Genomic DNA, 41,716 nt, shown 5'->3' with positions numbered 1-41,716 from the left:
AGTAATTAAGATGGGCTTAAGGTTAAGTATGGGCTATCTTACCCTATTCAACATGATTTTTCACTAAGTGTTGCATTTAATATTGCAATTTAAGTACAAAAATAATTTGTTAAAAAAAGTTGAATTTTAAAGAGTAAAAAATATAGTTTAAAATTTTGTACATAAAAGGATATTATGTTAAATACGCAGAACATAAAACATCTTCGAAGACTTTAATAAAGTATAAAGAAATAGAATTTAAAGGTCAGGGTAAAAGAAGTAATAAGAAAAATCACCGGAGTACCTGAACCAATTAACCCCTATGATTAAAATAAAATATTTTTACAGCCGAGTATAAAAAAAGCCTCTAGAAGTGGGAGGAAAAGTCGATTATTACAATATAGGGCTTTAGTTATAACGGTATACTGCTGCCAAAACAGTAAGGATCTGTGTATGTAAGGATGGAAAAATAGAGATTGAAACCGTTTATCAAAAATATTGCACTTTCATTTAATGAGCAGATATATAAGATCGAATATCCTGTAAGAAATGCGATAAACATATATGTTCGAAGGTGAACTTATTATAGGAAAACTAAAACTAAAGAGGTGGTAATATGAATGAAAAGAAAGTGGTTGTCTTTAAAATCGATGAGGAATATTTTGCAGCTGATATAATGGAGGTTGAAAGGATACTCGGATACATAGAACCTACAAGAGTACCTGATTCTCCGGATTACATAGTTGGTGTTATAAGATATCAGGATGGAATATTGCCTATAATGAATTTAAGAAAGCGACTAAACATAGGCAGCAATGAAATAAAGAATGATTCTAAAATAATCGTGGTGAAAAATGATAATAAAAGCATTGGTCTAATTGTGGACATGGTATCCGAGGTCATTGACATATCAGAAGAGAATATTGAATCTGCTCCTGATATCGTAAAAGGAATATCAAATAAGTATGTCACAGGAATGATAAAACTTGACAGAAGGATTATTATTTTAATTGACACACTGAGCATATTAACAAAGGAAGAGCTAAACAATCTGGAAACATTATCACAATAAATTGGAGAGATATTATGGATGAAAAGGACATAAAAGTTGGAATAGGTGATTTGAATGTTGCTTTGCCGCCATATAGATTAATAACTCTTGGCCTTGGCTCCTGTGTTGGTATAGCGCTATACGATAGTATCAGCAAGGTTGCCGGGCTTGCGCACATAATGCTTCCTGATAGTTCATGTTTTAAAAACCAAAAAAATCCCATGAAGTTTGCAGATGCTGCAATTCCAATTTTGATAGATAAAATGCTTGAAAAGGGAGCAAGTAGAGTTCGCCTAAGAGCCAAGATAGCTGGAGGTGCAAGCATGTTTTCCTTTACAGATAAAAATTCTATATTGGACATTGGAAGCAGAAACGTAAAATCAGTAATGAGCGTATTGTCAAAAAACAATATATCGTTAATTGCGGAGGATACTGGAGGTAATTTTGGAAGGACAATGATTGTCGAGGCTGAAACTGGTAAGGTATACATAAGAACAGCTGGAAAGGGTATAAAGGAGTTGTAGCTATGTTTGAAAAAATAAAAGTGCTTGTTGTAGATGATTCAGCCTTTATGAGGAAAATGATTTCTGATATGATAAACAGCCAGCCAGATATGACAGTTATTGACACGGCAAAGGATGGGGAGTCGGCTATATTAAAAGCCCAGGCTTTATCACCTGATGTTATAACTTTAGATATAGAAATGCCCAAAAAGAATGGGCTTGAGGCATTGAAGATCATTAAAGAAATTTCTAAAAGTCAGGTTGTAATGGTCAGCAGCTTAACTGCTGAAGGTTCATTAATAACGATAGAGGCCCTGAGGCTTGGAGCCTTCGACTTCATCCAGAAACCATCCGGTTCTATATCCTTAGATATTGATAAGGTTAAGGAGGATTTAGTTGAAAAAATCAGATATGCAAAGGGCCATCTAAAAAAAATTAAATCCTCCGTCAGAAATCTTAATGAAAATAGGGTATTCATATCAACTCTGAGCAGAAATAGAGTCATAAACGCTTTAGTACTTGGAGCATCTACCGGTGGTCCAAGAGTTCTTTACGATGTAATAACTAGGCTGCCCGAAAAATTGGGTATACCAGTGTTTGTAGTTCAACATATGCCTCCTGGTTTTACCAAGGCATTTGCGGAGAGGATAAATAGCAGCAGCAGTCTTGATGTTGTTGAAGCGAAGGATGGAGATATCATAAGGCAGAATTGCGTTTATATAGCCCCGGGAGGATACCATATGCTTATAAAAAAAGATAAAATCAAATTGGATACGACTCCACCGTTACATGGGGTAAGGCCTGCCGCTGATAAACTCTTTATTTCTGCCTCTGAAAGTTATAATGGAAATGTACTTGGAGTTGTTCTAACAGGAATGGGCAAGGATGGTGCTGCAGGAGTTAAGGCTATTAAGGAAAGGGGTGGACTAGTAATAGCTCAGGACGAGGCTACATCAACGGTTTATGGAATGCCAAAGGCTGCATTTGAAACGGGATGTGTTGATATGGTGCTGCCAGACTACAGAATATGCGATGAAATAGTTAAAATGGTTAAGAGGACGTGATAATTTGGAGTTTCAAAGAATTGAAGAATTTGTATTAAGGGAGTATGGCATAAACTTAAGTGCATATAAATCAAAGCAGCTTACAAGAAGGATAGAAAGCTTTATGTCACGCATAGGCGCAATAAATGAAAATGAGTTCATAATACGTTTGAAAGGTGACAACCTTTTAAACAAAAAATTCAGGGATCATCTAACCATAAACGTATCCGAATTCTTCAGAAATAAAGAAATATTTATGGATTTAGAGGACAAGCTCAGGGAAATGACAAGCCAAACCACATGCCCTATAAAGGTATGGAGCGCGGGCTGTTCAAATGGTGCAGAGCCATATACACTTGCTATTATTTTAGACAGACTTACCCCGGGAAGAAGGCATCAAATCATTGCAACGGACATAGACATAACAATACTTGAAACTGCAAAACGCGGCATATACACTAAAAACGATATAAAAAACGTTGACATCGATATTCTAAGAAAGTATTTCAACATCCGTGAAGACAAATATGAAATTAAAGATGATATAAAATCCCGGGTTAATTTTAAAAGGCATGATCTTATACAGGATAGATATGAAGAAAATTTCGATTTAATTGTATGCAGGAATGTGGTTATTTATTTTACTCAGGAGGCAAAAAACAAAATATATAAAGGGTTTTATAAATCATTAAAGCCAGGCGGACTTCTTTTTGTAGGGGCTACAGAGAGCATATTTAATTATCGAGAACTAGGGTTTGAAAAAGCTTCCACATTTATATATAAAAAGCCGGGAGGGAATTAACATGGATATGTCGCAGTATTTTGATATATTTCTGGAAGAATCCCATGAAAATCTGCAGAATCTAAACGAAGGCATACTTTTGCTTGAAAAAAACCCTCAGGATAAGGAAACGATAAATTCTATTTTTAGAGTAGCACATACTCTAAAGGGTATGGCTGGCAGCATGGGTTTTAGTGATATAGCGGAGTTAACACATAGGATGGAAAATATACTGGATAAATTTAGGAATGACGAGCTGGAGGTAACCACTGATGTTATAACACTTCTGTTTAAGTGCCTTGATACTCTTGAAATAATGATAGATAATATACAAAATGATAAAAATGAACATGTAGATCTTCAGGAAATCATAAGTTTAATTGAATGTATAGAGTCAGAAAAAACAAAAGAAGGGCCTGGAATTAAAAAGGATATTTTTGAACTTGAACTAAATGAATATGACAAAAACATCATAAAACAGGCACAGGATAAGAATTATAACGTATTAAAGGCTGATATAACTTTATATAGTGACTGTATACTAAAATCTGCAAGGGCATTTTTAGTATATAAGGCTCTGGAGGATATTGGTGAAATCATAAAGACCATACCTACCATTGAGGAACTTGAACAGGAAAAATTCAACAATTCCTTCAGCATAATATTCATTACTCAGAAAAGCAGTGATGATGTAAAGAAAATAATTGAAGGAATATCTGAAATTGAAAGCGTTAACATACAGGAAATTTCAAAAAGAAAGAATGATGAAGCAGCTGCAGAAGTTGCTGTGGCAGTCCGTGAAAACGATAAGGTACAGGAAAGCCGCAGGGAAGAGGAAAAGTCTTTTAAAAAGGTTCATCAGTCAGTTAGGGTTGACCTTGAAAGGCTTGATAAGTTTATGAATCTTGTTGGAGAGCTTGTTATCCATAGGACAAGGCTTGAACAGATAAGCAGCAGCCATAAGCTTGTCGATCTTCATGAAACGCTTGAGCAGGTTGGGAGAATTACATCGGATCTTCAAGATCTGGTTATGAAGATTAGAATGCTTCCCATTGAAAGGGTATTTAACAGATTTCCAAGAATGGTAAGGGATTTATCGCAGGAATTAAATAAGGATATAGAGCTTGTTATAAAGGGTGAAGATACAGAACTGGACAGAACAGTAATTGACGAGATAGGGGAACCTTTAGTACACTTAATACGAAACTCTGCGGATCATGGTATTGAACCGAGCGATGAAAGATTGAAAAAGGGAAAGCCGTCTAAAGGCACGATTAGGTTAATCGCTTACCAGGAAGGAAATAAGGCTGTAATCAGGGTTGAAGATGATGGAAGGGGCCTGGATGTCGAGAAAATAAAATCAAAGGCACAGAGCCTAGGGATAGATACTGAAGGTATGAGTGACTCTGATATCAAAAATTTAATCTTTATGAATGGATTCAGCACAAGGGATAAGGTAACGGATATATCAGGCCGTGGAGTTGGTATGGATGTCGTTAAAACTAAAATTTCATCCCTTGGAGGAACAATTGACGTTATAAGCGAAATTGGAAAGGGTACAAGCTTCGTTATCAGGCTTCCCCTTACACTTTCTATTATACAGGCTCTTCTTGTAAAGGTTGGTGGAGAAACCTTTGCTATTTCTCTAGGTTTTATAGACAGAGTAATAAATATAAATACAAATGAAATAAAGAAAACCAACAATAGAGAAGTTATTATATACAGAGGAAACGTTATACCTTTAGTCAGAGTGGCTAGAAGGTTAAATCTGGTTGAAGATGACAATGATGAAAAATTTGTAGTAATCGTAAATGTTGGAGAAAGAACTGTCGGGCTTTTAGTTGATTCTTTATTTGGACAACAGGAAGTGGTTATAAAATCAATGGGAAAGATACTGCAAAACCTCAAGGAATATGTCGGTGCAACTATACTTGGTGACGGATTTGTTACCCTTATACTTGATGTGGCGGCTCTTGTATAAAGTAGGTGATATTTTGGATAGGAAATTGAGTGAAATCCAGCTGGATGCCCTTAGGGAGGTTGGAAACATAGGTGCTGGTAATTCTGCTACTGCCCTGTCGCAGATGATGGGAAAAAGAATAGATATGTCTCTACCGCAGGTTAATATACTTTCATTTGAAGATATGATAAAAAGAGTTGGTACTGAAGAAGAAATAGTAGTTGCTGTATTGCTCAAGGTGTTTGGAGATGCGCCTGGAAATATATTATTTTTGATGAAACAGGATAAGGCACAGGAGTTTGCTGAGACCATTCTCGGTGGCTTTAGTGAAGTAACCGATGAAATATATTTATCCCTTTTCCAAGAAGTTGGTAACATACTTGGAAATTCATATATTAATGCAATTTCCAGACTAACATCTTTAAGCTTATTAACATCTGTACCTGCAATTTCAATTGATATGCTTGCAGCGGTACTTAGCTCCTCATTTATGGATGCACAACAATACAGCGACTATGTACTGGCAATAGATACTAACTTTATAGAAGATGGAAAAAAATCAGGAGGCAACTTTTTCTATATACCTAAACCAGGTTCACTGGATATAATACTAACTAAATTGGGGTTAAACTAAGGAGGTCAAAAAATGGCAAAAATATTAATCGTTGATGATGCTGCATTTATGAGAATGATGTTAAAGGATATATTAACAAAAAATGGTTTTGAAATATGCGGTGAAGCACCAAACGGTATAAAGGCTGTCGAAATCTATAAATCTGAAAAACCCGATATAGTCACAATGGATATTACAATGCCTGAAATGGATGGTATCCAGGCCGTTAAAGAAATAAAAAGGATCGATCCAAACGCCAAAATAATAATGTGCTCTGCCATGGGGCAGCAGGCTATGGTTATGGAAGCGATTAAATCGGGAGCAAGGGACTTTATAGTGAAGCCTTTTCAACCAGATAGAGTTATTGAATCCATTAAGAAGGTTCTGGGTTAGGAGTGATATGAGTGCAGGTTATTGTTTTTACTCTTGGCAATGAAAAGTATGCTCTTGACACAAAGCTTGTGCATGGAATCGAAAAAGTTATGAGTATAACCAGGGTCCCAACGGCACCTTACTACATCAAAGGCCTTGTAAACTTAAGAGGCAATATAATTTCGATACTTGATTTAAAGGCATATCTGAATATAGAATATGTAAAAGAAGAGGAAAACATTATAATAGTTGAAATAGACGACGAGCGAATAGGGCTTCTAGTTGATAACGTACATGAAGTGGTTGATATCCAGAACGACATGATTGAAAGGATATCGGAGTCTTCAGGATATATAAAGGGTGTTATAAATTTTAAGGATTATATTGTAACACTTTTGGAGGGAGAAATGTTGTTAAACAGTTAGGAGGGATATTATGGGTGAAGTATTATCACAGAGCGAAATAGATGCCCTCCTCTCGGCTCTTTCATCTGGAGAAATAGAATTTGAAGATTCTCCTCCAGAAGAAAAGCATAGGGTAAAAAAGTATGATTTTAAAAGGCCAAACAAGTTTTCTAAGGAGCATATAAAAACCCTTGAGATGGTTTATGATAACTTTTCAAGGACAGTATCAAATTTCCTCACTGCTCAACTTCGAACATCTGTAAACATTAAGGTGGTGTCTACAGAACAGATTACCTTTGAGGAATTTATACGTTCTATACCTAATCCTACAATTTTAATGACCTTTTATCTTGACCCATTTACTGGGCCTATGATGTTTGAGACAGAACCTCAGTTTGTATTCCAGCTCATAGATATTTTGTTCGGAGGCACAGGTAAATCCATTATAAAAACCAGAGAATTTACTGAAATTGAAAAAAACATTATGAAAAAGATTAATTTAAAGATGTTGGAAAATTTAAAGCTTGCCTGGGAAGATATAATGGATGTTAATGTTAGATTTGAAAGCCTTGAAACCAACCCGGTTTTGAATCAGGTTATAGCTCCAAACGAGCCGGTTGTGCTAGTTACTATGAGTGTGGAAATAGACCAAAACCAGAGCTTTATGAATATGTGCATACCTTATATGTCGTTGGAAAAACACATGGAAAAACTCATAATACAGTATAAAACTGCTGTTTCCAGCGTAGACGATCTTGAAAACAAAAAAAGAATGGAAAAGAATCTATCGGACGTAAAGGTAGATATTTTTGTGGAGCTTGGAAGGAGTTATCTGACAGTGGAAGATTTTCTCAATATTTCAGTTGGCGACTGCATAACCTTAAACGAAAAAATAAACGATACCTTAAAACTTTATATTGAAGATAAGGCTCACTTTAAGGTATACCCTGGAACTATAGGTAAAAAACTTGGAGTTCAAATTGTAGAAATTATAGATGAGGATGTGAAAGAGTATGAATGATGGAATACTTTCACAGGAAGAAATTGATGCGCTTTTAAATGGTGGAGTTTCTTCTTCTCCCGGTTTATCAGAAAGCGATAAGGATCTTCTTGGAGAAATTGGTAATATATCAATGGGTTCTGCTTCAACGGCCCTTTCAACGATAATAAATAAAATGGTTAACATAACTACTCCAAAGGTTTCAATAACAACGATGCAAGAAATAAAAAAAGGTTTTGAAATGCCATACATCCTTCTTGAGGTGGAATATGTAGAAGGCCTTAAAGGGATGAACATACTTTTAATGAAGATCACAGATGCCTCTGTAATTGCTGATATAATGATGGGAGGTACGGGAGAAAGAAAATCCGAAAGCCTTTCAGAAATTGAGATAAGCGCTGTGTCAGAGGCAATGAATCAGATGATAGGAGCTTCAGCAACATCGCTTTCTACCATGCTTAACATTCCTATAAACATTTCACCACCAATTGCAAAGATATGCGATGGAAAAACTGAAGAGCTTTCTCAAAATATAAGCGAGAAGGAAAATATTGTATGCATTTCCTTTAAGCTGACCATAGATGTGCTGGTGGATAGTGAAATAATGATGCTGCTTCCGGTAAAGACTTCAAGGGATATTATAGATAAAATGATCGGTAATTCCGAAGATGATTTATCGAAGGGCAGAAAAGTGCATGAGGCCAGTGAACCGGTTTTTAAGCCTGAAGGATTGGAATATGAAACTTTAAAATATAATGAACCACAGCCAAAAGTTCAAAGAGCACAATTTATGCCTTTGACACCAATTGCACAAAAAGAGCAGCAAAACATCGACTTAATACTTGATGTACCACTTGAAATTTCGGTTGTTCTAGGTAGAACAAAGAAGACCATAAAGGAAATATTATCTCTCGGGGCAGGCTCCCTTATTGAACTTGATAAACTCACTGAAGAACCTGTGGAAATACTTGTCAATGGCAAAAAGGTGGCACTTGGAGAAGTTGTTGTGGTTGATGAAAACTTTGGAGTTAGAATTACAAGCATAGTAAGCAATGTGGAGAGAGTAAAAAGTCTGCAGGGAAAATAACCCGCAGACTTTTTGCTAAAGTTTATGATTTTCAGTACGATAAATTATATAGCGGAGCTGAGCGGTGTAAATAACACAAAGCCAGGGAGTGATAAAATGAGAATAAACAACAATGACGTAAACCGTATAATATCTATTTATAACAAAAATTTAAGACCCGACAACTCAAAGGAAGTAAAGAAAAATATAAACGATAAGGTTGAAATATCAAAAACAGGAAAAGAGATTGCAAGGTATATCGACGTAGCAAAAAATACTGACATAAAGAGCAACAGAGCAGGAGAAATAAAGGAACTTATAAAGCAAAATAAATACAATATCGATTCGGAAAAACTCGCTGAAAGCATATTAAAGCACATAAAGGAAAGGGATTTTTAATGGAATTAAAGGAAATAATAACGAACCAAAAGGAATGCCTTATAGAATTAAATGAACTTCTTGATCTTGAAAAGGAGGTTTTAATTAAAGACAGGGCCTGCGAAATACCTGAAATCGTAGAAAAGAAAAAGTTGATAGCCCAAAAAATGTCCCTCCTTGAAAAGGAAAGGATAGAATTGTGCGGTGATAAAACATCCAGCGATTTAATAAAGGATGGATTGATAGATAAGCAAACCATCAGAACGATGCAGATACTTTTAGCAAGTGCCAAGGAAAAAGGTGAAATGAATTTGATGCTCACAAGACAGTCACTCAACTATATCAGGATGATAATTTCGGCACTGAGCCCTTCAAAAGGAGTAATAACATATGGAAATAGTGGAAAGGCACAGGATAATCAAAAAACGAGTATTTTTACTACAAAGGCATAGGAGGGCTTTAATATGAGCGGACTTTTCAATACGTTTAATATAGCTAAAAGAGGAATGCAGGCACAACAGACAGCACTTCAGGTAACTTCACATAATATAGCCAATGCTAACACTGAAGGATATTCTGTTCAAAGAGCTCAGTTTGAAACCACAAAACCCTTTGGCATGCCTTCATTAACTTCTGCTAGTGGGCCTGGACAGCTTGGAACAGGGGTTGAAATTTCAACTATTACAAGGGCAAGGGATGAATTTATAGACTATCAGATAAGAAGAGAAAAAAGCAGCTTAGGAAAATTTACATCACGTGAAGAGTTTCTCTCAGAAATAGAAACCATATTCATGGAACCATCAGACACAGGCCTTTCAAATACATTGAGCCAGTTCTGGGATGCATGGAATCAGCTTTCAACAACACCTGAAAGCTCTACAGCCAGAACAATAGTAGCCCAAAATGCAGAAGCCTTAACCAACGCTATAAATCATAACTACGAGCAATTGCAAAAAATGCAGATTAACGCAGGAGATATTATTAAGGAACAGATATTTGATATAAACAGTATATTGAAGCAAATAAATGAGCTTAATGTACAAATAAAATCCGTTATTATTTCAGGACAAACACCTAACGATTTATTGGACAGAAGGGATTTGCTTTTGGATAAGCTCTCTGAAAGGTTTAGTTTTGATATTGAGAAAACTGATTTTGGTGGTATAAAAATATATGCACGTCTTAACGATGGGAATAAAAAGGAATTGCTCTCCGACGGTACCATAAATACTGGAATTTCATATATAAATAGCATTTATAAGGATAAAGACAGCGGAGAATGGAAATTGGAGCTGTATAACGGAGGAGAGATAAACGATAGAACAACTCTTGTTGTGTCTGATGATGAGGTAACGAAGTACGCAAACATCGAAAACGATAAGGTGACTTCTTTAAAGGTTCATACAGTTTTTTATTATTCTTCTGATGCAAATAAACCGTTAATTGAACCTGCGGATTTTGAAAACGGGAGTCTAAATGGATATGAATCTGTATCACAGGAGATAAGCAGATTTAAGGATCAACTTAACAATCTAGCAAGGGTACTCGCAATTTCCGTTAATACAATACATTCAAATAACGATCCTTCAGGGAATAATGACTTTTTTCTTAGTTCAGCTGAAACGGATAAGGAACCGGCAAAAACCATTAGAGTTAGAGCAGAAATCTTGGATGATCCATCTCTTATAAACGCTGGTAAGGAGATAGGAGGTAATACCGGAAACGGCGAAAGGGCCCTTTTGATAGGACAGATTAGAAATACCAGGCTTGACATACTTGATATAAAAGATAGAGACGATTTTATTGAAAAGTCAGGTCTTGACCTGAATGAATTGGAAATAAACAACAGTCAGACAGGTACAACCATTGACAGCTACTTTAAGGATTCCATTGCAAACCTTGGAATTTTAAATCAGGAAGCAAAGAAAATGGTAACAAACCAGAACACCCTCTTAACGCAGCTAGAAACTAGAAGGGATTCCCTATCCGGCGTTTCCCTGGACGAAGAAATGACTAACATGATTCAGTTTCAGAGGGCATATGAAGCAAATGCAAAGATGATTAGCGTTTTAGATCAGCTTCTTGACGTAGTTGTAAACGGTTTAATAAGATAATAGGCAGGTGATATGGATGAGAATTACGAACAGAGTGCTTGTAAAAAGCTACCTCTCAGACTTAACTGCTAATCTTGAAAATATGAAAAAATATCAGGAACAACTTTCTTCAGGCAAGGAAGTAAGAAGACCTTCAGATAATCCATTTAAGGCTGCAAGGGCAATGGAGCTTACGACAAGCATAGCGGTAAATGAAAGATATAAAGCTAACATAGATGAGGGTATTGGCTGGCTTGAGACCACAGACGTTGCGCTGGGACAGATGAACGATGCCCTGCAGAGAATAAGGGAGTTGACGGTACAGGGAAGCAATGGCACCTATGACAGTACCCAGAGATATTCAATTCAAAAAGAGATTGAACAGCTCAAGGAATCCCTGGCCCAGATAGGCAATACTTTTTATGATGGCAGGTATATATTTGGAGGGGATAAGACAACAGAACCTCCCTTTAAAATAGTTGATGGTAAAGTAATCTATCAAGGCTCAACGAATGGATTAAAAAAGGAATTTTCCCAGGGAGTTATAATGGACATTGCCATAAACGGCAATAAGTTTGCGAACGATTCAAAAATACAACCTGCTGATGAAGATGGAGTTTTTAAAGTTATAAGTGAAATAATCAATGATCTTGCAAATAATAAGTCGCCTTCAGATAGGCTCAAAGAGCTTGATGAACAGATAGATAATATATTAAAACTCCGTGCAGAGGTTGGTGCCAAATCCAACAGGCTTAATGCTATGAAATCCAAGAATGAAGATGAAATATTTAATATGACGGAGCTTTTGTCTAAGACAGTTGATATAGATATAGCACAAAAGATTATGGAGTATAGTGTTATGGAATCAATATATACAGCTTCGCTTCAGGCAGGAGCAAAAATACTTCAGCCAAGCTTATTAGACTTTTTAAGGTAGGATGGTATAGATGAAAATTGGAACTAGATTCTTTGGGGAGATAGAAATAGATGAAAAAGAAATAATAAAATTCAAATATGGTATTCCAGGATTTGAACATTTAAAGGAGTTTGTGATTTTAAATCTGGAGGATAACCCCAATTTAAAGTGTCTTCAGAGTGTGGAGGAGAAATCCATCTGTCTTATGATGATCTCTCCCTGGACTTATTTTAAGGATTATGAAATAAAGCTATCGGATAACGAAGTAGAGGAGCTTGAAATCGAAAAAGAACGTGATGTTTTAATATATAATATAATTACTGTGAGGGGAGATAAAATAACTGCAAACCTTCTTGCACCCATAGTAATAAATATAATAAACAATAAGGGCAAGCAAATAATACTATCTGATAGTAAATATAGTATAAGGCAGGAGATACCATGCTTGTAGTTACAAGAAAACAGGGAGAGTCTTTAGTTATTGATGATAATATAGAAATAACGGTACTAGAAATCCAAGGTGGAAGTGTAAAAATCGGAATAGAAGCTCCTAAAAATATTAGTATTTTAAGAAAAGAACTCATTGTTGAAATTGGAAGGGAAAATATAGAGTCAACTAAAAATATCGAAGACATTATAAAGAAAATAAAATGACTTCGTTTTTTTCAAATCCCAAGCCTTAGAACTTCTTTGCCAAGAGTGCTGGTGAATGAAATATTTTTTTATCACAGCGCCTATCTGTAAATTTATCTAGCACAACAAGTTAATTTACACTAAATATGTAAGCTTTAAAGATAAGGTGGTGATAAGATGAGCGATATGCTGAGAATTACAGGCCTTGCAACGGGACTTGACGTTGACAGTATGGTTAAGACAATGATGAAGGCTGAAAATGTAAAATTGGATAAGCTAAAGCAGGACAGGCAAATTGTGCAGTGGAAGCAGGAATTATACAGGGAGATACTGGGAGATATAAACACATTTAAGAGTACATACTTTGATGTTTTAAAGCCCGACAGTTATATGTTATCTGTAAATAGTTACGCAGCCTTTGATATATCACATTCTGATGAAGGCAGCACAACGACGGGTTCTATTGTGTCTGTGAGTGCAGGGGCTGGTGCTGTTCCGGGTACTTATAGCGTTCAAGTTATAAACCTTGCTGAGCCTGCCAAAATAAGCGGAAATGCTTTAAACCAGAGTTTGGCTGTAACTGATACAGTAGCTCAGTCATGGTTGGGGCAATCCATAGGCTTTAGCATAGATGGAGCTTCAGAAGAAACTATCAAACTTGATAAAGATGAAAATGGACAACCATATACAATTAACACAGTAACGGATCTTGTCAGTGCCATAAACGATCAGATATCAAACAACATAAATCTAAAGGGTAAGGTAACGGCAGAAATTATAACCCAAGGAAGCGATAATTACATAAGATTTAATGCCTTAACAAACAGTATCGTGAAGATTACAAGTGCTTCTGTTACTGACCCAGCAAACGATATTCTTGCAAATTTAAAGGGGAAAATCATAAATCCAACAACTTCAACAAAGTTATCGGATTTAGGCGTTACGGGGCCAACTTCTCTTAAATTGAGCTATGACGGTGGAAATAGCACAACTATAAATATAGATACAAACAAAACCATAGGGGATGTTATAGACGCAATCAGCGAAGCTACGTCAGGAAATGTAATCGCAAAGTATAGCGAACTTACGAAAACCTTTACCATACAAACTGTCCAAACTGGAAGTTCAAAGAGTTTAACAATAGACAGCAGCAGTTCCACAGAACTTTTAAATGCCCTTGGAATTACTTCAGGAGATGGCTTACCGGGGGAGGATGCGGAGGTTACGATTACTCCTCCAGGAGGCAGTGCTACAACTATAAAAAAATCCAGCAATACCTTTACGATTGACGGTATAACTTACAATATTCTGCAGGAGTCAGGTGATCCTCCGAAAATTGCCAATATAACCCTTACATCAAACGTTCAAAAAACCTTTGATAAGATAAAGGCGTTTATAGATAAATATAATGAAATAGTAGATAAAATTCAAAAAAAGTTAAACGAAAAAAGACAGTATGATTATAAGCCCTTAACGGATGATCAAAAGAAGGAAATGAAGGATGATGATATAAAAAGATGGGAAGAAAAGGCTAAAGAAGGGCTATTGAAAAATGATTCCATGCTTCAAAACATGTTGTACTCGATGAGAAGAGCCTTCTATGATGGTGTAGAAGGAGCAGGAATATCCCTTAAAGATGCAGGCTTATCAACCAGTAGCGACTATCTTCAAGGAGGAAAAATTATTATAGATGAAGCAAAGCTTAAGGATGCAATACAAAACCGTGGTGAACAGTTGGCCAAGCTATTTATGAAGGATTCCGATATTAACTATGATCCGGATCATAAAAATGACAGCGAAAGATATGATCAAATAGGTATATTCCAGAGAATTAATGATATACTAAAGGATTATACGAGGACAACCCGTGATAGCAGCGGTAGAAAGGGAATACTTATTGAAACAGCTGGAATAGTGGGGGATCTATCTGAATTTAACAATATGCTTTCAAGGCAGATAGCAAATGACTATGATAAGAAAATAAGTGAACTTACAGATAAGCTATCTGAAAAGGAAGACAAATACTATGAACAATTCGCAAGGTTGGAAGTTGCAATGCAAAAGATGAACCAGCAGTCAGCATGGCTCATGCAGCAGCTTGGATTTTCAGGCGGTGTTAGCTAATGGAGAATGACTTAATGTTACTATTAACAGAATTCAAAAACATAACTATGAATTTATGTTCGTTCCTTGAAAATGAGGATTATGACAAAATCAATGAGTTAATTGAGAAGAGGGAAAGCTTAATAAATAGAATGAAATCGATAGAGTATAACAGTCAGGATTTTATAAGTATTTCCGAAGAACTTAATTTAATAAAATGGGAAGAAAAGCTCCATATTTTAATGTTTGAAAAACAAAAAAAATTAAAAGAAAATTTAAGTAGAATATCAATTGGTAAAAGTATTAATGCAAGCTACAATAAAAAGTTTTACGTAGATCCGATATTTTTAAACAAGAAAATATAATTTTATAGAAATAATTGATATTACCAAACCGATTGGAGCATTCCAACCGGTTTTAAATTTTATTATGGCGAATAGTAGCACGATTTTCATTTTCATTGTTTTTTCTGCGAATTGCCCACACTTCTATATAAAGTAAACTCCTATCAAAACGATAATTCTAATAGAAATTAAATAGTAGAGGTGTAATTTATGGATATCAGTCAAATGAGCCCCAACAATCTACAAATAAAAAGCAATATTAATAATTTCAAACAATTTTCAGAGAAAGAAGTTGGATTATTTGCTAAAATTGATAATGAACAGTACACTGGTAAACTAGATAATAAGGACCTTCAATCCGCAGTTGATAGAGCAAACAGAGCGCTCTTTAAAAACAATACTCACTTGAAATTTGAAATTCACGATAAAACAAAAGATGTTATGGTTAAGATTGTAAACGACGAAACAGGAGAGGTGTTAAAGGAAATACCTCCAGAGAAGATACTTGATATGGTAGCAAGGCTCTGGGAAATAGCAGGCATATTGATAGATGAAAAGCGTTAAGGGAAAAGATTATGTATATAAATCCGCTTCCCTAAAGCAAGTTGAACCTAATGCCATCTTAAGTAAACAAATGAAGTGGTAATCTGCCAGGAGGTTTGTAGTCAGCGCAATTATAGATAAGTAAGGTTAGGAGTGATTATATGTATAATGCAAATGCACTCAATGCATATCAACAGAACAGTGTAAACACAGCATCAAGAGAAAAACTTTTGCTAATGCTTTATGATGGTCTTGTGAAGTTTATAAAACTTGGCATCTCTGGAATAGAAGAAAGGGATATTCAAAAGTCAAACACCAACCTTATAAAGGCCCAGAATATTTTACTGGAATTGATGGCCACATTAAACATGAAGATAGGTGGTGAGCTGTCAAAGTCCCTTATGCTCCTGTATGATTATATGTATAGAAGGCTTATAGAAGCGAACGTCAAGAAGGATCCTGAAATAGCAAAAGAAATTCTTGGTTACGCCGAGGAGCTTAAGGATGCATTTGAAAAAGCATACCAGCAAATAAAAAAGTAGATGTTTCGTGATATGTAAAGGAAGTATTATAATAAAGTTATAAAAACGATATGAATTTGCCAAATCGTATTAATGCTTGCACAGAATGTTACGAAAAAGTTAATAAAAACAAAATTAATACAAAAAATGACCTCAATAGTAAATTGAGGTCATTTTTTGCATAGAAATTTCTTTAATTTTTAGTAATCCTATAATAAAATATAATTAAAGTAATATAGATCACAAAATAATTTTAATATAAAAATTAATATTACTGAATTATTTATTAAAATATAACATAATTTAATTTTTTTCTTTATTATATTGTATTGACTTTTGCTAATATATGTAATAAATTAGTCGATAGAGGATTATTATTTCGAAAGAAAGGAATTATTGTAAAATGGTGCAAGATATTGATCGTAATACATATATTCTTATCAAAAAATCTTTGGATGCTTCGGCTGAAAGATCAAGAGTTATAGCCCATAACATTGCAAATATTAATACCAGGGGATTTAAAGCCTCAAGAGTTGTATTTGAGGAAAAATTGAATGAAATATTAAATGGTGAAAATATAAGGTTAAAGACCACGGATAGTAAACATATTTCTAATGGAAATTCCATTAGTGATTTAAGCTATGATGTGATAAAGGACAAGTCTACCTCTATGAGACTTGATGGAAATAACGTTGATATCGATAGCGAAATGACAAACTTGGCGGCAAATACCATACTTTATAATACATTAATAAGTCAGGCGAACAGTAGGATAGCAATGATGCGATATGTGATAAATGAGGGGAGAAGATAGTATATGAATATTTTTTCTGCACTAAAAATAAGTGGAAGTGGTCTTTCGGCTGAGAGGCTGAGGATGGACGTTATTGCAGATAACATCGCAAATGCAGAAACAACCAGAACTCAAAAGGGAGGACCCTATAGGAGAAAGGTAGTAACCTTTGAGGAAAATTTAGGCAGAGAGCTCGACAGGGTATCCAACAGATATGTGGACAAATTAAATGGTGTCAGGGTAAGTGAGATTACGGAGGATAATAGTCCTTTAAGGAGAGTATATGACCCTTCCCATCCAGATGCCGATGCAGAGGGTTATGTTCTAATGCCAAATGTTAATATACTCAACGAAATGGTGGATCTTATAGCTGCATCGAGGGCATTCGAAGCAAATGTTACAGCGATTAATGCAGAAAAACAAATGGCTATGAAAGCATTAGAAATAGGGAGGTAGTGATAAATTTGAATATTAATACTGTATCATTTCAAGGTCTTACTGAAATCCAGAATAAAAACAATCAAAACAATTCCAGCAAGGTAAATTTTGCCGATGTGCTGAAAAATGCACTCGATAAAGTTAATGAAATACAGATAAATGCAGAAAACGCTACAACTGAGTTAATTACAGGCGAAGCCACTGACATACACCAGGTAATGCTTGCAACTGAGGAGGCAAAACTTTCCCTCGAACTTGCGGTACAAGTAAGAAACAAACTGGTTGAAGCCTATCAGGAATTAATGAGGATGCAGTTATAGTTTTTAAAAGCTGAACTGTATTTCTGATACCGCTATTAATGCTATCCTATCATTAATACGTATCAAAATATTTTTTTAGGTAGATGCTGTTCGTGGTACATTATGGAATTAAAATCTTTTTATATTTTTTCTTATGACATTGAGTATTTGAAGGAGTGCATGGAATGAATAAAATAAGGGAACTATTAAAATCCCTGAATAATAAATGGAAAAGTTTAAGCAGTGCAAAAAAAATAGGTTTAATAGTAATTTCGGCCGCCTTATTAGCTACAATCGCTGTGTTTTTTATGTACATAAACAGGGTAAAATATGCTACTTTATTTGCCAACCTTGATCCCAAGGATGCAGCCAGAGTATATGAAAAACTTAAGAGCGATAAGGCAGACGTTAAAATAGAAGGAAACTCTATACTTGTACCTGAGGATAAAGTTGATGAACTCAGGATGTCTGTACTGTCATCGGACGCTGTGCCTTCATCGGGCAAGGGATGGGAGCTTTTTGATGAGAGCAAATTTGGTGTTACAGATACTGAAGCTAAGGTAATGTATCAGAGGGCCCTTGAAGGTGAGCTTTCAAGAACAATATCCAGCTTCGAACAGGTTGAAAAAGCGATAGTTCATCTTGTGCTTCCGGATGATTCGGTGTTTGCCAGGGAAACCGATAATGCAAGGGCTTCTGTAACTTTAAAGCTTAAGAATAGTACAAGGCTAACACCAGAACAGGTAAAAGCAATAGTAGCTCTTATTTCAGGGAGTGTAAAAAATTTACCCAAGGAAAATGTCGAGGTTATAGATGCAAATACAATGGTGAGCTTAACTGAGGATTTATTTGATGGAGCCAATCCTTCTGGCATAACTTCAATAACCAAACAAAGGGATATTGAAAGACAGTTTGAAGGCCAGATAGAAAACAATATAAAAGATTTGCTTGGAAAAGTTTTCGGGAATGACAAGCTGTCTGTCAAGGTTAATACCGATCTTGATTTTGATTCAAAGCAAACTACCACCATAACCTATGATAAGAATCCGGTGATCATAAGCACCCATAAGTCAATGCAGTCATCCAAAGACTCTGCTTCCAGTAATGCTGGTTCAAGCCCGATAGATAATCAATATACACCTAATATAACCAACGGAAATAACCAATCTTCTGATTCAAGCAGTACAGAGGAAACGACAAACTACAATGTTGGACAAACCCAGGAAACAGTAGTGAAAGCTCCTGGTGAAGTAAAAAGGATGACGGTATCTGTTTTAGTAGATGGAAATTTGAGTGATGAAGATAAAACAACAATTCAAAACATTGTATCTTCTGCCATAGGATATGATCCGAATAGAGGAGATCAAATTAATATAGAAGGTATTCCATTTAATCCTGAACTTAAGCAGAAAGTACAGGATGATCTTAAAAAGATACAGCAGGAAGAAGAAAATCAAAGGAAGATTAAGCTGTATACAACAATAGGCAGTGTATCTGGAGGAATAATTCTACTTATACTATCGTTGCTATTTATAAGAAAGTCTATTAAGAAAAAGAAAGAAATTGTTGAAAAACCAAACCTTGACGTTGTTATAAACGACAATGTAATACCTAAACAGCCTATAGCCTATAGTCCTGTGCTTGAAGATAGGGAAGAGGTTATGGATATTGAAAAAGAAATAAGACAGTTTGCAAGCAGCAAACCCGATCAGGTAGTGGATTTAATTAAGACATGGCTTGCAGAGGATGAGAGGTGATCATATGCCCAGGGGAAAGCTAACAGGTGTTCAAAAGGCTGCAATATTATTCATAACCCTTGGACCTGATGCATCTGCTTCCATATTAAAAAAGCTTCCTGAAGCAGAAATTCAAAAAATAACCTTTGAGATAGCAAATATGTCAAAAATAAAAAGGGAAGTCAAGGAAGAGGTTTTAAAGGAGTTTGTAGATTTAAATAAGGCTAAGGAATACATACTTGAAGGAGGCTTTGAATATGCCAAAAATCTTCTCAGTAAGGCCCTGGGTGCTCAGAGAGCAGCTGAGATTATAGAAAAGGTTTCTGAGGTAACTCAGCAGTACAGACCATTTGGCATTGCTAGAAAGGCTGATGCCAATCATCTTCTAAATGTCATAATAAATGAGCATCCCCAGACTATTGCTTTAATACTTTGTTACCTTCAACCTGAAAAGGCTGCGCAGATACTTTCGGCCCTTCCTGAGGAGCTTCAGTCTGATGTTGCTAAAAGAATAGCAGTCATGAATACAACTTCACCCATTGTAATTGAAGAAGTAGAAGAAATACTGGAAAAGAAATTATCCAGTGTGATAACAACAGACATGGCAACCATCGGAGGCGTTCAATCCCTTGTTGAAATACTAAATAACGTTGATAGAGGAACTGAAAAGTCTATAATGGAAGAGCTTGACAGGGATGTACCTGAGCTTGCTGAAAGAATAAGAGAAAGCATGTTTGTCTTTGAAGATATAATCACACTTGATAATGCTTCAATTCAGCGTATACTTCGTGAAGTTGATACTAAGGATCTTGCACTGGCCCTAAAAGGATCATCGGAAGAGGTTGCAGCAGTAATATTTAGTAATATGTCAAAGCGTGCAGCCCAAACTTTAAAGGAAGATATGGAATTCATGGGACCAGTAAGGCTAATAGATGTAGAAAGAGCTCAACAGTCCATAGTTGGAATAATTAGGAGGCTTGATGAAGCTGGAGATATTGTAATTTCAAGAGGTGGAGAAGATGCAATTATCATATAGAATTTTAAAGTCCACTATAGTTGAAAAGGATAAATTAGTTTTTCCGCCGGTTATAGAAAAAATCATTGGAAATTCTCATAGTTCAGAAGCTAATAATTTCAATTTTGGAGAAATTTATGAAAGGATAATAAAAGAGGCAAATGATGTTAAATCACAGATAATCAAAGGTGCTGAAGAAAAGGCAAAGGAGATTATTAATACAGCCCTTCAAGAAGTCGAAAATATCAAAGCTTCAGCCAAGGATGAAGGATATCAGTGTGGATTTAGAAAAGGTTATGAAGAAGGTTACAGCTATGGATTAAATGAGGCAAAGAATGAAGTTGATGCAATGGTTAAAGATGCTGAGGATTATGTAAAAAAATGCCATGAAGCTTCAAGAAAATATATTGAAGAAACAAAGGATGAAATTATAGGCCTAAGCGTGCAGATAGCAAGAAAAATTTTAAATACTGAACTTACAGTAAATACGGAAGCGATTTATAAGATGGCAGAGAGCATCATTTCAAAGGCAATTGATAAAAGGCAAATAGTTTTAAAGGTAAACCCACAGGATTTTAATATCGTTAAAAATCGTAAGGATGATCTTTCTATTTATGTTGAGGATCCAAATAATTTAATTATAATAGCCGACTCAAGCTTAAGGCAGGGAAGCATAAAGGCAGAAACACCGTCTGGTTTCATTGATGGCGATATCGACACTCAGCTTGAGATTATACTTAAAAATCTATTAGAGGGAAAATATCATGATTAACATTGATTTTAAAAAAATCAAAAATAAGGTTTATAACATCAACAGTTTAAAAGTTGAAGGGAAAGTCAAAAAGGTTGTAGGACTTACAATAGAGGTTGAAGGAATACAAGCCTTTGTTGGAGAAGTGTGTATAATTTATGCAATAGACGGAAGAAAAATATTTTCAGAGGTCGTTGGCTTTAAAGATAATGCTGTTCTTCTAATGCCACTTGGAGAACTCACTGGCGTTTCCCCAGGTTCACCCGTTGAACCTACAGGAAAAGCTCTGAAGGTAAAGGTGGGACCCGGCCTTCTTGGTAAAGTTTTAGATGGAATAGGGCGTGCAATGGATAAAAGTAAGATTGAATTTGAGGATGAATATAATCTTGATAACGATCCTCCAAGCCCACTTTCAAGACAAAGGATTAAGACAGTTATGACCACAGGAATTAGAGCCATAGACGGTTTTCTGACCTGTGGAGTTGGTCAAAGAGTAGGTATATTTGCAGGCAGTGGCGTTGGTAAAAGCACTCTTCTTGGAATGATAGCAAGGTACAGCGATGCCGATGTCAATGTAATAGGACTTATTGGCGAAAGGGGAAGAGAAGTAAGAGAATTCATTGAAAAGGATTTAGGAGAGGAAGGAATGAAAAAATCTGTGGTTGTTGTTGCGACATCGGATCAACCTCCCCTTCTAAGGCTTAAAGGTGCGTTTACAGCAACTGCTATATCTGAGTATTTTCGAGATAAAGGCCTTAAGGTAATGCTCATGATGGACTCTGTAACAAGATTTGCCATGGCGCAGAGGGAAGTAGGGCTTACTATTGGCGAACCTCCAGCCACAAAGGGCTATACTCCTTCAGTTTTTGCAATGCTACCAAGGCTTATGGAGCGCTCAGGTAATTCAGAAAGGGGTTCTATAACTGCTTTTTATACAGTACTTGTAGATGGTGATGATATGAACGATCCAATAGCCGATGCTGCAAGGGGCATACTTGATGGGCATATAGTCCTCTCAAGAAAAATTGCGAGCAAGAACCATTATCCTGCCATCGACGTTCTTTCAAGTATCTCCAGGCTTATGCCAGAAATAGCTGATGAGTCCTTAAGGCTAAAGGCAGGGGAACTCAGAGAAATTATGGCATTATATAGAGAATCGGAGGATTTAATAAACATAGGTGCATATCAGAAGGGAAGTAACCCAGAGGTTGACAGGGCAATAAGCCTAATTGGCAGGATCAATGATTTTTTAAGGCAGGGAATGAATGAATATTCAAATTTTCAGGAAACCACTAGAAGTATGATGTCCATAGAATAGCAGGTGAGCACATGGATAAGTTTAAATTTAGTCTCCAAAAAGTTCTGGATTTTAAAAAAAACGTTGAAAAAAGAAAAAAAGAAGAATTTATAAAGGCACAAAAAAATTATCTTATTCAGAAAAACTTTGTTAGTGAGCTAATAGAGGAAAAGAATAGAGAATTAAACATAAATAGAAAGCTGAGAAATAGCTTTGAGTTTCAAAGTTATTTAAGATATATCGAATATCTCGATAGAAAAATAGAAGGCGAAATGAATAACTTAAGAAAACTAGAAAAAATACTCATTGAAAAAAAATCTGAACTTATAAGGTCTGCTTCTGATAGAAAGACACTTGAAAAATTAAAAGAAAAGGCAAAGGAAGAATTTTACTTTGAAATGAATAGAAGAGAGCAGAAAATAAACGATGACTATGCAATGAACTCGTTTATAAGACATGGAAGGGGGTGAAAAGGTGGAGATTAAGGCCACAGGTATATCTAATATAAACAAAAATACCTTTGAAACGATAAAGGCAATATCTGATGATGGTTTTAACGACCTTATTTCTCTGATGCTCATAAATGTTCAGAATGAAAGTGGTAACGATAACGGAAAAAATTTAACGGCTTTAGAAAGCTTAATCCCCCTTGATGGACAGTTCAATAAAGTGGAAAAGCTAGGCCATGATAATTTCCAAGATGATGATGCTATGAGTTATAGTGTGCTCAAAACAAATGACTTTACTCAGGAAATTGATAAGTCTGAAGGAGAAAATGATAAACTATCAACTGCTGTGGCTTCATTGAATAGCAGCTTATCGCTGCAGTTAAGTTTTCAAGAAAGTAAATATCCTGTACATAATCATCGAGAATTATTAAAAGAAAATAAAGCATTGTCTTCTGAATTGGAAAAGTTAAGAAACAAAACAACTGCTGAGAAATTTACTTCCTATGGAGTACAGCTAGTTAGTGGGGGAGTTGTAGCTGAAAATATATTAAATATTAAAAATAAAATCAATGACCTTCAAAAAGAAAACAATGAAGATGGTGTGCAGTTTCGTGGAATAAATATAGCAGAATCTAATCAGGCAGTTAATTCAGCTGTCTTATCATGTGATGAATTTAAAAGAAATTATGCTCAAACAGAAGGATCTCAAGGTGATGTTATTTACCAAGGATCAAGCATATTAAAAGCTGAACATGGAGTTAAATTTGATACAGATATTGATGGTAAGCTTAAGATCGATATTATTCAAAATAAAAGTTCTGAAATTGCTGCCCAAAATTCAGTAACTAGTTTTTCAGAGGTTAAGCAGGGAGTTATTAAAAAAGCCTCCAATAAATTGGATTTTAGAAATGAAGTTTTAGTAAACAATAAAGTGAATATGGAGACAGACTCTACAGAGTTTAAACAGGTTAAAGCAGAAAAAACAGATGCTGCATTTGATGTGCAAATGAAACAAACTCCGAAAAATGAAGTTAGCATTAAGAACTTCCAAAATACAGCAGATGAGATCAACTGTGTCAATGCAGCAGATAGTCGATCAACTGCACAGGAGAATGGTCTTAATGTACGTGGAATTAAAGATAATGAAAATAACGCTGAATATAATATACATGATGATATCAAAATATTATCATTTAAATCACCTAAGAATTTCGATATAGAAAAGATAATTCTAAACAACAATGGAAATCAATTTATAAATATGTTTCATCAATACAGAAGTTACTATCAAATTGATGATGATAAAATCGTCATAAAAACCAATAGCCATGAAGAAGAACAAAAAATCGATACTCTTCCTGAACATGAAATGTATGGCGTATCGAACTTGGAAAATGATTTTGTGGATGGAATAAGTTTAAAATCAGCTAAAGAAATAAATAAATTTTCAACAATTTTAAACAATAGGGATTTAATTGAACTTACCGCTAGTAAATTTAAAGCGATTAAACTTCCAGATATAACAGAATTAAGAGTAAAGATATGGCCTGAGGAGCTTGGAGAGATTATAATTAAAGTTTCACTGGAAAAAGGGCATGTAAATGGGAGTATAATGTCAAACAACCAGGAAGTTGTAAACATATTACAGGCGAATTTGGACTCGTTGAGGCAGGAACTTAAAAACAGCAATATTAACCTATATAGTTTGTCAGTGAATATTAGCAGCAGCGGTGATTATAGCGGGGACTTCACAGGGCAAAACTCTGGCAGCTATTCAGGCAGCAGGCAGAATAAAAGCTACGTACCTGAATATACAAATAATCCTAGGGATGATTATATAGATGAAATGAAAGGTGAAGGGTTAAATATAATTGCCTAGAAAGGAGGTAAATATGGAGGTTAGTGGGGTTAATAACAAAAGTAGCAGTGTTGTTCAATCTAAGGGCAATATAATCGATAAAAACGCCTTCTTAAAAATTCTTACCGTTGAACTTAGCAATCAGGATCCATTGAATTCAACGGACAATACTCAATATGTTTCGCAGATGGCTCAATTTACAGCCCTTGAACAAACTCAGAATTTAAACTCTTCTGTTGAGAAGCTTTTGCTGTCCGAAAAGATGACACAGGGTACTTTACTCATTGGACAGAATGTTGAAATTCAATTGGACAAAGAAAACTCCATTAAAGATGTCGCAAGGGCAGTAAGGGTAGAAAATAATAGCGTATATATAATAACTGACAGCGGTAAATTTGATATCGACCAGGTTATACAGGTTGGAGATGAGACAGTTGATAAATAAAATTAATAATCATAGCCATGAAGCAGCTTTTAAATTTAAAATAGATTGGAAATTAGGAGGTTTAAATAAATGTTAAGATCGTTATTTTCAGGAGTAACCGGAATGAAAAGCAATCAAACAAAAATGGACGTTATAGGTAACAACATCGCAAATGTAAATACAACTGCTTTTAAGTCAGGAAGGGTTAATTTTAAGGACATGCTCAGTCAGACGATACAAAGCGCCAACGCACCTTCAGAGGGAAGAGGCGGGGCTAACCCCAAGCAGGTGGGTTTAGGAGTTGCTGTTGCAGGCATCGACACTAATATGACTCAGGGAGGTCTTCAACCAACTGGAAGGGCATCTGACCTTGCAATAGAAGGCAATGGATTCTTTGTTGTGTCTGACGGAAATGAAACAAGATTTACAAGGGATGGTTCCTTTACACTGGATAAAGACGGTAATTTAATTACTTCAGAAGGTTATCATGTTATGGGCGCTGTAAATGACAACATTGGAAGTGGAACCTTCGATGCTGATTCAGGTGAGAATTTAACCCCTGATCCAGGTACCTTTGATAATACAACAACATCCAGTGATCTTAAAAATATCATTATCCCTCTTGAAGCAACCGTTGGAGGAAATACTGTAAAAATAACAAGCTTTGGAGTAGAAAGTGATGGTACAATAAGAGCTGTATATGGAGATAAGACCGTAAAAGTTGGACAAATCATCCTTGCTGCATTTCAGAACACTGCAGGGCTTACCAAAATGGGCGGTAATACTTACATGGCTTCATTAAACTCAGGTGATCCTGTTTACGGTACGGCAGCTTCATCTGGATATGGCAATATTCAGCAGGAGATGCTTGAAATGTCAAACGTTGACCTCGCTAACGAATTCACTGATATGATAATTACAAGCAGAGCATTCCAGGCCAATTCGCGAACAATAACTACCTCTGATGAAATGCTTCAGGAACTTTTAAATCTTAAGAGATGATGGAGTATAATATATGATCAAATTAACAGGATTGAACAATAAAGAATTTTATTTAAACTGTGATTTAATTGAAAAACTGGAGGTAACGCCCGATACAGTAATTACATTAACTACAGGTAAAAAATTCGTCGTCTTAGAACCACCCGAAGTTATAATCAGAAGAATAGTTGAGTTTAGAAAACAGTATATGTATTACGATTCGGAGGTACGAAATGAATAAAAAGGATTTTTCAACAGTTGTAGGCATAGTACTTGGTGCTGTTGCGATTATTTTGGGAATGACATTCAGCAATGGTAAATTAAATTTTTCCGGTTTAAGACTCTTCTGGGACCCGCCATCAATTTTTATAACTGTTTTTGGCTCATTCTTTACTTTGTTTATTGCCTATCCACTTTCTACATTAAAGAAGCTGCCAGCCACTTTAAAGAATGCTTTTCTAGAAAAGCAGGCTTCTGCTTCAGAGATAATTGAAAGGTTCACTCTATTATCTAAAAAAGCAAGAAGGGAAGGATTGCTGTCCCTTGAAGACCAGATTGAAAGCATAGAAGATGAATTTCTCAGAAATGGTATTCAGATGGTGGTTGACGGTATTGAGCCTGAAACAATAAGAGAAATACTGGAATTAGAAATAAGTGAAATGGAAAAACGACATCAAAACGGTATAGCTGTTTTAAAAACATGGGCAAACCTTGCACCAGCATATGGTATGATTGGTACACTGATTGGCTTGATTCAGATGCTGGCACAACTTCAAGATCAGAGTAAATTGGGGCCAGCTATGGCAGTTTCACTTATTACATCCTTTTATGGCGCGGTTATGGCTAACTTCATTTTTACACCACTTGCAAATAAGCTTGAGGATAAGAGTGCCCAGGAGGCAGATAGAAGGGAGATGATGCTTGAGGGTATTCTGGCAATACAGTCGGGTGTAAATCCAAGAATAGTAGGCGACAAGTTAAGGACATACCTCTCACCTGCGGAAAGATTAAAAATGTCTTACGAATCTACCTCCGGAAAAGTGGTGACTGGAAATGAGTAGGCGCGGCAGGAAGAGGAGTGAATCAGGTGGAGGGGAATGGCTTACAACCTACGCAGACCTTATGACGCTGCTTTTAACCTTCTTCGTACTCCTCTATGCTTTTTCAAGCATTGACGCAGTAAAATTTAAACAGATTGCATTATCTTTATCCCGCGCCCTGGGAGGGAATTCTGGTATAATAACCGATGGAGGAAATATAGGACCTATACCTGTCAATGAAAATCCTGGTGAAAAAAAGAAAGATGCTGGAAATGCAAAGATAGAACAAATAGACGAGGAAACAAAGAAAATTTATGGTGATGTTATCAGCTACATAAAGGAAAATAATCTGGATACTAAAGTTTCAGTTAAAGAGGATATTCGAGGGGTCATTATTGAACTTCAGGAGAAGATATTGTTTGACTCAGGAAAGGCGGATATCAAGCCAGAGAGTCGGCTTGTTCTCGATAAGATCTCTGATCTATTAGTTAAATTTCCAAACGAAATTATGGTTGAGGGCCATACGGATAACGTTAAAATGAATAAAGGATTTTATCAAAGCAACTGGGAACTTTCAATGGATAGGGCTGTTAAGGTGGTTCGTTATCTTACAGAAGTAAAGGAACTTGATCCTACTAAATTTTATGCTGTTGGAGCCGGAGAATACAGACCCATTGCAGACAACAGTACTCCTGAGGGAAGGCAAAAAAACAGAAGGGTAAATATTCTTATCGTTTCATCTAAAAAGGAGAGTAATCAGTAATGAGTGAAGGTAAAGGATCAAATAAGCTATTAATAATTTTACTTGTATTGATAATAGCAATTTTAATATCTATTTCAGCTTTTTTTAGTTATTATTTTTTTATTAAACCTGGGGCTTCAACTCAAAATACGAATTCATCTAAAAACATTGCTGAAAAAACGCTGGCATTGGGTGAGTTTATTGTGAACCTTGCCGATGAAAATGAAACTAAATATCTAAAAACTGAGGTGTATTTGGCATATTCGGACACAGAAGCCAAAAAAATTGAAAAAGAAGTAAACAACAAGATGCCTCAAATAAAAGAAAAGATTTCAGTAACATTAGGTAAGAAAACATCAGAGAACTTCAATGTACAATACCTGGATAAGATTAAAAAAGAACTTACAGACCAGATTAACACATTGTTAGATGAAGGAAAGATCACAAACGTTTATTTAAACGATTTTATAATACAGTAGATAGGGTGGTTTAATGGATGGCAATTTTTTAATAGAAGTACTTAAACTTATATTCCTTCTTCCAGCAATTCTGTTACTAATATATATTACTTTGAAGTATGGAAGTAGATATGCGGAAAGGTTTAATAGCGGTAGAATAATTAAAGTATACGAACGTGTTCCACTTTCTCAGAATACTTTTCTTGCTGTTGTAACAGTGAAGGGAAAACCTTATCTTATGACTAATGGGGAAAATGGAGCACAAATATTAATGGAACTTGATGAAGAAATTTTAAAAAACTATCAGGGAGGCAGAACCGTAAACAGCGATTTTTTATTAAACCAACTATCAAAGCTAAACATTAGAAAGAGGAAAGATGATGATGAAAATTAATAGAAGAATTATAGTTCTTACTCTTATTATACTTGGAATTGCAGTTTTGCCAGCCTCTGCGTCCCCTCTTGAAAATATACAGATACCGAAGGTATCTTTATCCGTTGATGGGGCAAAAAATCCGAAGGAGTATGTTGACAACATTAAACTTTTGTTACTCTTCACTTCATTAACTTTTATTCCTTCAATCATACTTCTAATGACTTCCTTTACAAGGATTATAGTTGTACTTGGATTTGTTAGGAATGCTCTTTCCACACAGCAATCCCCTCCAAACCAAGTACTGATTGCAACAGCCCTATTTTTGACATTTTTTATTATGGCACCAGTCTATAATCAGGTTAATTCCAAGGCTATTCAGCCCTATTTAAATGGAGAGATAAGCCAGGAAAAGGCTATTGAAATTGGAAGTAAACCTATAAAGGATTTTATGTTAAATCAAACCAGAGAGAAGGACATCGCCTTATTTTATAATGCGGCTAAGATGGACAAACCAGATGACAGATACGCAGTACCATTTAATGTACTGATACCAGCCTTTGTTATAAGCGAGCTTAAAACAGCATTTCAAATGGGATTTTTAATATTTATTCCCTTTATTGTAATAGATATGGTAGTTGCAAGTGTGCTCATGTCCATGGGTATGTTTATGCTTCCACCGGTTACTATTTCTCTACCCTTTAAAATAATGCTGTTTGTACTTGCAGATGGATGGCATCTTGTGGTAAAGTCCCTCATTGAAAGCTTTATGTAGGAGTGATTATATGTCTGAAACATTTATCCTCTCCATTGGAAAGGAAGCCATAGTTACAGCACTTACAGTTGCAGCTCCAATACTTATAGTATCAATGGTTGTAGGGCTTATAATTAGTATATTCCAGGCTGCAACACAAATACAGGAACAAACTTTAACCTTTGTGCCTAAAATGATAGCCATTATTGTAATAATGCTTGTTCTTGGTCCATGGATGCTTAAAAAGCTTGTATATTTTACTCAGGTAATGCTGACAAACATTACTTCGATAGTTAGATAGGTGGTAGGATGCAGAAGGATTTTCTTATTTTTTCCCTGATTTCAGTAAGAATTGTTGCAATGCTTGTTACATCACCGGTATTTTCTTTAAGGCACATACCAGTCTATATAAAGGTTGGTTTATCTCTTGTTATAAGCTCCTTGATAGCAGCTTCAGTCAGTACTCAAATATCACTGCCATCTAACTGGTTTAGTTTATCCTTATATGTGGGAAAGGAACTATTTATAGGGGTGTCCATAGGTTACATTTCAACTTTTATATTCAACGCAGTGAGGGTTTCTGCACAGCTTATGGATTTCCATATTGGATTTTCCATGTCGCAGTATTATGACCCTTCAACTGCAGGAAACTCTACACCCCTTGAAAGGTTTTTCAACTGGTTTGCATTGGTACTTTTTTTAGTATTCAATTTTCATCATATTATATTATCGGCAGTTATAAAGAGTTTTGATGTTATACCTGTAGGAACTTACAGTGCAAATTCAAATGTTTTCTTAGCCACTACCGATATTTTTTCAAATAGCTTTTATCTTGCAATACAACTTTCGGCGCCAATAGTAATCATCTTATTTGTAACTGATTTTACCATGGGGCTTATTGCCCGAACTGTACCTCAACTTAATATATTTATACTTGGAATGCCTCTTAAAGTACTTATTGGGCTTCTTGCAGTATCAGCTGTCTTACCAGGGCTAACCCATATTTATATAAAATCCTTTGAAAGTATCTATACCAATCTTCTTAAGTTCTTTAACGTATTTCCTTTTATAATGCTTATGGCTGATGATAAGACGGAGGAGCCAACCTATAAAAAGCTGCAGGATGCAAGAAAAAAAGGACTGGTTGCTAAAAGCATAGACTTAACTTCATCTGTAGTGTTGTTAGGTATTGCAGTTATTTTGATTCTTTTTGGAAATCAATACTATACAAATGGAAGGCTATTTATTATTGACAGCTTTAAATACGTTAATAAATCAGATTTAACTTCAGGAAATGTGTTTAATATTTTAATATATATGATAAAAAACGGGTTAATTGCAGCTTTGCCAGTAATATTAACCGTTATGCTTTTAGGAATAATTGGCAACATCCTTCAAACCGGATTTTTATATACAACTGAAGGTTTAAAGCCTGATTTAAAAAAGTTCAATCTAATAGAAGGCATTAAACATTTTTATTCAAAGAGGGCTTTTGTTGAACTTTTTAAATCCCTGGGTAAAATTTCAGTTTTAAGCTATATATCCTTTCGATTTGTAAAGGACAATTTTAATGAAATATTAAAAACATCGGATCTAAATCCCAGGGGGCTTTACAGATTTGTTAAAAATATTATGGACAGCCAGCTCATTAGATCAGTTATAATCATGTTTATTATAGGAATTACGGATTATATTTTTCAAAAGAGGCAATACAAAAAGGATCTGAGAATGACAAAGCAGGAAATAAGAGAAGAACTAAAACAGTCAGAAGGCGATCCTCAGATTAAATCACGAATAAGACAGAAGCAGCGTGAGATGGCTATGAAGAGAATGATGCATGAGGTTCCAAAAGCCACTGTTGTGGTTACAAACCCAACCCATTTTGCTGTGGCGCTAAAATATGAAAGTGGTGTTGATAGAGCACCCAGGGTTGTGGCTAAGGGTATGGATTTAATCGCCTTAAAAATAAAGGAAATAGCAAAGGGAAATGATGTCCCTGTGGTTGAAAACAAATCACTGGCAAGAACTTTATATGCCAGAGTTAATATAGATGAAGAAGTGCCTGTTGAACTTTACCAGGCAGTTGCTGAAATAATTGCTTATGTTTACAGTCTTAAAAGAGCATGAGGAGGAAGTTAATGGCAAAAGATAAAACAGGTTCTGCTATAAAAAATAATATGGATATTATAGTTGCGATCATGGTTATCATGATTGTTTTAATGATTATAATTCCTCTGCCAGCATGGCTGCTTGATATATTATTAGCATTTAATTTGACTCTTTCATTGGTAATAATGCTACTTACCATGTTCACAACTGAAGTACTTGAATTTTCTGTATTTCCTACGTTGCTTCTTATTACAACACTTTTCAGACTTGGGCTTAATATATCTTCAACAAGGCTTATTTTGAGCCAGGCAGCGGCTGGAGAAATCATAAAGGCCTTTGGTAACTTCGTCGTTGGAGGAAACTATGTTGTTGGATTTATACTGTTCATTATAATAGTCGTAATACAGTTTGTGGTTATAACAAATGGCGCAGGAAGAGTTGCGGAGGTTGGAGCAAGGTTTACGCTTGATGCAATGCCTAGAAAGCAGATGAGCATAGATGCCGACTTAAATGCTGGAATAATAACAGAGGAAGAAGCAAAGCTAAGGAGAAAAAAGCTTCAGCAGGAAGCTGATTTTTACGGTTCCATGGATGGTGCCAGCAAATTTGTTAAAGGAGATGCCATTGCAGGTATAGTTATAGTTATTATAAACATCGTAGGCGGTATTATTATTGGAATATTATCACACGGAATGTCTGCAATGGATGCCTTAAAGACCTATGCTCTTCTTACAGTTGGGGATGGGCTTGTAAGCCAGATACCGGCACTTTTGATATCTACTGCTTCAGGTATAATAGTTACAAGGTCCGCAAGCGATACCAATCTTGGAGAAGAACTATCAAGGCAAATAACCTTTTATCCAAAGGTTCTTGCAATAGCAAGCGGCATAATGCTTCTTTTAGCTGCAATACCTTCGCTGCCATCACTTGTATTTCTTATGATGTCTGCAGCAGCCGCCGTGTCAGCATATATTTTAATCAAGGAAGATAGGAATAAATTCGATGAAGAGGTTGCTGCAGACACGGGAGAGGTGCCTGTTGAAAACAGAGAACCGGAAAACGTGTTAAATCTTCTAATTGTTGAACCTCTTGAAATTGAAATTGGCTATGGGCTTATTCCTCTTGCTGATGTATCTTCAGGAGGAGATTTGCTGGATAGAATTGCAGGCGTTAGAAGGCAGTGTGCAGTTGAAATGGGGATTATAGTACAGCCTATAAGAATAAGGGATAATCTTCAGCTTGCTACAAATGAATACTGCATAAAGATAAAGGGAACTGTTGTTGCCAAGGGAAACATACTATGCAATCACTATCTTGCAATTGATGCCACTGGAGAGGGTATTGGAATCGATGGGATAAAAACTGTAGAGCCTACCTTTGGATTGCCTGCAGTATGGATTCCAGACAGTAAAAAAGAGGATGCCGAACTTATTGGAATAACAGTTGTTGATCCTACAACCGTTTTAGTGACTCATTTAACTGAAATTATTAAAAATCACGCAAGTGAACTTCTTGGAAGACAGGAAGTAAAGATGCTGATTGACAATATCAAAGAAAGCTATAGTGCCGTAGTCGAAGAACTCATTCCTAACCTTTTGAGCATTGGTGAAGTTCAGAAGGTACTTCAAAATCTTTTAAAGGAAAGGGTTCCTATAAGAGATCTTGTAACAATACTTGAAAGCCTTGCAGATAATGCGGTAAACACAAAGGACATTGAACTTCTCACTGAATACGTAAGATTTGCCCTTGGAAGAATTATATGCAAAAACCTTGTGGATGAGAATAATGTAATTAAGGTGTTAACTCTCCATCCATCATTAGAGCAGTTAATAGCTGATAATATACAAAAATCCTTCCAGGGGTCTTACCCTGCACTTAACCCGGACACAACAAAAAAAATATTTGAATCTCTGCAGGCTAACATAGAAATGTCTGACTTTGTAAATAGACAGGCAGTTGTCCTTTGTTCTCCAAGAATAAGGCCTGCCTTTAGAAAATTAACGGAGATAGTATTCCCTAACATTACTGTATTGTCAATGAATGAAATACCAACTGATGTACAAATAGAAACAATAGGGATGGTGACAATACAATGATTATTAAAAGATATATCGTTGATAATATGAATGAAGCAATGATTAAAATAAGGTATGAGCTTGGAAGTGACGCAGTAATTGTAAGCCAGAGGAAAATAAAACAAAAAGGGCCACTGGGCTTATTTAAACCAAGAAAGCTTGAAGTAACTGCAGCAGTTGACGATAGGAGCAAAAAAAATAAGGAACTAGAAGAACATAATAAATTATTCCAGAATGAGATTTTAGAACTTAAAACAATGCTACAAAGTGTAATAACCCCAAACATACCTTCTAAATATGAATACGGTAAAGGTAAAAAAACAGGCAAAAGCAAATTTAAGTTAAAGTTAATAGAAAACGATATTCCAGAGGAAATCGCTGAGGTAATTTTTAGCAGGATAAGGGAAAAAAACAGGGATAAAAAGCTTACGGTGAGCCATTATGAAAAGGAGTTTAAAAATATTTTGAATGAAATGATTAAAATAAATAATAATTTTTCAAATAGAGTTCAGGTTCTTGTTGGACCTACAGGTGTTGGAAAAACTACAACAATAGCCAAGCTTGCAAGTCTTTATACCCTATACAAGAACAAACAGGTAGGACTCATTACTATAGATACCTATAGAATTGGAGCTGTTGAACAGCTAAAAACATACAGCGAAATCCTTGGAATCCCTTTTGACGTAGTGATATCTGCCAGGGATCTATCAAAAGCAATTAATAGAATGAGCGATTGTGATGTTATTCTTGTAGATACTACAGGAAGAAACAGTAAAAATGCAATGCAGGTTTCTGAAATAAGAAGTTTTATAAATGAAATCAACCCTGATACTGTACACCTTGTACTCAGTATGACAACAAAGCAAAAGGATCTTAAAAGGATAATTGAGGATTATAAGGTTACAAATTATAATAGCCTAATTCTTACCAAAGTTGATGAGACGAACTCTTATGGATCTATTTTAGCATCCATATATTACAGCGATATGCCTGTTTCCTATATATCAACCGGCCAGAATGTACCGGATGATATTGAGGAGGCGGATTTAAACAGGCTGTCAAAACTTATAATAGGAGCTGAAAACTGATGGATCAGGCAGAGAAGTTAAGACAACTAGTAAATATAAAAAACGGTAAAAATTATAAATTTAGAGTTATTACCGTATCAAGCGGTAAGGGTGGAGTAGGTAAAACAAATCTTGTTATTAATCTTGCATCTTCTTTAAAAAAAAGGGGAATGAAAGTAGCTGTACTAGATGCCGACTTTGGTATGGCAAACGTTGATATTTTATATGGTATTAATGCAGAATATAGTATTTATGATATTTTACATAACAACAAAGAGATTAATGAAGTTATGGTTTTAACTGATGATGGGATAGTAGTGATACCTGGAGGTTCGGGCATAAAGGAACTGTCGGAATTAGATGCTGATATGCGTAAAAAGTTAATAAAAGAATTTGAAAAACTGCATGATATAGACATCCTTCTTGTAGATACTGGAGCAGGCATGTCAAGTACTGTTTTAAATTTTATCGAAGTTGCCGATGTGGTAGTAATTGTTACAAATTCTGAACCAACTGCTTTAACCGATGCCTATAGTTTAATAAAAGTAGTACTCAAAGGGAACATAAATAGCAATATAAACGTTGTTATAAATAGGGCAAGGAATATAAAAGACGCTAGAGATACTTTCGATAAACTAAAAAGAACTGTGGATGCCTTTATAGGAAGAGAAATAAAATACCTTGGTTATATACCAGATGATCAAAAAGTTGGACAAGCAGTAAGGGAACAAAAGCCCTTCATAATAACATATCCCAGGTGTGAAGCAAGTATATGCATCCATAAAATATCATCTGAGCTTTTGGGAAAGAGCAGCAGTCAAAAAAGCAGCTCCATGAAGGATTACTTTAGTAGATTATTAAGGATAATGGGGAGATGACAAATGGATGAATTGAATTTTAAAATAAATCAGAAATTGGAAATACTGGACAACAACATTGCTTATAAGTGTAACATACAGGATATCAGGGATGATTCCATACTGATAAATATGCCGTACTCTGGAATAAAATATTATTCCATGCATACTGGAAGCACTCTTGAATTTTTTATTTGTACTGAAAGGGACGTTGTAAAATGTAAATCTATTGTTGTGGGTAGGACCTCAGAAAATAATATACATATGGCGGTTCTGAGCAAACCTGTTGTTATAGAAAGAGTACAAAGAAGAGAATACTTCAGGCTTCCAATATCAATGGAGGCAAAATACATCATCCTTCCAGAGGATAATACTTATATAGATTTACAGGATGTACCATCTGGATATTTAAAAAGAATGAAAAAAACTTTGACAGTGGATCTAAGCGGGGGCGGAGTCAAAATAATATCAAAACATAACCCCAAAAAAGGGCAAAAAATCGTTTTGTCAATTCATATTCCTGAAGAGTTAACCATCATAGGTACTGTTATGCGAACAGAATATAGTCAGATAAACAGGCATTATAGAATAGCCTTAAAATTTGAAAGTATTGAAGAAAAGCTCAGGGATAAGATTATCAGGTTTATTTTCAGCAAATTCCGTGAACAGAGCAAATTGCTGAGATAGGGGGGATAACGATGAAATGTTATCAACAGTTTGATGAGAGGGAAGAGATGATTTTGAAATATATTCCCTATGTTAAGTATATAGCTTCAAGGCTTGTAGTGGGAAAACCTCCAGGGATTGAATTTGATGATCTCGTTAGTTTTGGAATACTTGGACTTATAGATGCAATTGAAAAGTTTGATTCTTCTAAAGGTTTAAAGTTTGAAACCTATGCGACACTTCGCATAAGAGGTGCGATTATTGATGAGCTTAGAAAAATAAGCTGGATTCCAAAGAGTGCATTTTCAAAGCTCTCACTTCTTAACCAGGCAAGGGAAGCACTGGAGCTTAAGTTGAGCAGGGACCCATCGGAGGACGAACTTGCATCCTATATGAATATAGATGTTGGAGAGCTGAGAAACATTCAGTCTTATGTTAATTATGTTTCTATAATTTCCCTTGATGAGGTATTTTTTAAATCCGATGAGGATGATCTACATTTCAAAAATATGGTAGAGGATGAAACCAGCCCACAGCCAGATAAAATAATGGAGGAAAAGGAACTGTTTGATGTTCTAAAGAAAGCTATAGGTATGCTGCCCGAAAAGGATAAAATTATATTAAACCTTTATTATGAGGAAAAATTGACATTAAAGGAAATAGGAAAAGTACTCGATATTTCAGAGTCAAGGGTGTCTCAGCTTCACAGCAGAGCTATCATTAGGATAAGAGAAAATCTGAAAAAGTTGAAATATACTTTGTAAAGATGTTATTTATGGAGGAAACTATGCCATATGTTATTCTAATTGTTGGATTAATATTGATTTATATATCTCTTAAAAATAACAGTAACCATCAAGAAAGGGAAATGAATTTCCATAATATCTTAAATAAAGAAATTAATAAAGACGAAATATCAGAGTTAAAAAAAACTATAAGCGAACTGACAATAAGAGTTGAGGAAATTGAAAAAGCGATTCTTCTATTAGGCGATAGGGAAATTAAAGATACATCAGATGTAGAAATTAAAGAATCAAAAAATGTAAAGCGCTCTTTAACAGCAAGTCATAACGATAAAAATTCTCAAATATATAAACTTTATGATGAAGGAAAGTCAATAGAGGAAATCTGTTCTATTTTAAATATGGGAAAGGGTGAAGTCCTATTAAGAATTGGTTTAAGAAAGCAAAAAGAATTATAAAAACTTATTCCCAAAAAAAGGATTTTATTTTGGGTTTCGGCCTGGGACTTATCATAGCAACTCTTCTAATGCTGTCATATTTCCCGCGAAACATACCAAAGTATGTGATTGAAAAACAGGCAAGGGATCTTGGAATGAGGTATGAGGATGAAATAAAGGCTTTTTTCAAAAATGACACCAAATAGGAGGGATTGAATTGATAAGAGGTTTATATACGGCTGCTTCAGGAATGATTACAAGACAGATTCAGTTGGAAAACCTAAGCAATAACATTGCAAATATTAATACACCTGGTTTTAAAAAGGATGAAATGGCCCTTAAATCATTTGACGAGCTTTTGATTGAAAACAGGGACAGGCAAATAGGATCCAAAAGTTTCAGACGTGTTTTAGGTACTATGGAATTTGGCGTTGGTATAGATGAAAGTAAAACTAACTTTTCTCAGGGGATTATAGAGGATACAGATCGCGACCTTGACTTTGCTATAAACGGAGATGGTTTTTTTACTGTACTGGGAGAGGATGGAACAGAGAGGTATACTAGAAACGGAAGGTTTCAAATAAATCAGGATGGATATCTGGCTACCATGGAAGGTAATATAATTTTAGGAATCGATGAAAATGGAAGAAAGACGCCTATAAAACTTTTAAATGACAATATTACTCTTTCAAAGGATGGAACTATTGAAAACAGCGAAGGGAATGTAAAGTTTTGCATCAGCAGATTTGATAATGTAAGCGATTTAATAAAAGAAGGGAATAATATGTTTAAGTCGGTAAACGAAGCTTCCAGCGTTTCATCTGGAAATGTTAGTCAGAAGGCACTTGAAAAATCAAACGTCGATGCTATTGAATCTGTTACACAAATGATTTCAATCATGAGAAGTTATGAATCCAGCCAAAAAGTAGTTCAGCAAATGGATGAGACTTTAGGCAAAACTGTAAATGAGGTTGGGAGTATAAGATAATAGAGGTGATAATATGTTGAGGGCTTTATGGAATGGAAGGACCGGGCTCTATTCAAATCAAAACAGGCTAGATGCCATTTCCAACAATATAGCAAATGCAGAAACAAACGGTTATAAAAGGGTGGACGTAGCATTTAGAGACATATTCTATGAGACAGTCAATAGAAAAGGCGTTCCCCTAACATCTGCTGACGGAAATGAAACGATTGCAGGTACGGGCAGCAGAGCTGACATATTGGTTAGAAATCAGAACCAGGGTATTTTGTTGAATACAGGAAGAAGTGGAGATATTGCCATAGAAGGCAGCGGTTATTTCAGATTAATTGATGGAGATGGAAATGAATACTATACAAGAGATGGATCATTTCATATTGATGGAAGTGGGAATTTCGTACATTCGTCGGGTTTAATACTTGATATAGAAGGCTTTCAACCTCAGAATTTAAAAGAGCCTTTTGCAATCAATGAAAAGGGTGAGATTTACTCCAATGGTGTACGGATTGGAAAAATCAATTTATATAATTTTATCGATAAGGATAATATGATGTCATCAGGAGAAAATCTATTCAGTGGAGCCACTCAGATTATTGAATCGAATGGAAAAGTCAAGCAGGGTTTTTTAGAAAGTTCAAACGTTGATATAACTAAGGAATTGACGGACATGATGATAACCCAGAGGGCCTTTGAACTTAGCTCAAGGACTATTAAAAGTGCAGATGAAATGTGGCAGATTGCAAACAATTTAAGGAATAAATAATAATAAATTGGAATAAAAACTCCTCTTAAAGTATATAATCTAAAGGAATACTTAAGAGGGGTTTTTCTATGGAATACGACGAATTAGTGTTAAATTTAATTAGGAATAGCAAATATAAACACGCCAAGGAAATGATTAACAAATTTTTTAAGGATAACTTAAAAAAATATCATTATTACACGGGTTTATGTTATTATGCGGAAGGAAATCTGCCAAAATCACTGATATTTTTTAATCTGGCTAAAAAATACGGTTTAGAACATTATCTTTTGTATTATAACATGGCAGTTACATACATGGAATTATGGGATTTCAAAAATGCAGAGAAGGCCTTTACTTCATCCATTAGATTGAATAGAAATTTTAAAAATAGTTATATCAATTTAGCATATATATACTATAAAAATGGGGACATAAAAAAGGCTTACAGGATTATGAAAAGCTGTATATCAATAATTGAAGATCCTGAACTATATAGTATTGAAAAATTTCTACTGGAATTTATAAAAAAAGTTTCCTAATTTTAATCGGCTTCCTTTGGAAGCTTATATTTTTATGCTATAATCATTTTCATCACGGTCTTCCTCTAGGCCATGAATATTGCAAAGATACAATTCCAATATGAGTAAAAGCAAAAATTAAAACCAATACTTTATATTTCTTAGGGGGAGGGTATAACCTAATGATAGATTTTTATAATGAAGCAAAAAAACAATTTAACAGAATGATGTACGTCAGAAGGGAAATGCATAAAAATCCAGAAATAGATCGTAATCTTCCATTTACCACGGAGTTAGTATGCAGTCAGCTGAATGAACTGGGTATATCTTATAAACGTTTTGATAATAGCGGCATCATTGCAGAAATTGGAAATGATAGAAGTAAAATAGTAGCTTTACGATCGGACATGGATGCACTTGAAATAAACGATTTGAAAGAAACATCTTATAAATCGCTTAGAAATGGTTATATGCATGCATGTGGTCATGATGCACATACAGCGATACAAATAGGCGCTGCTGCTGTTTTAAAATCAATAGAGGACCATTTAAATGGAACTGTAAGGCTTATATTCCAACCTGCTGAAGAAACCGATGGAGGGGCCAGGGATATGATCGAATTAGGGGCTCTTAATGGTGTAGAGGCTATAATAGGCCTTCATATGGATGAAACCATAAGTACCGGAACAGTGGGTATAAAAAGGGGCGTTGTACATGCAGCATCAAATCCTTTCAAAATAGAGATAAAGGGAAAAGGGTGCCATGGGGCACATCCGTATGACGGCATCGACAGCATATATATTGCAGCTAAAGTAATAGATAATTTACAGGGCATTATTTCACGTGAGGTAAGGGCAGTTGATAATGCTGTTATAACAATAGGCAAAATTAGTGGAGGTACTGCACCCAACGCTGTAAGCAGCCAGGTAATTATGGAAGGCATACTTAGAACCCTTGGAAATGATTTAAGGTCATTCTGTAAAGAAAGAATAAAAGATATCGTAGAATCTACTGCAAAGATGTATAGGGGAAATGCTTCAGTTGAATTTATAGAAGGCTATCCATCCTTCAGCAATGATGAAATGCTCTATTGCTGGTTCAAGGATGTGACTTCTAAAATGAAAGAAATAGATGTTATAGATGTACCATATCCTTCTATGGGAGTAGAGGATTTTGCATATTATACTGAAGTAGTTCCAGGGCTTTATTATAAGCTTGGCTGCAGAAACGAAGTTAAGGGAATTTGTAATCCTGCACATGGAAGCTATTTTGATATTGACGAGGATAGTTTAATTTTAGGATGCCTTATTCAGAGTAAAATTGCCTATGATTTTTTAGATAAGCTATCAGCAAAGTAAACAAAGATTAGAGAACTTCGGAATAAAAGAAGCTGTCTAATTTTTATATGAAAAAGACCAGACAATAGAATGATTTTCAAATAAAAAAAGAAACCTCAGTTCAATGAGGTTTCTTTTGGTGGAGGAGGATGGATTCGAACCATCGAAAGCTGAGCTAACGGATTTACAGTCCGCCCCCTTTGACCACTCGGGAACTCCTCCATATATGGTGGGCCTTCAGGGACTCGAACCCCGGACCAACCGGTTATGAGCCGGTTGCTCTAACCAACTGAGCTAAAGGCCCTTGCATTAACAATTATTATTATAGATTAATATATATATCCTGTCAATAGGTCAATATAATAAATATCTAAACTTAAATTGCAATATTAAATGCAACACTTAGTGAAAAATCATGTTGAATAGGGTAAGATAGCCCATACTTAACCTTAAGCCCATCTTAATTACT

The 41,716-nt window shown here is 35.3% G+C and carries 49 protein-coding genes, 2 tRNA genes and 1 pseudogene; 50 read left to right on the top strand and 2 right to left on the bottom strand.

Annotation, left to right across the window (positions count from 1 at the left end):
- Positions 1 to 595 precede the first annotated feature (595 nt).
- The 50 genes and pseudogenes from EDD71_RS12490 (at position 596) to EDD71_RS12245 (ending at position 41,268) form a co-directional block, all read left to right on the top strand.
- Positions 596 to 1,051 carry a chemotaxis protein CheW gene (locus EDD71_RS12490; RefSeq protein WP_133629075.1) on the top strand — a complete coding sequence of 152 codons (456 nt, stop codon included), beginning with the start codon at positions 596 to 598 and terminating at the stop codon, positions 1,049 to 1,051.
- A 14-nt stretch (positions 1,052 to 1,065) separates the two neighbouring features.
- Positions 1,066 to 1,554, top strand: coding sequence for a chemotaxis protein CheD (locus EDD71_RS12485; RefSeq protein ID WP_133629074.1), 489 nt, complete (start codon positions 1,066 to 1,068; stop codon positions 1,552 to 1,554).
- Positions 1,555 to 1,556: 2 nt separating this feature from the next.
- A complete protein-coding gene (locus EDD71_RS12480; protein ID WP_133629073.1) occupies positions 1,557 to 2,597 on the top strand; it encodes a protein-glutamate methylesterase/protein-glutamine glutaminase in 1,041 nt (346 codons plus the stop codon).
- A 4-nt stretch (positions 2,598 to 2,601) separates the two neighbouring features.
- Positions 2,602 to 3,378, top strand: coding sequence for a CheR family methyltransferase (locus tag EDD71_RS12475; protein ID WP_133629072.1), 777 nt, complete (start codon positions 2,602 to 2,604; stop codon positions 3,376 to 3,378).
- A gap of 1 nt (position 3,379) precedes the next feature.
- Positions 3,380 to 5,338 (top strand): chemotaxis protein CheA, encoded by a 1,959-nt coding sequence (locus EDD71_RS12470; protein ID WP_133629071.1) that lies wholly within the window; start codon positions 3,380 to 3,382, stop codon positions 5,336 to 5,338.
- A gap of 13 nt (positions 5,339 to 5,351) precedes the next feature.
- Positions 5,352 to 5,951 carry a chemotaxis protein CheC gene (locus EDD71_RS12465; protein ID WP_133629070.1) on the top strand — a complete coding sequence of 200 codons (600 nt, stop codon included), beginning with the start codon at positions 5,352 to 5,354 and terminating at the stop codon, positions 5,949 to 5,951.
- Positions 5,952 to 5,963: 12 nt separating this feature from the next.
- On the top strand, positions 5,964 to 6,323 hold the full coding sequence (locus EDD71_RS12460) for a response regulator (protein ID WP_133629069.1): 360 nt from the start codon (positions 5,964 to 5,966) through the stop codon (positions 6,321 to 6,323).
- Between the two features lie 11 nt (positions 6,324 to 6,334).
- Entirely contained in the window at positions 6,335 to 6,727 is a 393-nt protein-coding gene (locus EDD71_RS12455; protein ID WP_133629068.1) for a chemotaxis protein CheW, read from the top strand.
- Between the two features lie 10 nt (positions 6,728 to 6,737).
- On the top strand, positions 6,738 to 7,727 hold the full coding sequence (fliM, locus tag EDD71_RS12450; protein WP_133629067.1) for a flagellar motor switch protein FliM: 990 nt from the start codon (positions 6,738 to 6,740) through the stop codon (positions 7,725 to 7,727).
- Positions 7,720 to 8,793, top strand: a complete 1,074-nt coding sequence (fliY, locus tag EDD71_RS12445) for a flagellar motor switch phosphatase FliY (RefSeq protein WP_133629066.1) — start codon at positions 7,720 to 7,722, stop codon at positions 8,791 to 8,793. Before fliM ends, fliY begins: the two co-directional genes overlap by 8 nt.
- Positions 8,794 to 8,817: 24 nt before the next feature.
- The gene (locus tag EDD71_RS12440; RefSeq protein ID WP_133629065.1) at positions 8,818 to 9,171 is read left to right on the top strand and encodes a flagellar biosynthesis anti-sigma factor FlgM; all 354 of its coding nucleotides are present in this window, start codon (positions 8,818 to 8,820) and stop codon (positions 9,169 to 9,171) included.
- Positions 9,171 to 9,602, top strand: coding sequence for a flagellar protein FlgN (locus tag EDD71_RS12435; RefSeq protein WP_133629064.1), 432 nt, complete (start codon positions 9,171 to 9,173; stop codon positions 9,600 to 9,602). Before EDD71_RS12440 ends, EDD71_RS12435 begins: the two co-directional genes overlap by 1 nt.
- Positions 9,603 to 9,614: 12 nt before the next feature.
- Positions 9,615 to 11,264, top strand: coding sequence for a flagellar hook-associated protein FlgK (gene flgK, locus EDD71_RS12430; RefSeq protein WP_133629063.1), 1,650 nt, complete (start codon positions 9,615 to 9,617; stop codon positions 11,262 to 11,264).
- Between the two features lie 16 nt (positions 11,265 to 11,280).
- The gene (flgL, locus tag EDD71_RS12425) at positions 11,281 to 12,180 is read left to right on the top strand and encodes a flagellar hook-associated protein FlgL (protein ID WP_133629062.1); all 900 of its coding nucleotides are present in this window, start codon (positions 11,281 to 11,283) and stop codon (positions 12,178 to 12,180) included.
- Positions 12,181 to 12,190: 10 nt separating this feature from the next.
- Entirely contained in the window at positions 12,191 to 12,610 is a 420-nt protein-coding gene (gene fliW / locus EDD71_RS12420; protein ID WP_133629061.1) for a flagellar assembly protein FliW, read from the top strand.
- Positions 12,601 to 12,813, top strand: a complete 213-nt coding sequence (csrA, locus tag EDD71_RS12415) for a carbon storage regulator CsrA (protein ID WP_133629060.1) — start codon at positions 12,601 to 12,603, stop codon at positions 12,811 to 12,813. Before fliW ends, csrA begins: the two co-directional genes overlap by 10 nt.
- A gap of 156 nt (positions 12,814 to 12,969) precedes the next feature.
- A complete protein-coding gene (fliD, locus tag EDD71_RS12410) occupies positions 12,970 to 14,916 on the top strand; it encodes a flagellar filament capping protein FliD (RefSeq protein ID WP_133629059.1) in 1,947 nt (648 codons plus the stop codon).
- On the top strand, positions 14,916 to 15,260 hold the full coding sequence (gene fliT / locus EDD71_RS12405) for a flagellar protein FliT (RefSeq protein WP_133629058.1): 345 nt from the start codon (positions 14,916 to 14,918) through the stop codon (positions 15,258 to 15,260). Before fliD ends, fliT begins: the two co-directional genes overlap by 1 nt.
- Positions 15,261 to 15,449: 189 nt before the next feature.
- On the top strand, positions 15,450 to 15,803 hold the full coding sequence (locus EDD71_RS12400) for a flagellar protein FlaG (RefSeq protein ID WP_133629057.1): 354 nt from the start codon (positions 15,450 to 15,452) through the stop codon (positions 15,801 to 15,803).
- A 140-nt stretch (positions 15,804 to 15,943) separates the two neighbouring features.
- Complete coding sequence (fliS, locus tag EDD71_RS12395) at positions 15,944 to 16,324, top strand: flagellar export chaperone FliS (protein WP_133629056.1); 381 nt, start codon at positions 15,944 to 15,946, stop codon at positions 16,322 to 16,324.
- A gap of 382 nt (positions 16,325 to 16,706) precedes the next feature.
- Positions 16,707 to 17,117 carry a flagellar basal body rod protein FlgB gene (flgB, locus tag EDD71_RS12390; RefSeq protein WP_133629055.1) on the top strand — a complete coding sequence of 137 codons (411 nt, stop codon included), beginning with the start codon at positions 16,707 to 16,709 and terminating at the stop codon, positions 17,115 to 17,117.
- 3 nt (positions 17,118 to 17,120) lie between these two features.
- The gene (flgC, locus tag EDD71_RS12385) at positions 17,121 to 17,552 is read left to right on the top strand and encodes a flagellar basal body rod protein FlgC (RefSeq protein ID WP_133629054.1); all 432 of its coding nucleotides are present in this window, start codon (positions 17,121 to 17,123) and stop codon (positions 17,550 to 17,552) included.
- An 8-nt stretch (positions 17,553 to 17,560) separates the two neighbouring features.
- Positions 17,561 to 17,854 carry a flagellar hook-basal body complex protein FliE gene (gene fliE, locus EDD71_RS12380; RefSeq protein ID WP_166636480.1) on the top strand — a complete coding sequence of 98 codons (294 nt, stop codon included), beginning with the start codon at positions 17,561 to 17,563 and terminating at the stop codon, positions 17,852 to 17,854.
- A 164-nt stretch (positions 17,855 to 18,018) separates the two neighbouring features.
- On the top strand, positions 18,019 to 19,590 hold the full coding sequence (fliF, locus tag EDD71_RS12375; protein ID WP_133629053.1) for a flagellar basal-body MS-ring/collar protein FliF: 1,572 nt from the start codon (positions 18,019 to 18,021) through the stop codon (positions 19,588 to 19,590).
- A 4-nt stretch (positions 19,591 to 19,594) separates the two neighbouring features.
- Positions 19,595 to 20,605, top strand: a complete 1,011-nt coding sequence (gene fliG, locus EDD71_RS12370) for a flagellar motor switch protein FliG (protein WP_133629052.1) — start codon at positions 19,595 to 19,597, stop codon at positions 20,603 to 20,605.
- The gene (locus EDD71_RS12365) at positions 20,589 to 21,356 is read left to right on the top strand and encodes a FliH/SctL family protein (RefSeq protein WP_133629051.1); all 768 of its coding nucleotides are present in this window, start codon (positions 20,589 to 20,591) and stop codon (positions 21,354 to 21,356) included. The genes fliG and EDD71_RS12365 overlap by 17 nt, the downstream gene beginning before the upstream one ends.
- The gene (fliI, locus tag EDD71_RS12360) at positions 21,349 to 22,653 is read left to right on the top strand and encodes a flagellar protein export ATPase FliI (RefSeq protein WP_133629050.1); all 1,305 of its coding nucleotides are present in this window, start codon (positions 21,349 to 21,351) and stop codon (positions 22,651 to 22,653) included. The genes EDD71_RS12365 and fliI overlap by 8 nt, the downstream gene beginning before the upstream one ends.
- Before the next feature lie 11 nt (positions 22,654 to 22,664).
- Entirely contained in the window at positions 22,665 to 23,102 is a 438-nt protein-coding gene (fliJ, locus tag EDD71_RS12355) for a flagellar export protein FliJ (protein WP_133629049.1), read from the top strand.
- 4 nt (positions 23,103 to 23,106) lie between these two features.
- The gene (locus tag EDD71_RS12350) at positions 23,107 to 24,960 is read left to right on the top strand and encodes a flagellar hook-length control protein FliK (RefSeq protein WP_166636479.1); all 1,854 of its coding nucleotides are present in this window, start codon (positions 23,107 to 23,109) and stop codon (positions 24,958 to 24,960) included.
- Positions 24,961 to 25,021: 61 nt separating this feature from the next.
- Positions 25,022 to 25,175: pseudogene (locus EDD71_RS16150) on the top strand (flagellar hook capping FlgD N-terminal domain-containing protein); the annotation flags it as partial.
- Positions 25,176 to 25,453: 278 nt separating this feature from the next.
- Positions 25,454 to 26,365: a flagellar hook-basal body complex protein gene (locus EDD71_RS12340; RefSeq protein WP_133629046.1), complete on the top strand. Its 912-nt coding sequence runs from the start codon at positions 25,454 to 25,456 to the stop codon at positions 26,363 to 26,365.
- A 13-nt stretch (positions 26,366 to 26,378) separates the two neighbouring features.
- Positions 26,379 to 26,585: a flagellar FlbD family protein gene (locus EDD71_RS12335; protein WP_133629045.1), complete on the top strand. Its 207-nt coding sequence runs from the start codon at positions 26,379 to 26,381 to the stop codon at positions 26,583 to 26,585.
- On the top strand, positions 26,578 to 27,405 hold the full coding sequence (locus EDD71_RS12330) for a motility protein A (protein WP_133629044.1): 828 nt from the start codon (positions 26,578 to 26,580) through the stop codon (positions 27,403 to 27,405). The genes EDD71_RS12335 and EDD71_RS12330 overlap by 8 nt, the downstream gene beginning before the upstream one ends.
- Positions 27,398 to 28,147 carry an OmpA family protein gene (locus tag EDD71_RS12325; protein ID WP_133629043.1) on the top strand — a complete coding sequence of 250 codons (750 nt, stop codon included), beginning with the start codon at positions 27,398 to 27,400 and terminating at the stop codon, positions 28,145 to 28,147. Before EDD71_RS12330 ends, EDD71_RS12325 begins: the two co-directional genes overlap by 8 nt.
- Positions 28,147 to 28,605 (top strand): flagellar basal body-associated FliL family protein, encoded by a 459-nt coding sequence (locus tag EDD71_RS12320; RefSeq protein ID WP_133629042.1) that lies wholly within the window; start codon positions 28,147 to 28,149, stop codon positions 28,603 to 28,605. The genes EDD71_RS12325 and EDD71_RS12320 overlap by 1 nt, the downstream gene beginning before the upstream one ends.
- Positions 28,606 to 28,618: 13 nt before the next feature.
- Positions 28,619 to 28,978 (top strand): flagellar biosynthetic protein FliO, encoded by a 360-nt coding sequence (locus tag EDD71_RS12315; RefSeq protein WP_133629041.1) that lies wholly within the window; start codon positions 28,619 to 28,621, stop codon positions 28,976 to 28,978.
- Positions 28,965 to 29,732 carry a flagellar type III secretion system pore protein FliP gene (gene fliP / locus EDD71_RS12310; RefSeq protein ID WP_133629040.1) on the top strand — a complete coding sequence of 256 codons (768 nt, stop codon included), beginning with the start codon at positions 28,965 to 28,967 and terminating at the stop codon, positions 29,730 to 29,732. The genes EDD71_RS12315 and fliP overlap by 14 nt, the downstream gene beginning before the upstream one ends.
- A 10-nt stretch (positions 29,733 to 29,742) precedes the next feature.
- A complete protein-coding gene (gene fliQ / locus EDD71_RS12305; protein WP_133629039.1) occupies positions 29,743 to 30,012 on the top strand; it encodes a flagellar biosynthesis protein FliQ in 270 nt (89 codons plus the stop codon).
- A gap of 8 nt (positions 30,013 to 30,020) precedes the next feature.
- A complete protein-coding gene (gene flhB, locus EDD71_RS12300; RefSeq protein WP_133629038.1) occupies positions 30,021 to 31,838 on the top strand; it encodes a flagellar biosynthesis protein FlhB in 1,818 nt (605 codons plus the stop codon).
- A gap of 11 nt (positions 31,839 to 31,849) precedes the next feature.
- Entirely contained in the window at positions 31,850 to 33,916 is a 2,067-nt protein-coding gene (flhA, locus tag EDD71_RS12295; protein ID WP_133629037.1) for a flagellar biosynthesis protein FlhA, read from the top strand.
- Entirely contained in the window at positions 33,913 to 34,983 is a 1,071-nt protein-coding gene (gene flhF, locus EDD71_RS12290; RefSeq protein ID WP_133629036.1) for a flagellar biosynthesis GTPase FlhF, read from the top strand. Before flhA ends, flhF begins: the two co-directional genes overlap by 4 nt.
- The gene (locus tag EDD71_RS12285; RefSeq protein ID WP_133629035.1) at positions 34,983 to 35,840 is read left to right on the top strand and encodes a MinD/ParA family protein; all 858 of its coding nucleotides are present in this window, start codon (positions 34,983 to 34,985) and stop codon (positions 35,838 to 35,840) included. Before flhF ends, EDD71_RS12285 begins: the two co-directional genes overlap by 1 nt.
- A 12-nt stretch (positions 35,841 to 35,852) precedes the next feature.
- Positions 35,853 to 36,506 carry a flagellar brake protein gene (locus tag EDD71_RS12280; protein WP_166636478.1) on the top strand — a complete coding sequence of 218 codons (654 nt, stop codon included), beginning with the start codon at positions 35,853 to 35,855 and terminating at the stop codon, positions 36,504 to 36,506.
- Positions 36,507 to 36,517: 11 nt separating this feature from the next.
- Complete coding sequence (locus EDD71_RS12275) at positions 36,518 to 37,249, top strand: FliA/WhiG family RNA polymerase sigma factor (RefSeq protein WP_133629033.1); 732 nt, start codon at positions 36,518 to 36,520, stop codon at positions 37,247 to 37,249.
- 11 nt (positions 37,250 to 37,260) lie between these two features.
- Entirely contained in the window at positions 37,261 to 37,686 is a 426-nt protein-coding gene (locus EDD71_RS12270) for a DUF6115 domain-containing protein (protein ID WP_207669346.1), read from the top strand.
- A gap of 29 nt (positions 37,687 to 37,715) precedes the next feature.
- On the top strand, positions 37,716 to 37,871 hold the full coding sequence (locus EDD71_RS12265) for a flagellar protein (protein WP_133629031.1): 156 nt from the start codon (positions 37,716 to 37,718) through the stop codon (positions 37,869 to 37,871).
- A gap of 11 nt (positions 37,872 to 37,882) precedes the next feature.
- On the top strand, positions 37,883 to 38,653 hold the full coding sequence (gene flgF / locus EDD71_RS12260) for a flagellar basal-body rod protein FlgF (protein ID WP_133629030.1): 771 nt from the start codon (positions 37,883 to 37,885) through the stop codon (positions 38,651 to 38,653).
- Positions 38,654 to 38,666: 13 nt separating this feature from the next.
- The gene (locus tag EDD71_RS12255; protein WP_133629029.1) at positions 38,667 to 39,410 is read left to right on the top strand and encodes a flagellar hook-basal body complex protein; all 744 of its coding nucleotides are present in this window, start codon (positions 38,667 to 38,669) and stop codon (positions 39,408 to 39,410) included.
- A 68-nt stretch (positions 39,411 to 39,478) separates the two neighbouring features.
- Positions 39,479 to 39,931: a tetratricopeptide repeat protein gene (locus tag EDD71_RS12250; protein ID WP_133629028.1), complete on the top strand. Its 453-nt coding sequence runs from the start codon at positions 39,479 to 39,481 to the stop codon at positions 39,929 to 39,931.
- Positions 39,932 to 40,092: 161 nt separating this feature from the next.
- Complete coding sequence (locus EDD71_RS12245; RefSeq protein WP_133629027.1) at positions 40,093 to 41,268, top strand: M20 metallopeptidase family protein; 1,176 nt, start codon at positions 40,093 to 40,095, stop codon at positions 41,266 to 41,268.
- Positions 41,269 to 41,384: 116 nt separating this feature from the next.
- Here EDD71_RS12245 and EDD71_RS12240 read toward each other — a convergent pair.
- A tRNA-Tyr gene (locus EDD71_RS12240) sits at positions 41,385 to 41,469 on the bottom strand.
- 5 nt (positions 41,470 to 41,474) lie between these two features.
- A tRNA-Ile gene (locus tag EDD71_RS12235) sits at positions 41,475 to 41,551 on the bottom strand.
- Positions 41,552 to 41,716: the final 165 nt, after the last annotated feature.

Origin of the sequence: Fonticella tunisiensis, assembly GCF_004364155.1 — a bacterium.
GTDB lineage: Bacteria > Bacillota > Clostridia > Clostridiales > Caloramatoraceae > Fonticella > Fonticella tunisiensis.
This window is presented reverse-complemented; position numbering and strand designations above follow the sequence as displayed.

Coding starts and splice junctions, on each gene's coding strand:
- EDD71_RS12320 (WP_133629042.1), top strand. CDS start 28,147: ATGAGTGAAGGTAAAGGATCAAATAAGCTATTAATAATTTTACTTGTA.
- flgB (WP_133629055.1), top strand. CDS start 16,707: ATGGTGCAAGATATTGATCGTAATACATATATTCTTATCAAAAAATCT.
- flgL (WP_133629062.1), top strand. CDS start 11,281: ATGAGAATTACGAACAGAGTGCTTGTAAAAAGCTACCTCTCAGACTTA.
- fliM (WP_133629067.1), top strand. CDS start 6,738: ATGGGTGAAGTATTATCACAGAGCGAAATAGATGCCCTCCTCTCGGCT.
- EDD71_RS12325 (WP_133629043.1), top strand. CDS start 27,398: ATGAGTAGGCGCGGCAGGAAGAGGAGTGAATCAGGTGGAGGGGAATGG.
- EDD71_RS12250 (WP_133629028.1), top strand. CDS start 39,479: ATGGAATACGACGAATTAGTGTTAAATTTAATTAGGAATAGCAAATAT.
- fliT (WP_133629058.1), top strand. CDS start 14,916: ATGGAGAATGACTTAATGTTACTATTAACAGAATTCAAAAACATAACT.
- EDD71_RS12400 (WP_133629057.1), top strand. CDS start 15,450: ATGGATATCAGTCAAATGAGCCCCAACAATCTACAAATAAAAAGCAAT.
- EDD71_RS12285 (WP_133629035.1), top strand. CDS start 34,983: ATGGATCAGGCAGAGAAGTTAAGACAACTAGTAAATATAAAAAACGGT.
- flhB (WP_133629038.1), top strand. CDS start 30,021: ATGCAGAAGGATTTTCTTATTTTTTCCCTGATTTCAGTAAGAATTGTT.
- EDD71_RS12270 (WP_207669346.1), top strand. CDS start 37,261: ATGGAGGAAACTATGCCATATGTTATTCTAATTGTTGGATTAATATTG.
- EDD71_RS12460 (WP_133629069.1), top strand. CDS start 5,964: ATGGCAAAAATATTAATCGTTGATGATGCTGCATTTATGAGAATGATG.
- fliD (WP_133629059.1), top strand. CDS start 12,970: ATGAGCGATATGCTGAGAATTACAGGCCTTGCAACGGGACTTGACGTT.
- fliI (WP_133629050.1), top strand. CDS start 21,349: ATGATTAACATTGATTTTAAAAAAATCAAAAATAAGGTTTATAACATC.
- EDD71_RS12275 (WP_133629033.1), top strand. CDS start 36,518: ATGAAATGTTATCAACAGTTTGATGAGAGGGAAGAGATGATTTTGAAA.
- EDD71_RS12330 (WP_133629044.1), top strand. CDS start 26,578: ATGAATAAAAAGGATTTTTCAACAGTTGTAGGCATAGTACTTGGTGCT.
- EDD71_RS12440 (WP_133629065.1), top strand. CDS start 8,818: ATGATTTTCAGTACGATAAATTATATAGCGGAGCTGAGCGGTGTAAAT.
- EDD71_RS12255 (WP_133629029.1), top strand. CDS start 38,667: ATGTTGAGGGCTTTATGGAATGGAAGGACCGGGCTCTATTCAAATCAA.
- fliJ (WP_133629049.1), top strand. CDS start 22,665: ATGGATAAGTTTAAATTTAGTCTCCAAAAAGTTCTGGATTTTAAAAAA.
- EDD71_RS12365 (WP_133629051.1), top strand. CDS start 20,589: ATGCAATTATCATATAGAATTTTAAAGTCCACTATAGTTGAAAAGGAT.
- fliW (WP_133629061.1), top strand. CDS start 12,191: ATGAAAATTGGAACTAGATTCTTTGGGGAGATAGAAATAGATGAAAAA.
- flhF (WP_133629036.1), top strand. CDS start 33,913: ATGATTATTAAAAGATATATCGTTGATAATATGAATGAAGCAATGATT.
- fliS (WP_133629056.1), top strand. CDS start 15,944: ATGTATAATGCAAATGCACTCAATGCATATCAACAGAACAGTGTAAAC.
- EDD71_RS12480 (WP_133629073.1), top strand. CDS start 1,557: ATGTTTGAAAAAATAAAAGTGCTTGTTGTAGATGATTCAGCCTTTATG.
- fliY (WP_133629066.1), top strand. CDS start 7,720: ATGAATGATGGAATACTTTCACAGGAAGAAATTGATGCGCTTTTAAAT.
- EDD71_RS12490 (WP_133629075.1), top strand. CDS start 596: ATGAATGAAAAGAAAGTGGTTGTCTTTAAAATCGATGAGGAATATTTT.
- fliF (WP_133629053.1), top strand. CDS start 18,019: ATGAATAAAATAAGGGAACTATTAAAATCCCTGAATAATAAATGGAAA.
- EDD71_RS12485 (WP_133629074.1), top strand. CDS start 1,066: ATGGATGAAAAGGACATAAAAGTTGGAATAGGTGATTTGAATGTTGCT.
- fliG (WP_133629052.1), top strand. CDS start 19,595: ATGCCCAGGGGAAAGCTAACAGGTGTTCAAAAGGCTGCAATATTATTC.
- EDD71_RS12315 (WP_133629041.1), top strand. CDS start 28,619: ATGGATGGCAATTTTTTAATAGAAGTACTTAAACTTATATTCCTTCTT.
- flhA (WP_133629037.1), top strand. CDS start 31,850: ATGGCAAAAGATAAAACAGGTTCTGCTATAAAAAATAATATGGATATT.
- fliP (WP_133629040.1), top strand. CDS start 28,965: ATGATGAAAATTAATAGAAGAATTATAGTTCTTACTCTTATTATACTT.
- EDD71_RS12335 (WP_133629045.1), top strand. CDS start 26,379: ATGATCAAATTAACAGGATTGAACAATAAAGAATTTTATTTAAACTGT.
- EDD71_RS12340 (WP_133629046.1), top strand. CDS start 25,454: ATGTTAAGATCGTTATTTTCAGGAGTAACCGGAATGAAAAGCAATCAA.
- flgC (WP_133629054.1), top strand. CDS start 17,121: ATGAATATTTTTTCTGCACTAAAAATAAGTGGAAGTGGTCTTTCGGCT.
- flgK (WP_133629063.1), top strand. CDS start 9,615: ATGAGCGGACTTTTCAATACGTTTAATATAGCTAAAAGAGGAATGCAG.
- csrA (WP_133629060.1), top strand. CDS start 12,601: ATGCTTGTAGTTACAAGAAAACAGGGAGAGTCTTTAGTTATTGATGAT.
- EDD71_RS12435 (WP_133629064.1), top strand. CDS start 9,171: ATGGAATTAAAGGAAATAATAACGAACCAAAAGGAATGCCTTATAGAA.
- EDD71_RS12470 (WP_133629071.1), top strand. CDS start 3,380: ATGGATATGTCGCAGTATTTTGATATATTTCTGGAAGAATCCCATGAA.
- fliQ (WP_133629039.1), top strand. CDS start 29,743: ATGTCTGAAACATTTATCCTCTCCATTGGAAAGGAAGCCATAGTTACA.
- EDD71_RS12245 (WP_133629027.1), top strand. CDS start 40,093: ATGATAGATTTTTATAATGAAGCAAAAAAACAATTTAACAGAATGATG.